General features: G+C 43.9%; 40 protein-coding genes (2 of these 40 only partly in view). 18 read left to right on the top strand and 22 right to left on the bottom strand.

The window, feature by feature from the left end; genetic code table 11:
• On the top strand, window positions 1-357 hold the final stretch of the coding sequence (gene ilvD / locus QO189_RS02020; RefSeq protein ID WP_371531290.1) for a dihydroxy-acid dehydratase. Its footprint begins 1,530 nt before the window's first position; only the last 357 of its 1,887 coding nucleotides appear in the window; its start codon lies beyond the left edge, outside the window; the stop codon is at window positions 355-357.
• Between the two features lie 256 nt (window positions 358-613).
• Window positions 614-1,861 (top strand): sodium:proton antiporter, encoded by a 1,248-nt coding sequence (locus QO189_RS02015; RefSeq protein ID WP_238037542.1) that lies wholly within the window; start codon window positions 614-616, stop codon window positions 1,859-1,861.
• A gap of 56 nt (window positions 1,862-1,917) precedes the next feature.
• Here the strand turns inward: QO189_RS02015 and QO189_RS02010 are convergent, their stop codons facing one another.
• The 4 genes from QO189_RS02010 to QO189_RS01995 form a co-directional block, all read right to left on the bottom strand.
• Window positions 1,918-3,366: a serine hydrolase domain-containing protein gene (locus QO189_RS02010; RefSeq protein ID WP_371531289.1), complete on the bottom strand. Its 1,449-nt coding sequence runs from the start codon at window positions 3,364-3,366 to the stop codon at window positions 1,918-1,920.
• Between the two features lie 154 nt (window positions 3,367-3,520).
• Window positions 3,521-4,093 (bottom strand): beta-lactamase hydrolase domain-containing protein, encoded by a 573-nt coding sequence (locus QO189_RS02005; protein ID WP_371531288.1) that lies wholly within the window; start codon window positions 4,091-4,093, stop codon window positions 3,521-3,523.
• An 81-nt stretch (window positions 4,094-4,174) separates the two neighbouring features.
• The gene (locus QO189_RS02000; RefSeq protein WP_371531287.1) at window positions 4,175-5,086 is read right to left on the bottom strand and encodes a MaoC family dehydratase; all 912 of its coding nucleotides are present in this window, start codon (window positions 5,084-5,086) and stop codon (window positions 4,175-4,177) included.
• 306 nt (window positions 5,087-5,392) lie between these two features.
• Window positions 5,393-6,793, bottom strand: coding sequence for a 3-oxoacyl-ACP reductase (locus QO189_RS01995; protein ID WP_371531286.1), 1,401 nt, complete (start codon window positions 6,791-6,793; stop codon window positions 5,393-5,395).
• A gap of 568 nt (window positions 6,794-7,361) precedes the next feature.
• Between QO189_RS01995 and QO189_RS01990 the strand changes: the two genes are divergently transcribed.
• Together QO189_RS01990 and ppk2 are read left to right on the top strand one after the other, a co-directional pair.
• Window positions 7,362-8,990 carry an acetyl-CoA C-acetyltransferase gene (locus QO189_RS01990; protein WP_371531285.1) on the top strand — a complete coding sequence of 543 codons (1,629 nt, stop codon included), beginning with the start codon at window positions 7,362-7,364 and terminating at the stop codon, window positions 8,988-8,990.
• 268 nt (window positions 8,991-9,258) lie between these two features.
• Window positions 9,259-10,272, top strand: coding sequence for a polyphosphate kinase 2 (gene ppk2 / locus QO189_RS01985; RefSeq protein WP_371531284.1), 1,014 nt, complete (start codon window positions 9,259-9,261; stop codon window positions 10,270-10,272).
• 134 nt (window positions 10,273-10,406) lie between these two features.
• On the opposite strand, the gene QO189_RS01980 is transcribed toward ppk2, so the two are convergent.
• The 10 genes from QO189_RS01980 to rsmG all read right to left on the bottom strand — a co-directional run bounded on the left by QO189_RS01980 (window position 10,407) and on the right by rsmG (window position 20,335).
• Window positions 10,407-10,754 (bottom strand): PilZ domain-containing protein, encoded by a 348-nt coding sequence (locus QO189_RS01980; protein WP_201599715.1) that lies wholly within the window; start codon window positions 10,752-10,754, stop codon window positions 10,407-10,409.
• A 112-nt stretch (window positions 10,755-10,866) separates the two neighbouring features.
• Window positions 10,867-11,997, bottom strand: a complete 1,131-nt coding sequence (locus tag QO189_RS01975; protein WP_371531283.1) for a DNA polymerase III subunit delta' — start codon at window positions 11,995-11,997, stop codon at window positions 10,867-10,869.
• Window positions 11,998-12,092: 95 nt separating this feature from the next.
• Window positions 12,093-12,905, bottom strand: coding sequence for a 3-deoxy-manno-octulosonate cytidylyltransferase (kdsB, locus tag QO189_RS01970; RefSeq protein WP_371531282.1), 813 nt, complete (start codon window positions 12,903-12,905; stop codon window positions 12,093-12,095).
• Window positions 12,906-12,950: 45 nt separating this feature from the next.
• The gene (gene lpxK, locus QO189_RS01965) at window positions 12,951-14,072 is read right to left on the bottom strand and encodes a tetraacyldisaccharide 4'-kinase (RefSeq protein ID WP_371531281.1); all 1,122 of its coding nucleotides are present in this window, start codon (window positions 14,070-14,072) and stop codon (window positions 12,951-12,953) included.
• Between the two features lie 66 nt (window positions 14,073-14,138).
• The gene (msbA, locus tag QO189_RS01960) at window positions 14,139-15,926 is read right to left on the bottom strand and encodes a lipid A export permease/ATP-binding protein MsbA (RefSeq protein ID WP_371531280.1); all 1,788 of its coding nucleotides are present in this window, start codon (window positions 15,924-15,926) and stop codon (window positions 14,139-14,141) included.
• 76 nt (window positions 15,927-16,002) lie between these two features.
• The gene (locus QO189_RS01955; protein WP_371531279.1) at window positions 16,003-16,434 is read right to left on the bottom strand and encodes an ExbD/TolR family protein; all 432 of its coding nucleotides are present in this window, start codon (window positions 16,432-16,434) and stop codon (window positions 16,003-16,005) included.
• 70 nt (window positions 16,435-16,504) lie between these two features.
• On the bottom strand, window positions 16,505-17,218 hold the full coding sequence (locus QO189_RS01950; RefSeq protein ID WP_201599706.1) for a MotA/TolQ/ExbB proton channel family protein: 714 nt from the start codon (window positions 17,216-17,218) through the stop codon (window positions 16,505-16,507).
• A 101-nt stretch (window positions 17,219-17,319) separates the two neighbouring features.
• Window positions 17,320-18,462 carry a ParB/RepB/Spo0J family partition protein gene (locus tag QO189_RS01945; protein ID WP_371531278.1) on the bottom strand — a complete coding sequence of 381 codons (1,143 nt, stop codon included), beginning with the start codon at window positions 18,460-18,462 and terminating at the stop codon, window positions 17,320-17,322.
• Between the two features lie 106 nt (window positions 18,463-18,568).
• Window positions 18,569-19,348 carry a ParA family protein gene (locus QO189_RS01940; protein WP_238037511.1) on the bottom strand — a complete coding sequence of 260 codons (780 nt, stop codon included), beginning with the start codon at window positions 19,346-19,348 and terminating at the stop codon, window positions 18,569-18,571.
• 270 nt (window positions 19,349-19,618) lie between these two features.
• Complete coding sequence (gene rsmG, locus QO189_RS01935) at window positions 19,619-20,335, bottom strand: 16S rRNA (guanine(527)-N(7))-methyltransferase RsmG (RefSeq protein ID WP_371531277.1); 717 nt, start codon at window positions 20,333-20,335, stop codon at window positions 19,619-19,621.
• A gap of 410 nt (window positions 20,336-20,745) precedes the next feature.
• Here rsmG and QO189_RS01930 point away from each other — a divergent pair, with 410 nt between their 5' ends.
• The 3 genes from QO189_RS01930 to QO189_RS01920 all read left to right on the top strand — a co-directional run bounded on the left by QO189_RS01930 (window position 20,746) and on the right by QO189_RS01920 (window position 25,501).
• Window positions 20,746-23,481 carry an AAA family ATPase gene (locus QO189_RS01930; protein WP_371531276.1) on the top strand — a complete coding sequence of 912 codons (2,736 nt, stop codon included), beginning with the start codon at window positions 20,746-20,748 and terminating at the stop codon, window positions 23,479-23,481.
• A 195-nt stretch (window positions 23,482-23,676) separates the two neighbouring features.
• On the top strand, window positions 23,677-24,804 hold the full coding sequence (locus QO189_RS01925) for a helix-turn-helix transcriptional regulator (RefSeq protein WP_371531275.1): 1,128 nt from the start codon (window positions 23,677-23,679) through the stop codon (window positions 24,802-24,804).
• A 49-nt stretch (window positions 24,805-24,853) separates the two neighbouring features.
• Complete coding sequence (locus QO189_RS01920; RefSeq protein ID WP_371531274.1) at window positions 24,854-25,501, top strand: TerD family protein; 648 nt, start codon at window positions 24,854-24,856, stop codon at window positions 25,499-25,501.
• Between the two features lie 133 nt (window positions 25,502-25,634).
• On the opposite strand, the gene QO189_RS01915 is transcribed toward QO189_RS01920, so the two are convergent.
• Window positions 25,635-26,618 carry an ion transporter gene (locus tag QO189_RS01915; protein WP_238037503.1) on the bottom strand — a complete coding sequence of 328 codons (984 nt, stop codon included), beginning with the start codon at window positions 26,616-26,618 and terminating at the stop codon, window positions 25,635-25,637.
• A 763-nt stretch (window positions 26,619-27,381) separates the two neighbouring features.
• On the opposite strand from QO189_RS01915, the gene QO189_RS01910 reads away from it, so the two are divergent.
• Window positions 27,382-28,008: an OmpW family protein gene (locus QO189_RS01910; protein WP_371531273.1), complete on the top strand. Its 627-nt coding sequence runs from the start codon at window positions 27,382-27,384 to the stop codon at window positions 28,006-28,008.
• Window positions 28,009-28,170: 162 nt separating this feature from the next.
• Here QO189_RS01910 and QO189_RS01905 read toward each other — a convergent pair whose 3' ends face one another.
• Both QO189_RS01905 and aceE read right to left on the bottom strand, forming a co-directional pair.
• Window positions 28,171-29,862 carry a 2-oxo acid dehydrogenase subunit E2 gene (locus QO189_RS01905; RefSeq protein ID WP_371531272.1) on the bottom strand — a complete coding sequence of 564 codons (1,692 nt, stop codon included), beginning with the start codon at window positions 29,860-29,862 and terminating at the stop codon, window positions 28,171-28,173.
• Window positions 29,863-29,887: 25 nt separating this feature from the next.
• Window positions 29,888-32,701 carry a pyruvate dehydrogenase (acetyl-transferring), homodimeric type gene (gene aceE / locus QO189_RS01900; protein ID WP_371531271.1) on the bottom strand — a complete coding sequence of 938 codons (2,814 nt, stop codon included), beginning with the start codon at window positions 32,699-32,701 and terminating at the stop codon, window positions 29,888-29,890.
• Between the two features lie 860 nt (window positions 32,702-33,561).
• Between aceE and QO189_RS01895 the strand changes: the two genes are divergently transcribed.
• From QO189_RS01895 to QO189_RS01875, 5 genes are all read left to right on the top strand, one after another.
• Window positions 33,562-36,402, top strand: a complete 2,841-nt coding sequence (locus QO189_RS01895; RefSeq protein WP_371531270.1) for a hypothetical protein — start codon at window positions 33,562-33,564, stop codon at window positions 36,400-36,402.
• Window positions 36,403-36,660: 258 nt separating this feature from the next.
• Window positions 36,661-37,125, top strand: a complete 465-nt coding sequence (locus tag QO189_RS01890; RefSeq protein WP_058025306.1) for a hypothetical protein — start codon at window positions 36,661-36,663, stop codon at window positions 37,123-37,125.
• A gap of 43 nt (window positions 37,126-37,168) precedes the next feature.
• A complete protein-coding gene (locus QO189_RS01885) occupies window positions 37,169-39,271 on the top strand; it encodes a hypothetical protein (RefSeq protein ID WP_371531269.1) in 2,103 nt (700 codons plus the stop codon).
• Between the two features lie 200 nt (window positions 39,272-39,471).
• Window positions 39,472-44,703 (top strand): hypothetical protein, encoded by a 5,232-nt coding sequence (locus QO189_RS01880; protein ID WP_371531268.1) that lies wholly within the window; start codon window positions 39,472-39,474, stop codon window positions 44,701-44,703.
• 123 nt (window positions 44,704-44,826) lie between these two features.
• A complete protein-coding gene (locus tag QO189_RS01875) occupies window positions 44,827-45,612 on the top strand; it encodes a hypothetical protein (RefSeq protein WP_371531267.1) in 786 nt (261 codons plus the stop codon).
• Between the two features lie 73 nt (window positions 45,613-45,685).
• Here the strand turns inward: QO189_RS01875 and QO189_RS01870 are convergent, their stop codons facing one another.
• The 4 genes from QO189_RS01870 to glpK all read right to left on the bottom strand — a co-directional run bounded on the left by QO189_RS01870 (window position 45,686) and on the right by glpK (window position 50,323).
• Window positions 45,686-46,378, bottom strand: coding sequence for a TetR/AcrR family transcriptional regulator (locus QO189_RS01870; protein ID WP_058025302.1), 693 nt, complete (start codon window positions 46,376-46,378; stop codon window positions 45,686-45,688).
• 237 nt (window positions 46,379-46,615) lie between these two features.
• Entirely contained in the window at window positions 46,616-47,635 is a 1,020-nt protein-coding gene (locus QO189_RS01865; protein ID WP_371531266.1) for an endonuclease/exonuclease/phosphatase family protein, read from the bottom strand.
• Window positions 47,636-47,939: 304 nt separating this feature from the next.
• Entirely contained in the window at window positions 47,940-48,452 is a 513-nt protein-coding gene (locus QO189_RS01860; protein WP_371531265.1) for a hypothetical protein, read from the bottom strand.
• 248 nt (window positions 48,453-48,700) lie between these two features.
• Window positions 48,701-50,323, bottom strand: coding sequence for a glycerol kinase GlpK (gene glpK, locus QO189_RS01855; RefSeq protein ID WP_371531264.1), 1,623 nt, complete (start codon window positions 50,321-50,323; stop codon window positions 48,701-48,703).
• A 513-nt stretch (window positions 50,324-50,836) separates the two neighbouring features.
• Between glpK and QO189_RS01850 the strand changes: the two genes are divergently transcribed.
• The 5 genes from QO189_RS01850 (at window position 50,837) to QO189_RS01830 (ending at window position 57,297) form a co-directional block, all read left to right on the top strand.
• Window positions 50,837-52,513, top strand: coding sequence for a TolC family protein (locus tag QO189_RS01850; protein WP_371531263.1), 1,677 nt, complete (start codon window positions 50,837-50,839; stop codon window positions 52,511-52,513).
• A 165-nt stretch (window positions 52,514-52,678) separates the two neighbouring features.
• Complete coding sequence (locus tag QO189_RS01845) at window positions 52,679-53,545, top strand: YihY/virulence factor BrkB family protein (protein WP_238037472.1); 867 nt, start codon at window positions 52,679-52,681, stop codon at window positions 53,543-53,545.
• Between the two features lie 48 nt (window positions 53,546-53,593).
• Window positions 53,594-54,793 (top strand): HlyD family secretion protein, encoded by a 1,200-nt coding sequence (locus QO189_RS01840; RefSeq protein WP_371531262.1) that lies wholly within the window; start codon window positions 53,594-53,596, stop codon window positions 54,791-54,793.
• Window positions 54,794-54,796: 3 nt separating this feature from the next.
• Window positions 54,797-56,107 (top strand): ABC transporter permease, encoded by a 1,311-nt coding sequence (locus QO189_RS01835; protein ID WP_371531261.1) that lies wholly within the window; start codon window positions 54,797-54,799, stop codon window positions 56,105-56,107.
• Window positions 56,107-57,297, top strand: a complete 1,191-nt coding sequence (locus tag QO189_RS01830) for an ABC transporter permease (RefSeq protein ID WP_371531260.1) — start codon at window positions 56,107-56,109, stop codon at window positions 57,295-57,297. Before QO189_RS01835 ends, QO189_RS01830 begins: the two co-directional genes overlap by 1 nt.
• Window positions 57,298-57,388: 91 nt before the next feature.
• Here the strand turns inward: QO189_RS01830 and sthA are convergent, their stop codons facing one another.
• Window positions 57,389-57,671, bottom strand: the end of a protein-coding gene (gene sthA, locus QO189_RS01825) for a Si-specific NAD(P)(+) transhydrogenase (RefSeq protein ID WP_371531259.1). The gene runs 1,367 nt beyond the window's last position; 283 of the gene's 1,650 nt are visible here — the last part of the coding sequence; its start codon lies beyond the right edge, outside the window — the gene reads right to left on this strand; the stop codon is at window positions 57,389-57,391.

Below are 57,671 nucleotides of genomic sequence, written 5' to 3'. Positions count from 1 at the left end.
CTGAAGTCAAAAGGACTGGGCAAGGAATGCGCCCTACTCACTGATGGTCGTTTTTCTGGTGGCACATCCGGTCTATCAATCGGTCATGCCAGCCCAGAAGCTGCTGAAGGCGGTGCCATTGGTCTGGTTGAAGAAGGCGATAGCATTCATATCGACATCCCAAATCGCACTATTAACATGCAAGTCAGTGATGCAGACTTGGCCGCTCGCCGAGAAGCTATGGAAGCACGCGGTCGCGATGCATGGAAACCCGTCAGCCGTGATCGTCACGTTTCTCCCGCATTACGTGCTTATGCAGCTATGACTACCAGTGCGGACACTGGTGCTGTGCGCGACGTAAGCCAAGTTGAGCGCTAAGAACTCTATCTAAACCCTTCGTTTTCATAACTTATTTATAGAAATCTATCAAGCCTGCGCCATGCAGGCTTTTTTTTCACCAAAAAACAACGCATCTGTCGTTCTGATAACTATTTTTTTCGGTAATAATTCTTTTTTATCGTCATGATAAGTCATATTATAGGCTAGATATTAAGCATCCATACCAACCATTATCAATATCGAAAGCCAACCTCTCAAAACCAGCCCTTAAAATATAACAACGTGCGAAAACCTTATGATTGAAAACTACAATTTATTTTTATTAATCTGCGGTATCGCCTTTTTATTAGGGGCATTGTTTCCTGTTATCTTTAAACGCACCTCGATCTCATTACCGATGCTACAAGTGAGCTTCGGTCTAATGATGGGTTACTGGTGGACGTCTCTATCTTTTTTGGACCCTATCAATAATGGGGTAATTATCGAAAAACTGACTGAAATTGTTATTTTGGTCTCATTGGTTGGTGCGGGGATCAAAATTGACACCGAATTCTCTTGGCGGCTGTGGCGACCCACGGTCAGGCTCTTACTCATCACGATGCCCATCGGTATTTTTGCGATGGCAGGGTTAGGCTATTATGCCTTTGGCTTGAGCCTCGGCGCTGCTATTTTGCTGGGTGCGGTATTGGCGCCTACCGACCCTGTTCTGGCCTCTAGTATTCAGGTGGGCCCCCCTAATACAGGGAGAGAAGACACTCCCCGCTTCACGTTGACTTCAGAAGCAGGGTTAAATGACGGATTGGCTTTTCCTTTTGTCTACTTAGCGATTAAAATTGCGGAAGCTTTCAGTGAGGGAAAAGCTTTTACCAGTGAGATGCTGTGGTCATGGTTCACCCATGATGTTTTGTGGAAGATTGGCGCAGGGGTATTGGTTGGTGTGCTGGTTGGCAAGGCGATGGCCAAAGTGGTATTTTCTAAACATACCCGTGAGACCACGATATCGCAAGGATATGTGGTTATTGCTTTGACTTTGGTGGCATATGGTGTCGCAGAGTATGTACACAGTTATGGGTTTATCGCTGTCTTCGTCGCTGCATTTGCATTCAGGCGTTCAGAATGTGAGCACACTTATCATCAAAAACTACACGATTTTGCTGAGCAATCAGAAGGTTTGTTAATGTCGTTAGTACTGGTTATTTTTGGTATGTTCTTGGGTCAAGGTTTGCAAGCTGGTGTTGAGCTCACATGGCGTGTCTATGTCGTCAGCTTTACTTTCCTACTACTCATACGCCCAATTGGCGGATTTATCGCCTTATCAGGACTTCATTTACCCCGTGCTGAAAAATACGCAATTTCAGCACTAGGTATACGCGGTATTGGTACTTTGTACTATCTGTCTTATGCGCTCAACACAGATTTCTTTGCTGAGGATGATGCACTCAAACTGTGGATTGTCTGCTCGATTGTGATTCTGACCTCCATCTTCATCCATGGTCTGAGCGCAACGAGGCTACTTAAAATGACACCAAAAGAGCATCATTAATCATTTATGCTGCCATTATCATTGATAAAGTGGGTTCATTTATAGAACTGCCTTTCTCAGCGTACTTCATCAACCCAGCTCAAAACCGCTTCTGTCAATGCAAACTGACGGATATCATTGAGCATGGTGGTATCAAAGTTATGGATAAAGGCAAATGACAGTTGACGCGTAGGATCACACCAAGCGACTGAACCGTTATATCCCATATGCCCAAACCCTGATAGTGCTGGATCAATGCTATTATCGATAGTATCTTTACTACTACATATACTGAATAATCTGTGGTAGCCCAATCGCCACTGCATAGGCGCTGGCATGACGGCATCTAGGCCTGTGACTTGTATTGTGGAGAGCTGCTTAAACGTAGCACTATCAATTAGCGTCTGCCCTTGCCAAACCCCACCATTGGCCAACATGGCATAGATAGTGGCTAGCGCATCCGCTGAAGCGACGCCATTAGCGGCGGGAATGATTGCCTGTAGTGTGTTGCGATTGTGATAATCAAGTGCTTGTTTTCCGGCAGGAATGAGCGCTGCCTTATAGTTTTTTAGATTGAGCTGGCTGGTATTGAAATATAGGCTATTAATACGCGCAGTATTTAATACAGATTGTATATTATCAATATTTCTGTTATCTAAATCGTCATCAAGGCTACTTTGCGTTTCAGCTGTACGCTTATCATCTAGCATTTTCTGTTGCCAGCAATGATAGCTAGGCAGACTTGCATAAGTACGTAAGGTGCTTGGTGAGTCGGATTTTAGGGTTGGTTTTTGGCGCTTGTTACGCAGTTGTACGCTATCCTCATTTGATGACTCAAAGTCTTTGGCAAGCTTTGCTACTTGATCTACTTTGCTATCTGGTACACCAAAATAGCAACTGTCTGCAATACCTAAAGGCTCAGTTAGATATTGACGTAATGCTTCGGCTAATGACATATGCGTCACGGCTTCTATCACACCGCCAAGTACCCAACCATATATCAACGCGCTATAAGCACTGCCATATGCAGCGGCGTCCTCAGGTGCTGTGATAGGCATTCCTTCAATATGACTCAGCATAACGCGCCAATCGAGCACCGTATCACTATCAACATCGATACTGGTAATCGAAAACAAATCCGCCTGGTGTGACATCACTTGCCGCAAGGTAATGTTGCTTTTACCTTTTGCGGCAAACTCTGGCCAGTAGTGAGCAATAGGCACATCGTAACCAAGCAGCTGCTGCGAAACCAATACATGCGCTAGCGTCGCTAAAATGCCTTTACCAGTAGAAAAGTTAATGGCGAGCGTACCAGGTTGCCATGCCGCATCCAAACGCGCCATACCTGTACTTGCCTGCGCAATACACTCGCCTGCCTGATACACAACCACAGCACCACCAGCGGGCGCGTCATCTAGTTGTAAATCTGTCAATAACTGCTGTAAGCGACGTTGTAAATCTATGCTCATAGATGTATCGATATTTTTATTATTTTGATCATTGCTTTGCTTATTGTCGTCCATCATTGCTACCTTGCTCCAGTATTGTGAACTGTCCTAGTATTAAAATCAGTTGGGTGCATGCGTTATAGAGATATTGTAGATCAGTATAAATGCATTGATAACCAATAAAAAAGGCCACCTATCGGTCGCCTTTTTATGCTTCAACTATTATGATAATTTAGCGCGGTACTAGCAAGCGATTATGGACTTCTTGTTCAAGCTTGGTCAAGCCGTGACTACGTCCACGCTCCATAGCAGTATCCATCTTGCGCCCACGCAACCAACCTGCGCGTAGTGCAATGGCAGCCCCTACCCTGTTGCCCGAGCCGCAATGCATGACCATCTTTTTACCATGATACTGACGCAATATATTATCAAACGCCAATATTTTAAGCTGCTTTAGCTCTTCAGCGCCATTAATAGGTAGGTGCTCATAGCTCATTCCTGCGCGCTCAACGGCGGCTGATTCATTAAAACTCAACTCATCCTCTGGCTGCAAATTAATCACCAATTCAACACCAGCTTTTGCTAGAGCGGCAACTTTTTCTTCATTTAACGCGCCGCACACAATAGTATTGGCATCCGGACGAAAATAAGGCTCAAAGACAGCGGACAAATCAACGCCATTGTCAGAGTCGCTATGGTCATCATTTGAGATATCAGTGACAACGTTGTCATTAGCAGCTGCTGTATCAATAGTCATTGATCTGTCAGCTTGATCCGTACTTGTCGCGCTATTTTGTGAATTCATGTTTTGTGCAGTCATAATGATAAATGTGTTGGTTAAATATGGCTATTAAGATATAGGTTCTGATACGTCGTACAATGCTTGCTACTTGCTATTTAACGTCACGACACCCGCCAAATGTGGCTTACTATTTTTAGAGCTATATAGTCCGAAATCACAGGTATCTCCTGCGTTCTCAAGCTTCGCTACTGGTTGAGCGATAAGCTCTACTTCAGCTGGCAAAAAGATAGGCAGTTTAAATGAGACGTCGACTGTATAAGCATCAGGCAGCTCATCCATTAGAGCAAGACACTTAGCTTTTGACCACATGCCGTGTGCAATCGCTTTAGGGAAGCCAAACGCGCGCGCTGATAGTGGGTGCAAATGAATCAGATTAAAGTCACCTGAAACAAAAGCATAACGGCGACCAATATCTTCTGGTACTTCAAAAATACTGTGTACGTCTTTTTTACCTACTTCTGGCTTCACAGCAACTGGGCGCGGCGTGCTTTTTTTATCTTTGCTGCTGGCCGTTTTTTTGCTGCGTGATAGGTAAGTTGACGTCCCTTCCCAAATCACTTTGTCCTCTGCTTTGACCGTGGTGACAAAGTCAAACTGCTGACCCTGAGCATGGTCACGCAAGTTATCAAAAGTAACCGACATGGACACCGTTTCGCGCTCACCGATAGGACGATGCTGCGTGACGCTATTGTCTACGTGTACCAGACCCAACATCGCAAATGGAAACGGCTCTTTGACCATCATATTCATCTGTAGAGTCTGTGATAATACTGAAAAATACGTCGCTGGAACTTTACCATTATCAGCAAAGCCACAAATTTTACGATAGTCGTTTAGATTATCATGATCGATATGCAAATCATCGACGTAATAGGTGGCCTGCGGCAATTGATCTTTACTGACTTTGCCACTGTTACCAATCGGTAGTAAGCTTTTGACGATATTGGCATAGGTAGTGTGCGCTTTTGGCAACGCGTCATAATGGGTGTCTGACATAAGTAAATCCTAAATGTGGCTTGAACAAGATTTTTAACGTATCTAAAGACATTAAGCAATCATTGACTAGTACCTATTATCAATAAGCACTATATTCAATCAATTTTGCAAGTATCTTTAATAGCAAAAAATAGTTTGGCTGATGGCTCTTGTGTTTTTATCATAAAAAAGCCACCCGTGGGCAGCTTTATTACAATTTATCAGCAAATATTTCGTAAGCATATGTGAGGCAAATCAAAAACAAGGGATAATACCATCACGCTATCCTCTCCTCATTTGCCACATAGTCTCATCAATAAATCAGTATTATGCGCCAAGTAAGCTTTGACCACAAACACGAACTGTGTTGCCATTTAGGCCACCCGAAGCAGGTGAAGCCAACCATGCGATGGTCTCAGCCACGTCAACTGGTAAGCCGCCTTGGCTCATTGAATTCATACGACGACCAGCTTCGCGAATAGCAAACGGAATTGCTTCCGTCATTTGTGTTTCGATAAATCCTGGCGCTACTGCATTGATAGTCATGCCTTTGGCATTGTCTTCTAACTGCTTAGCAGTCGCATCAACCAAACCGATAACGCCCGCTTTAGAAGTGGCATAATTGGTCTGACCCATGTTACCAGCGATACCTGAAATAGATGACACACATACGATACGGGCATTTTCTTTTAGCACATCATTATCAAGCAAGTAGCGATTCAGTTTAGCAATGCTGCCCAAGTTGATATCGATGACCATGTTCCACTTTTTCTCATCCATTCTCGCCAATGTCTTATCACGAGTCACGCCAGCATTATGAATGACTGAATCTAGACCACCACGCTTTTGTGCCGCATCTGCAATTTCTGCGCCAGCGTCATCGCTAGTGATGTCTACTGTCAATGCAGAGCCACTGATTTCGCTAGCAACTTTTTGTAGGTCAGCTTGCTGCTGTGGTACATCAAGACAGATCACATGTGCGCCCTCGCGAGCCAGAACGCGAGCAATTGCTTCGCCAATACCGCGACTTGCGCCCGTCACTAGCATCGTTTTACCGCCTAGAGGCTGGTTCCAATCCACATCAACTGAGTCGCCCTTGCTCACGCGTACCACTTGTCCTGAGACATAAGCTGAGCGTGCTGAAGTGAAAAAGCGCAAGGTCGAGTCTAGGTTCTGCTCAGCACCTGTTTCTACATAGATAAGCTGGGCTGTAATGCCGCGCTTGAACTCTTTACCTACTGATTTTACAAAGCCCTCAAGTGCACGTTGTGCCATGGCAGTTTCGATATCAGTGATGTCCTCTGGTGTACGACCAATAACGATCACTCGGCCTGACTTTTCTACGCGGCGCGCAACGCTATGAAAAAACTCGTACACTTCTTTTAGCTGATCCGCATTGCTGATATTGCTTGCATCAAAAAGCAACACTTTGAACTGATCGTCACCGCCTGTATTGGCTTTTGCTTCAACGCCTGCATCAGCAAGGGCGTCTTTGACATCGTCACTGCTGTTTACATATACATCAGCATGCACATCTAACAAAATACGTGCAACAGATTCACTAATGCTTTTGTCCTCACCATTAGCACGGCCAACTAGTACACTGCCACGAACCAAACGCTCACCGCTTTCAAAACGATCAAGCGTCGCTGGCATTGGCAAACCTAAGTTCTTTGCGACTTTTTTACCAATAGAAGATTGAACAAAATCACCATAACGGTCTGACATAATATATTCCCTATAAATAATGAATGGTTGAAATAATAGTAAACACTAAATGTAATACGCCTATTATATAGGCTCATCAACATTGTAATTATTGATATTTGGTAAATCATCTTAAAACTAGCCTAACTATACACTGCCATTAGAAACATGTCCAAAAACAGACAATGTCTACAACAATCTGTAAACAAGTCAGTATACAAGCTGACGACTTTTTACCGACTTACTGACCATCATAACATGTTAAAATCCGGCCTATAAGTTATGGCAAACATAATTATTGATAACAATATATTATCAAACGTATTGTTATGCAATGCTACTATCTGATACTCGTTGATACTCGCCAGTCTATTAGCGCCTTAACCAGTACGCTTAAAGCTGTCATTGAACTTATACAAGCGACACATCGTTTGCTAAAGATATACATTAAACGAGTATAAAACGACTTATCATACACAGCGATACTAAGTGATAAATGATAATATTTGATTTTTGCTTAATATGACTTTGCCACTTTTTTTATTTTTACCCTTCAATTTTTCTGCCCATACTTTTTAAGGATAATATTATGAGTAATAAAAACAACCACCCTGATAGTCCAGTTGTCGAAAGCACTGTTGTTAAAACCAGCGATGTAAAACCACAAGAAACTGCTGAAAACAATGAGCCTGCTAAAACTGCTGACGTTAAAGCCGATACTAAGGCAAATGATACCAAAGCTGATAGCGCACAAGCTGACAACACAAAAAAAGAAGCGCCAGCTACTAAAAAATCTGATGCTAAAGAAACTGATACCAAAGGCTCAGAAACTAAAGACACCACTAGCAAACAATCAGATGATGAAAAAGTAGAAACCACAGCAGCTAAAAAATCAGCGACTGCTGCTAAAAAAGCGAGTAAGACCAAACCTGCCTCAAATCAGAATCGTGTGGCAATCTTAGGTGGTAACCGTATCCCATTCGCGCGCTCGAACGGTCCATACGCTGATGTTAGCAACACAGATATGCTGACAGCTGCCCTAGACGGTTTGGTTGAGCGCTATAACTTGCAAGACGAAGTCATCGGTGAGGTGGTTGCTGGTGCCGTTATGAAGCTAAGCCGCGATATCAACTTGACTCGCGAAGCAACATTGAACACTGCACTGAACCCACACACGCCAACTTATGATATCTCACAAGCTTGCGGTACTGGCTTGCAAGCGACATTTGCTTCTGCTAACAAGATCGCACTTGGACTTATTGACTCAGCAATCACTGGCGGCGTAGATACTACCTCTGACGCGCCTATCGCTATTGGTGACGGCTTGCGTAAAGTATTGATCAAACTTGGTGCCGCCAAAGACAACAAGCAACGTCTAAAAGCATTAATGGGTCTAAATCCAAAAGATTTGATTGATTCACCGCAGAATGGCGAGCCGCGTACTGGTCTATCAATGGGCGAACATCAGGCCATCACCGCGCTTGAGTGGAACATCACTCGCGAAGCTCAAGATGAGCTTGCCTTTAACAGTCACAAAAACCTAGCACGCGCTTATGATGAAGGTTTCTTTGATGACTTGATCACGCCATATAAAGGCCTGACTCGTGACAACAACTTACGTCCAGATACCACGCTAGAGAAGCTGGGCAAATTAAAGCCAGTATTTGGCAAAAAGAACGCCAACCCAACCATGACTGCTGCCAACTCGACGCCACTGACTGACGGTGCTTCTTGTGTCCTATTGGGTACGGATGAGTGGGCAAAAGAGCACGGCTTAAAACCACTGGCTTATATCGTTCATCAAGAAACAGCAGCGGTAGACTTCATCGGTAAGTCTGGCACGACAGAAGGCCTACTCATGGCACCCGCTTATGCAGTACCACGTATGCTTGAGCGTGCGGGCCTAACGCTACAAGACTTTGATTTCTATGAGATTCATGAAGCGTTTGCCTCACAAGTATTATCGACACTGGCTGCTTGGGAAGATGAGACATTCTGTGAAGAGCGCCTAGGTCTTGATGCACCACTAGGATCGATTGATCATAGCAAGTTAAACGTAAATGGTTCATCACTAGCAGCAGGTCATCCATTTGCCGCGACTGGTGGCCGAATCCTAGCCACTGCTGCGAAACTACTGGATCAAAAGGGCTCAGGCCGTGCGCTAATCTCTATTTGCGCCGCTGGTGGTCAAGGCGTGACTTGCATCTTAGAAAAATAAGCTTCATAAATTGTGAATCAAAAATATATGCTGACTAATTATTTTAATCAGCATATATCTATCCATAAAAAATGCCCTTTAACTATTTAAAGGGCATTTTTTATTGTCTGTACTTTGCTATGATAGAACCGACCTAGATAGTAGCCTCTTAAAAAAGCCGATACGCCAAACAAAGGTAATATTTATGGGTAAGACAGAATTTCTACTTAAAAAAAAGTTTCTATTAAGAAAAATGAGGCAAATCATTTTTGGCTCTGAAAAATTGGTAATGACAAAACCCATTACAACCAGTGATTTTCAGTCTCTAACCACTAAGGAGGATTTAGATCAGTACAATCAGGAGCAAGCCATCCTTTCTGAACGTATCGAAAAAGACATTCTAGATGATGAACTGCGTCGAAAAATGCATCAAGATTTAATCGATACCTATGATGAAGAACTAGAAAATGAAATAGATGATTATGCGCGTGACTTTCGTTTTAACGGACGTGAGATGAGCGAGCAAGAAAAACTGGATCGGCGTACCTACTTCCATGAGTTGGTACGATTGCAGCGAGAACTTATCAAGCTGCAAGATTGGGTGGTCGCAAATGGTGAGCGTATCGTCGTTATCTTTGAAGGGCGAGACTCTGCTGGTAAAGGTGGAGCCATTAAACGTATCACTCAGCGGCTCAATCCGCGAGTTTGCCGTGTTGCCGCCTTACCTGCTCCAACGGAACGTGAGCAGACACAATGGTATTTTCAGCGCTATGTCGCGCATTTACCAGCTGCAGGTGAGATTGTTTTGTTTGATCGCAGCTGGTACAACCGCGGCGGGGTTGAGCACGTCATGGGCTTTTGTACCGATGCACAGTATGAGGAGTTTTTTCAATCGGTACCAGAATTTGAACGCATGCTCGTGCGATCAGGCATTCGCTTAGTCAAATACTGGTTTTCTATCACCGACGATGAGCAGCATGCACGCTTTATGAGTCGGATATATGATCCGCTAAAACAGTGGAAACTCTCACCAATGGATTTACAGTCACGCAGGCGCTGGGAAGACTACACCAAAGCAAAAGAGACCATGTTTGAGCGTACTCATATCCCTGAAGCGCCATGGTGGGTCGTTGAAGGCAACAATAAGAAGCGTGCAAGGCTCAACTGTATTGCGCATTTACTCGAGCAAATCCCTTACAAAGAAATACCTCGTGACGAGATTGAATTGCCCAGTCGCAAACGCGATGACGAATACTACCGCGAGCCTATTCCTGATGATATGTATGTACCGCCGCGCTACTAGCACTAACTGATACAAATATATGTCCCAAAAAAAGCCTTATAACTTTATAAGGCTTTTTTATTGATCACAAAGTATCACCATGATGGATATCGATAGAATAGAGACGCCTAGGTTTTTGAATGAAGTGGTATGAGCTACATGGTATAAGTCGATTGTAAGCTGTCAATTTTACCCGCCAGCAAGCGTTCAACTTCGTTCTTAATCCTTTGGCCTGCGATATCACTACCAATTTGCACCGCAAAGCCTGCTGGTCGACCACCTTGGGTTTTGGAGTTGATCCACACAACCTTACCATTCATTGGCAAGCGCTCGCTAGAGTTGGGTAATGTGATAGCGATAAACACTTCATTACCCAGCTGCTGCGGCTGATCGGAAGGCACAAACAATGCGCCGTTATTCACAAAAGATAAATAGCTGGCATACAGCGTGTCGATACTTTCAATGTGACAGGTTAAGATCCCGCCGCGTCCTGGCATTGCCATAGTCAGCTTCCTTTATCAACTGGGTCTAATATATTTTTATGAGTTATTGAGAGGTTATAAATAAAAGCGATTGTGAGTTATTAGGCACTGATGAAGCGCTATATCACGACTTTTACAAGTCAGCTAATTCTTGCATTAGCTTATCATAGGCAAATTTTTCTTGCACATTTTGTTGCAAAGCAACTTTAGCCTGCTGCAAGCTGGTAGCGAATGTCTCTAATCCGCTATCGGTGGGTTGATAAGAGTCTAGTGCAGCCGATAGTTTGATATCTTTTTGTAGCTCACCAAGCCCTAGACAAACACGGCGCATATCAAGCAGCATCAGCTCAGACAGTTGAATAAACTCTTTTATACTTAACTGACTTTGCCAATAGTCACTTGCTGCTACGCTACTACGCTTACCACTACGTAGCGCTTGCCATGTGGTCAGCCATAAGGATCGCTTGCTATACCACGGTGCCTGTGCCAGCGCTATTGCAGCGAGTGGCGCGCCGTTCGCTAGCTGTATCAGCTGCTCAATCGCCGTTTTACCAACGGCTTCGCGATTGATGGTGTGACCGAGCGCTTTTGTCACATAATCGATAGCAACAGCGGGCTCAATAGTCTGTAATGCCAACTGTTGTACACGGCTCTTAATCGTTGGTAGTAGCTGAGCAGGCGTATCACTGATTAAAAATAGATGAACTTGTGCTTGCGGCTCTTCTAATGTTTTGAGTAACGCATTGGCAGCGGCGACGGTCATTTGCTCTGCGTGATCCAACACACAGATGCGCACCCCTTGTCCGCCTTGATAAATAAAAGGCTGCAAGGCACGAATGTCATCCACTTTGATTTTAAGCGCGCTGCTGCTTGTGGTCTTGGTATTTTTTTTGTCTTTTGCGCTGCTTGGTTTGTCTTGAAGGGTGTCGCTATCCGCATTGATTGGCATACTCACAATTGGCAGCACTTGCAAGCTTGGATGAGTCCCCGACTTAAGCCATTGACAACTTTCACACGCGCCGCACGCGCCTAGTGGATTCGTATCACGCTCGCGACATACTAGCCAAGCCACCAACCGCCATACAAAGGCGCGTTTACCCATCCCTGGCATACCAGCAGCGAGCAATGCATGCGGCAAGGACTGCTGCGTCAATACTCGCTGGGTCAATTGCGACCACAACGTCTGCTGCCACGGCAATAATGGCGCAAAATAGATACTGTCTGAACGCTCTTGCGTGCCTACATTTGCTGTCAGGTCATTCATAGTTATAGCTCTATTGGCTCTATCACGTTTTTAGATATTTATTATACGGCACGCTAACGATACTATGGATAATGTGCGAGCGCTTGCTCAAACCATTATTTAGCGGGGTTTTGAAAATCAGCTAAGCTCATGGCATTTAAACGGTCTAGATCTTCTTGTGTATCGACACCAGCCGGCAGTTGACAAGCTGCTTCTGCAATGGCGATATGCTCGCCATTTTCCAGCACACGTAGCTGCTCTAGACTTTCAAGTAACTCAAGTGGCGTCTGTGGCCAATGTACAAACTGCTGTAATAGACTAACGCGATAGGCGTATAAACCCAAATGGCGATACGCATTCTTTGGTGGCTGTCTTTGATTGTCATCCGCCAATACAATATCACGATCACAAGGAATCGGTGCTCGACTAAAATAAAGCGCACGCTGTAGATCGTTAGTATATTGACTGACCACTTTTACCACAGAAGGTCGCTGGAACGTATCGTAATCATCGATAGGCTCACAGAGTGTCGCCATGACGCTGGCCTCATCCGCTACCAAAAGCGCCTGTACCTGCTCAAGCAGTAATGGCGGCACGAGGGGTTCATCGCCTTGCATATTGACCACAATATCATGATTAGCCCAGCCTTTAATAGCAGCCACTTCCGCCAAGCGGTCAGTGCCTGAAGCATGCTCGCTACTTGTCATCACCACATCAAAACCGGCATCGATACAGACCTTTGCAATTTGCTCATCATCAGTCGCGATACACATATCGTCAGCAAAGGTTGCTGTTTTTGCCTTTTCAGCCACCCAAAGTATCATCGGTTTGCCATGAATGCTCAATAATGGCTTACCAGGTAATCGTGTGCTCTTAAAGCGTGCAGGTATCACAATATGGGTTTTGGCAGGTGTGGTGACAAGCGACATGATTTATTCCTAAAAATTGTGTCAGTTTGACGTATTGACTATTATCTATGATGGCGTTTTTGTACTAACATCAGGATCAGCCTCAATACCCAAAGCTTTTAATTGCTGGTTTAGATTATCATAACAGTTATCGGATAATACGGCCGTCACAGGCAAAACCCACAACCTGCTAACGAGCTGTGCATACTCATCACTTGATGCTTGCTCTGCCGTATAGTCTGACAACAATGCTTTTATTTTTACTGCATCTTTACTAGTAACAACGATAGGATAATCGCTGTATTGTAAAAGCTCAGTCAAATTAAAGTCATAGTGATCAGGATAAGGATGCCCTATCACCTCAAAGCCAAGAGACTCTAACGTATTAAAAAAACGCTGTGGATAGCCGATACCACTGACTGCATGTACTCTGCTATTACTGGCAGGAATGACATTATCCATTTGCTTAATAGATGATTGAGGAATCCATAGACGTTGCAATTCATCAGCTTGCAGACACATAGTCAAGCGCTCAGAGCTCTGTGGCTTACTACTACTTTTAGTCGAGTCTGTATTTGGTTTTTCATGATAAATAACATGAGCACCTTCTAGTCGTGACATTGGCTCACGCAAAAATCCGGTTGGCAATAATTGCTCATTACCAAACCCTCGCGCGGCATCTACCACAATCCACTCTATATCCCGCTTGAGCGCATAATGTTGCAGCCCATCGTCAGCGATAATTAATTGCAAATCAGATTCAGCATCCAACAAGGTAGTAATCGCTTGCTGACGATTAGGGCATACTGCCATGGCAACGCCTGTCATATGAACAATCAAACATGGCTCGTCGCCTACTACGTTAGGCAAACTGGTCGTGCTGACCAATGCTGGCATTTGACTAGTATCACCACCATAACCGCGGCTGATGACGCCGACTTTTATGCCTCGTTTTTGCAAATGATTGACCAAGGCGATAATTAACGGTGTTTTGCCGCTACCACCCACACTAATATTACCAATGACCATGACAGGTATAGGTGCGCGATAACTTGATAGCAGCCCAACTTTATAAGCGTGACGACGAAGCAATATGATCAATCCATAAAGCCAGCTAATAGGTAGCAACAGCCATAACCAAGCGGCCTTACGTTGCCATGCATTAGTAACTGTCGTTTCAATACTCATGAATAATTGCCATGTATCCTATTGATTCGCTAATTGAGCGTTGACGCTTTATCAAGTAAATCTGCTCTACTCAAAGTCTCGAGCATACATTTGCGCATAATGGCCTTGCAGCTGCATCAGCTCATTATGGGTACCAAGCTCAACTATCTGACCACCATCCATCACAGCAATACGATCCGCAGATTCAATCGTCGTTAAGCGGTGCGCAATCACTAGCGTCGTACGGTTTTTCATGACGTTATCGAGCGCTTGCTGAATATAATACTCTGACTCATTATCAAGCGCACTGGTGGCTTCATCCAAAATCAATATAGGAGCGTCTTTTAACAGCGCACGAGCAATGGATAGTCGTTGACGCTGCCCGCCAGACAGTTGAAGCCCTTCGGCCCCAATTTCGCTTTGGTAGCCGTTTGGCATTTTCATGATAAAGTCATGCGCGAAAGCCGCTTTTGCAGCCTCCTCGACCTCAGCTTGGCTCTTATTAACCAAGCCGCCATAAGCAATGTTATTAAATACTGTCGTATTAAATAGTACGACTTGCTGATTCACCATGGCAATTTGCGCACGCAGACTTTCTAATTTGATATCTTCAATTGGTATATTATCTAAAGTAATTTGCCCAGAGGATGTCTCCAGAGTACGCGTTAAAAGATTCACTAAGGAGGACTTGCCCGCCCCACTTCGTCCCACCAATGCAACCGTCTCGCCTGCTTTTATATTTAACGTAAAATCACGCAGAGCAACCGTCGAGTCTGGATACACCAAACTGATATTATCCAAAGACATCTGACCAGATAACGCCTTACTGATAGTGCCTGTATCTTCCTCTTCTGGCTCATCAAGTAACGCAAAAATCGACTCACCAGCGGCAATGCCTTTTTGCAATTTTTGATTGATATCAGTCAGTGAGCGTACCGGTTTGCTGAGCAGACCAGCCGCCGCAATATAAGAGATAAACTCACCTGCTGAGATATTACTAATGACTGAAGGTCTCAGTGCAAGCCATACCACCACCGACATGGCTATCGCCATCAGCAGCTGTACTGCTGGGGTGTTGATACTATTGGTGACGACCACCTTCATGCCTTGACGTAAGTTCTTTTTTGAAGTCTTATCAAAGCGCTCGGCTTCGTATGCTTGTCCGCCATAGTTTTTTACCACCTGATAGCCACTGATGACCTCATTGGTAATATGACTGACACTACCCATCGTTTTTTGAATACCTTTAGAGAGCTTAAGATAGCGCTTGGAGGCAATACGGATGAGCCACAATATAGGCGGCAACACGACAAACAAAATGAGCGTCAAGCGCCAGTTGCTATAAAGCAAAAACCCTATCAATGCTACAACCGTCAAACCATCACGCAGTAAGGTCTTCATTGAGTCTGTACTGGCAGCAGTGACTTGCTCAACATCAAATATCAACTTGGATGAGATCGTACCAGCAGGATTGGCCAAATAGAACGAACTTGGCAAGCGCAGTAGTTTATTAAAAACCTCAACCCGCAGCTCATAAACCAAATTACGTGAGACCAAAGCCGAGTAATAGTTACCCAAAAAACTGCCCAAACCGCGTACGAAAAACAACGCAATGATGAGTAATGGAAATAACGCCTGCTTGCTTCGATCACTTTGGTTAATGGCATCAGTAATGTATTGCAACAGCTTGGCAATCCAAATCTCAGTTCCTGCGTTGATAGCAAAGCCCAAAACCGTCAGTAGCAAAGCCCACCAATACGGCTTTAGATATCTTAATAGACGCAGTAAAGTCTTACTTTTTGGCGGACTAGACGGGGCTGCTGAAGATTTTTTAGCAGAAGGTTTTGTAGAGTCAGGTGTATAAGCTTGGCTCATAAAAGCCTCAATGTAGGTGTCATGACATGAATGGGCTGTGCTTGATACACAGTTTATAGTAATGATGCGGCAAATATTATTGCGGCAAAGTTTGACCAAGTGGGACAACGGTGCTGATATTTAAGTTCAAAAATCCGAGTTTACCAGCGACATCCATCACCCGTACGACAGATTGATGGGTAGCGTTGGCATCCGCTGCGATGACAAATAGCATATCGCGATTGCTTCCTGCTTCTTGCTGCAACATGTTGGTCAGTTCAGCCTCATTGCTACTGGCGAGCGTAATACCATTGACCAAGTAACTGCCATCTTCTTGTACAGCTACTTCTATACTATTTTTTTGCTCTGTCTGCGCCACACCTTCTGCTTCAGGAAGGATAATATTTAAACGACTAAAATGATTAAAGGAAGTAGCCAGTAGCAAAAAGACAATCAAAAACAATAAACAATCAATCATCGGTGTCAGATTAATTTCAAGCGGCTCGACAGTCGGTTTTCTAAAACGCATATGGATCTCTTATATTTACCTGCTGTTACGAATGTACTTTGAGCATCAAACTTGGTAGAAAATATGACAATTATATTGTCGCCACATTGGTTTTATCTATATTTAACCGGTCAGGAGCACGCTCATCAATAGTGGTCGTACTATTAGCAGGGGCCGCTGCGTTAGCATTGTCGAGCAATTGGTAGTCGTACAATTCTTGAATCATCAGCCCTGCTTGAGTCTCGAACTGTGCATTGATGTCGATGATACGGCGCTGAAAGTATCGATACGCAACAAGCGCTGGGATAGCGACAATCATACCAGCAGCCGTGGTGATTAGCGCTTGTGAGACACCAGCAGCAAGCATCGTTGGATCTTGCATCGCACCATCAGTAATCGCTAAGAATGAAGAAATAATACCTAATACCGTACCTAATAACCCAAGCAATGGCGCAATGGCACCAATCGTACCCAACATATTGATATTTTTTTCTAACTGATGGACTTGTACGCTAGCACGATTTTGCATGTGCATGGTCATAGACTCTAGACCATACTGACGATAGAGCAAACCTGTCGCCAAGATATCACCGAGCGCCGTCTTTTCTTTGACATTCATCAATTGTGTACGGCCAATATCTCCATTTTCGCGTAAACGAGTGATGAGCTGTTCACGCAGTCTGCTAGGCACAATCTTGCTAAATTGTAGTGTATGGCTACGCTCAATAATGATAACCAATGCCAATATAGAACAGACGACAATAGGTGTCATTAGCCAGCCACCTGCCTTTACTAACTCCCACATATTTGCTCTCTTCTATATTTTTAAAAACAGTTATTACGTAGATGGATTTATACGTAAATAGTCGTTATTAATAAATCAGTCCTACTAGCTTGCATATTGTCTTAAGCCTGTGCTTCTATGTGCTTAATCAAAGCAGCTAACTGGTCTTGACTGTGAAAAAAGATCTCAACACTACCCTGCCCGTCTTTTTTGTGCTTAAGTTTTACCTCAGCACCCAGCATATCTGTCAGTCTTTGCGTGAGACGTTCTTCATCACGAGACTGTGCTTGTTCGACACGGTTGGCTTTGGGTGCAGGGTTCAAAATGGATTTGACCAGCTTTTCAGCTTCTCGCACCGTCATACCGCCATCAATAATTTTTTGTGCAATAATCGGCTGCTGCTCAGAAGACAACGCTAAAAGCGTTCGGGCGTGACCCATGTCTAGCGCGCTGTTTGCCAAATGATCTTTTACCGTATCATGTAATTGATTGAGTCGTAGTAGATTCGACACCGTTGTACGCGCCTTGCCCACCACTTCAGCAATCATCGCATGACTCATACCAAACTCTGTATGAAAGCGCTGCAACGCGGCTGCCTGTTCGATCACAGATAAATCTTCACGCTGGATATTTTCAATTAATGCCAGTGCAATAGCAAGCTCATCAGATAGCGCACGCTCAATCGCCGGAATAACCGACTTTCCTGCCATTTTTGCCGCGCGCCAGCGACGTTCGCCAGCGATAATTTCATGAGTGACAAATGCTTCACTCTTATCTTCATTGGCGAGCAATGGGCGGATAACGATGGGCTGCATCACGCCATGCTGCTCAATAGAAGATGCCAATTCTGCCAGTGCCGTTTCACTCATATCACGGCGCGGTTGATACTTACCTGCTTGTAGACGCGTGACATCGATCTGCACGAGGCTGATTTGATCCTCTGAAGCGTTTACGTCTGTGCTATTACCACGCGTTTTGTTGATAGCCGTCTTGTTCGTCACACGTGATGAACGAGTACTATTACTAACAGTAGTGTCATTATCAGTGGATTTTGCAGCCGATTTTTTACTGGCTTTGGGCGCAGCCGCATCGACGGGTGCAGTTTTCACAGGCATATTGGTATCTAGCGTTTCAGCTGGCACGGCCATATCACGTGCAGCCATATCATCTTGCAAGGCAGAGGCGGTGATTTGCTTTTCTTTCTTGATTGACCCTAATAAGGCATCTAAGCCTCGATTGGCAGCCAACCCTCTTTTCTTCGCCATGATTACCTATCCTCTAACGCTAAAATAAAAGCCTATTGATTACTGCTGCGGCTTACTAAATACAATGTTAAGTGCTTTGTTGTTCAAAAGCTTTTATAGAAAAAAACTAGCTGCTTTGCTTCATCACTTCAGCGGCCAGTTTTTGATAGGCGCGCGCGCCTTTCGACCATCTCTCATACGCAATAACTGGCAGACCATGGGCAGGTGCTTCTGCTAGGCGAATATTTCTTGGGATATGAGTCTTATACATGATATCGCCAAAGTGCGCTTCTAATTCAGCAGACACATCACGGGCAAGCGTGTTACGCGCATCAAATAGCGTTCTCACAACACCGCGAATGTATAACTTAGGGTTTAATTCAGTGAGACGCTCAATCGTCTGTGACAAATCTGCTAGCCCTTCTAGTGCATAATATTCACACTGCATCGGAATAATCACACTATCGGTTGCGACCAACGCATTAATCGTTAGTAGGTTCAAACTCGGCGCACAGTCTATAATGACATAATCGTATGACGGCTTTTTTGTATTGGCTTGATCACTGACCAAATCTGCCATGGCCGTTTTGAACAATTCATGACTGTCGGTCTTACCCATCAACGTGATATCCATGCCAGCCAAATCACGATTGGCACCGATCACATCAAACCCTGCCGGACTGGTCACAATGGCTTCGGACAACGCTACACCATCCAGTAAAACATCGGCTATGGTAAGCGTCAGATCGTTTTTGTCGACACCAGTACCGCTGGTTGCATTGCCCTGTGGGTCTAAGTCAATCAGTAGTACGTGCTTGCGCTTAGCAGCTAAACTGGCGGTCAAGTTTACCGCCGTCGTGGTTTTGCCCACGCCGCCTTTTTGATTCGCAATTGCTATGATTTCCATACACTCACTCAATTTTATTAAGGTCTGTTACTGACTTTTTCTTTTAATTTATTTGACGCAGAATTTGCCGCTCAATCTTATATGCTTATGCAGTACTACTAACTCAGCGCTTCACGAAAGGCAGCCATTTATAAAAAAATTCTTTTATAAATTACCCAATTTTCGTTTGTATATTTTCAGTGCTTCTAAATACTATGCCATTTAGGTACAAACGTAAACTGCGTTTCACAAAAAACGACTGCTGTTTCATGACTGAGAAGTATCTACCATTCAGGCATTTTTAGCAGACATTTCAATCAAATGACGACTATCATGCAGACGCGGCACTATCAGCTTAATCGTCTTAATATGCCAATCACTATCAAGCGCTTGCAGCTCTTCATCGCTCGGTGCTTTGCCTTTCATAGCACACAAATAACCGCCATCTGCCAATCTCGGCTGCGCTACTTCAACAAAATCTATCAAACTGGCAAACGCTCTAGAAGTCACCACATCATAGCTGGCTTCGTGCGCTTCAATACGCGAAGCGATCGGTTGCATATTACGTAAGCCAAGCTCACTACTGATTTGCTTAATAAAGCGAATCTTTTTTTGATTACTATCAAGGGCTGTACACGGGCGCTCAGGCTGACAAATCGCAATAATCACTGCAGGCAACCCTGCGCCTGTACCGATATCAAGCAGCGACCCTTTCGGCAAATGCGTTATAATAGACAAGCAATCAATCACATGTTTGATCAGCGCTTCTTCTGGATCGGTGATGGCGGTCAGATTATACGCCTTATTCCACAACAAAAGCTGGTCTAAGTACAATAATAACGTGCGCTGCTGTTTCTCACTTAGTGATAGACTTAGCTCACTTACGGCTTGTGCTAAGATACTGGCCAGCTTTGGCAATTGTGAGCCAAGCTTCACAAAGCCAGTCGGATCAATATTGATATTACCCGTGCTAGTAGACGACGAAGAGGTTTTAGCGGAAGCTGACATACAACGAGTTATCCAGTTTTGACATGTGAACCGCCTATTTTATCATGCAGTCTGCTCATTGAATAGTTGCAGATTGCGCCAATGTGGGACATATTATACTATCTGCACCGTTCATGACGCGTTATTCTGCGTTAATAGCATAAAACGCCTTGCCTAGTTTCTTCATTTTTCGTTTATCATGATCAAAGATTTCTCTAAATATGATACAAAACTGCGCTTAATGACTTCGCTAAAATGCGACTATATCTTGTAAGATGTCACTATTAGTTATAAAAAGTTCAATGCGGGCATGACCAGAATAAATATATTATCCCTCACACTCTTTCAATACCTTTAAAACGATCTCTCAAAAGCCTATGACCGAACAACCTTATACCCCTATATCTCAAATATCAAAAGATGCTAATAATATGGTACCACCTACCGCTGACTCACAAGACGATGAACAAACAATATCTAACGCCCCAAATCCTATTTTTACTGAGGTTCAAAAAAGTTGCCGTATTTCGGCTGAGCAACTAAAGCGTTATAGCGACCCTGATGAGTTGCCTACAGACACACGTACTGCGCCCGACTTAGATGTTGGTTTTGGTCAACAACGTGCGCTAAAAGCATTACATACAGCGCTAGATATTAAAGCAAGTGGCTATCATGTGTTTGCTGCTGGTGAGAACGGCTTGGGTAAGCGTACTGTCATTAGTCGCCTGTTGGCCCGTATTGCCGCCGATGCACCAACGCCTGATGATTGGGTATATGTGCACAATTTTACGGATCCACGTACGCCACTGGCTCTGCGTCTACCTGCCGGGCAAGCCGCTTTGCTACAACAGCAGGTCAATAACTTGTGGCAACAGGCCAAAAAGCGACTAAGCCAACGCTTTCGTAGTGACCAATACCAAAGTAAGATCGAAGCAATCAAAAACAGCACGCATCAAAAAGAGAGTCATGCTTATGACGCGTTAAACGCTGAGGGTAAGCAGTATGACTTAGCTTTGACGTTTCGCTCATTTGATAATAAGGCAGTTTTTGTCCATCCCAGTCAACTGACGACAGACAGTAGCAGCGACCATGTAAAGGCTTCAGAATCATCTAGCAACAGTGCAAATTTATCACCAATAAATGATAACGAAAACCCCAACATACTGAATAACGATAAGACTAACCATAATGAAGATCAAAACAACGCTCAAAATTCTGAGTATGGTAACAGTGAGTACGAAGCTGAGTTAAATAACTTCGTACAGAAAAACCATATGCAAAAGCGCCTCAGTCAACTAACCATTGCGTTAGAGCAGTTAGAAGACGAAGCCAACGATGCGATAGAATCACTGCATCGCAGTATCGCGCGCCGTGCACTACAGCCTTTGTTTGCGCCTGTTTATGAGCAGTTTGCCACGCACCCGCTTGTGGTTGATTATCTCAAAGCGGTATTTGCCGATATGGTTACTCATGTAGAGCGTATCGTTAACGGCGATGATGAAGAGTTTGTGACTGCTGTATTGACCACAACACCCAGCCGTTACGCGGTCAATGTCATTGTAAGCCATCTACCAGACAATGGCGCGCCTGTTGTCTTTGAAGACTTGCCAACCCACCTTAATTTGTTGGGTCATGTTGAGCAAATCACCCAATTAGGGACAGTAACGACTGACGTTAGTATGATTCGCGCAGGTGCCCTACACCGTGCCAATGGCGGCTATCTGCTGCTAGAAGCCAGCCATTTACTTGAGCATCCTTATGCATGGCAAGGTCTAAAGCGCGCACTACAGTCACGCAAAATTAAGCTCTCAAGCCTTGAGCAGATGCTAACGCTAACAGGTAGCTTGTCTTTATCACCAGCGCCCATTGATCTTGATATCAAAGTAATCTTATTAGGTGAAGCAGACTTATATTATGAGCTGCTAGAGCTTGAGCCTGAGTTTGATGCAGTGTTCAAAGTTCGCGCGGACTTTCATGATGATGTGACGCGCACCAGTGAGCATGAATTGGCACTGGTAGCGAAAATGGCAGATATCATCGATTATGCTGATCTCTATCCATTCGATAGTAGCGCGCAAGCCACGTTACTTGAGCATTTAAGCTTGCAAGCTGAAGAGCAGGACCGTTTAAGCCTACACAGTGATTTGTTGATTAAACTGTTGCATGAATCAAACCGTCACGCTCGTTTAAATGATGAGATGATGGTGACAGCAGATCATGTCATTCAGGCGATCGATGACATGGATGAGCGCTCAGGATATTTGCGCGATCTATACTGGGACGAGCTCAAAAACGGCCAGCAGCTGATTCAAACCCAAGGCAGTGCGGTTGGGCAAGTCAACGCCCTGACCGTCGTCAGCTATGCTGATAGTGAGTTTGGCATGCCAGCGCGCCTCACCGCGGTCATTCAACCCAATATTGGCGCAGGTGAAATCCTTGATATCGAGCGTGATGTAGACTTGGGTGGTAGCTTGCACGCCAAGGGTATGTTAATCATGACCAGTTATTTGCGTGCGTTATTTAGCCAACACCACGCCCTAAATTTTAGTGCTTCGCTCGCGTTTGAACAAAGCTACGCCCATATCGATGGTGATAGTGCCACCGTTAGCGAAGGTTGTGCACTACTATCCGCCTTAGCAAATGTCCCCATTGATCAATCCTTTGCCATTACTGGTTCTATGAATCAGCTGGGCGAAGTGCAAGCAGTTGGTGGTATCAATGCCAAAATTGCTGGCTTTTTTGATGCGTGCCGTGAGCAAGAGTTGACGGGCGCTCAAGGCGTGGTCATTCCAATGGCCAATGTCAAACAACTCATGCTACGTGACGATATCATTGCTGCGGTAAAAGACGGCCACTTCCATATTTATGGCGTTTATACCTTGAGTGAAGCATTGACCTTGATGACAGGCCTACCCATCGATACCATGAATAAAAAAGGTCGCTACCGCAAGGACACCCTATTTGGCAAAGTTCTAAATCGTCTGATGCTCTGGGATGAAAACCAAGACGGCGATGATGAGGTAGATGATAAAAAGTCAAAAAAGAAAGAGAAGAAAAAACGCAAAGCTAAGCGCCAAAAAAAAGAGGACAAAATAAAAAAAGAAAAACGTAAAGGCGAAAATAACGATAGTGACGTCACTGATAACCGTGAGCAAAATGAAGCTTAAAGTGTTAATGACAACACACCAAAAGAATAACTAGGACGTTTCTAGACTATGCTTAGACGGCGCCTAGACAGCGGCCTAGACGATGTCTAAATGTATACGAACGTCCCTAGACGCTTTGATACTTTTCTGAGATGATAAACAACTAGCCAAAATCTGTAGAACAATAACCTGTGACTTTATAAAGGGTGTTTTTTGATGACTGTACATTCTAATAATGCCGAGAACATCCAAGCTCAGTCAGATTCTGATGAGCAAGCGATTGCAATAGAGGCGGCAGAAAATGATGTGTTAAAAGAGATCCAAGATAATCGTCACGGGGCAGCGACAACGGCTCGTCAATGGCAAGTACTGTCACAGCTACAGCGCAATCGCTGGGTAGGTACGACACATATTTATGAACAGCTCATGATGGCCGGTTTTGACATCAGCCTGCGTACCGTGCAACGTGATTTGAACGCATTGGCCAAACGCTTTCCTATCGAAAAAAACAACGCCAATCCACAAGGTTGGCGCTGGAAAGAGGATGCGCCGCTGCAAAGCTTGCCGCATATGAATCTATCGCAGGCAGTTGCTTTTAACATGGTTGAGGCCAATCTCACTCAGCTATTGCCGCCTGTGATTTTAGATGAGCTATTCCCGTGGTTTGATCTAGCAAGACGACAGCTCAAAAACAGTAAAGTCACGCATTCATGGATAGACCGCGTGCGTATCGAGCCTGCTACCCAGCCACTTATTGCCCCAGATATAGATTTAGATAGCAAAGACAACATTTACCATGCATTGTTTTATCAGCTGCAAATCAATGCCTGCTACACTCGCAGCAATAAGTCAGAGGCCAGTGAATACACCCTAAATCCTATTTCCATTATCCAGCGTGGGGTGATTATTTACCTACTCGCGACTCGTACCGATGATCCAAACGCCACCATCCGCACTTTTGCGCTGCATCGATTTGATAGAGTCGAGATTTTAGAGAGCGCGGCACAGACACCAGATAACTTTCAGCTCGATACTTATTTGGATGAAGGCAGCATGGGCTTTAGCCATCCGTTATTCGGTGAGCTAGCTGAGCGTGGTAAAAATACAGCCGTTGAGCTACAATTTACGCAACAGGCAGGCAGAAGCCTCACGGAAAGCAAGCTGAGTGATGATCAAATCGTCACATCAAACGACGACGACACCCTGACGATAAAAGCGACTGTTAATTTGACCTCACAGCTGGTTTGGTGGTTACGTGGTTTTGGCAGTGGACTGTTGGACGCCAAGCCTGCACTCCTTTATCAAGCAGTATTGGACCAACCTGCAATGACGAATAACGAATAACACTCGAATGACAATAATCGTTAACCAATAAAAATTAAAAAGGAATATTATGCCGACCACTGCCCCATCACCGCTGCTTTCCGACAGTTTAAGAGGACTGGGCTTGGATACGGGAACGTTATTTTTTGCGCTCAACTATGAATTTACTAAGATCGAGCCAAAAGGGTTGTTTAAACGTTTTAAAAAAGACAAAAGCGCGGTAGATATCGACTTGGCTTGCGTCTTGTACGATGACAATTGCATCATTAGTGATATTGTCTGGTTCAAACAATTACGTGACAAAGCTGAATCCGTCAAGCATCAAGGAGACAGTCTAAACGGTAAGGATCGCGGAGAGCAAGCCATGTATTTGGCTCCGCTTGATCAGGAACAAATTAGACTAGAGCTAGAAGAAATCCCTTTGCATATTACTCATATCGCTTTGATTGCCAACTCCTATCACGGGCACTCACTCTCTAGAGTCAAAAAAGGTGAGATTCATTTGAGTGATGATGAGGGTAACCGCTGTTTTGAAGTCAACCTAAAGCAGCTCCCACGTGATTGTAAGACGCTTTGGGTGGCTCATTTGCGCCGATCCGTTGATGACTGGCATTTAACCCTACAAAACTTACCATTAAGCGCTGAAGATCTATCGAATGCATCACAAGAAGTCGCACATGAATTGGCACGGGCGCTACCGATTCCTCAAGGAATATAACGTCAGTCGATCATAACATCTAAAAAGGGTACTGTGTCTCAATCACACAGTACCCTTCTATGTTTCCTGCCAAACATATTTATTTCTAGAAATTTCAAGCATAAATTTCTATGATTCCCTGATAGATACTAAGCTATAAAACCTCACCGCAATGCGGGCAAAAATTCTTTTGACGCACTTCTACTTCTCTTTCTCGCCGCTCAAGTTCTTGTTCACGCAGTACTTGTAGTACGATATTTTGCGCTTGCTCTTTATCTAATCCTAGCTCTCGGCGAATCTTATCAATCATCATCTGATTTTGTACCAAATCAAAGTCGCTATCGATCAGCTGCTCACGAAAATGCTGCTCCAGCTCTTCACGGCGCTGCGCCAACTCATTTGCAAGACCCGTTGCCAAAATACCCGCAGGCAGTGCCGCTAGACCCACACCCAATATCGTAATAATAGCACCCAATATCTTGCCAGCATTAGTGATTGGTGTGACATCCCCATAACCCACGGTCGTGAGCGTTACCACAGCCCACCACATCGCCTTGGGTATTGACTCAAACTCTTCTGGCTGCGCATGATTTTCGACCAAATAAATGCCACTCGAGGCGGTCACAATCATAATAATTAATATAAAAATAACCGCTTGGAATGAGCCGCGTTCTTTACTGATGACCACCAGTAGGATACGCATGGACGCAAAATAGCGGGTCAGTTTGAGAATACGGAACAAACGCAAAATACGTAAGAAGCGCAGATCAATATTGACGAAGAAGTTTAAGAAGGCTGGAACAATAGCTACCAAATCAATGAGTGCGGAAGGACTTCTCACCCAATCCCAACGCTGTTTCCACGTTGTATTGTCCGGTTTGGCTTCAGCAACACTCCATAGTCGCAGCAAATATTCAATAGAAAAGATCACAATAGAGAAGTTTTCGAACCAAGTAAAATAATCTTGATAAGGGTAATACCAACTATCGACTGACTCGGCAATCACAGCTGCCACATTAGTCATAATCAGGAATATGAGAAAATAATCAATATAGCGGCTAAACAAAGTGTCATGTTCATCATTTTGCAAAGTATCATAAACAAAATGACGCAAGCGCCTTATAGATTTGAGTAGCATGCCATCCCTATTCGGTGAAATACCGGTGTTATATAAATAAAATAAAGCCACTATCGTAAAATATGTCTTGAATGCTCTATCACAAAACAGCTCATCTCAATAAAAATTAAGATAGAGATAGTTTCAAATTGCCAATAGCAACACTGACTTGTTGAGGATCTACTACAATCAACCCTCATGTGACATGCAAATAGTGGACATAGACTGCTATTAATAGCACCAATACTATTACTAAAACAGAAAATCGTAAAAACTGCTCATCAGCGAGCAATTGCTGGGTTATGTCTTGGGCAGGCACCAAAAATAAATGACATTCAGGGCAACAAGAATCTACCTGATTCAGTATCTTTGCAGAACGCGCATTCTCACAGCGTAGTGGAGAGTTGCTACAATAACCGAGCATAATATATTACGCCTCTTGTCATATTATGAATATCAATTCAGTAAGCCATCACCATTTATTTCCAATTCTACCGTTTAGACATTAGCAATCATCAATATAATTCTTAGCTACCTATTTTCAGAATATCACAATAATCATTTTTTTAAATAATCAAAATAATTATACAGTTATCGTCTTTACTATAAATAATTAAATAAAACTTAGTAAAGCATAATTAAAACCTTACAGAAATTATGGTTTTATACTATAATAGAGTCATAATGTTACCGCTTTATCATCCATTATAACATTATGTATCAGTGTGCAATGTCATCCCTCATTTAGCACTGATAACCTTTTAATATATTAAGGAACAAAATCATGAAACTACAATCCCTAGTTTTAGCCGCTGCTACTGCCCTTACCATGACTACTGCTTTTGCTGTACCTGCTGGCACTTGGTCTATTGCGGCTGGTGCACATTATGTTGACCCTAAAAGTGATAATGGCACTCTAGATAACGGTTTGTCTGTTGATGTTGACGGCGATATACAGCCAACTATCAGTGGTGAGTATTTCATTGCCAACAATGTCGGTGTTGAGCTACTCGCAGCACTTCCATTTCATCATGATTTTGATCTAAACAGTGCTGATGGCACACAAGTTTTAACAGGTAAAACCCAACATTTACCACCGACTCTTTCTGTGCAATATCACTTTGACTCTGACAACCTGCCAATGAATATCAAGCCATTCGTTGGTGTTGGCGTGAACTATACGACCTTTTTTAAAGAAAGAATCTCTACTGGTGGTGATTTAAATCTTGATGACAGCGTTGGTGTGGCCGGTCATGTCGGTTTGGACATTCCTTTCGCTCCAACTGAAGCTTTCCGTATCGATGCGCGATATATGGACATCAAAACAGATGCTACTTTAGATGGCAGTGACATCGGTGAAATCGATATCAGCCCTTGGGTATATGGCGTTGCATTTGTTAAACAGTTTTAATCACAAACCGTATTAACCTCGATAATCTAAGTATAAAAAGCCAGTTTTAGCGCTGGCTTTTTTTTGGCTAATGGTTACTCATTTCAAATATAGTACTGCTCAAAAAAAAGACCACCCTCAGGCAGTCTTTTTTTGGTTTTAGCTTTTAAAGTAGCGTATCAGCTATAGCAAAATACGGCGTGGATCAGCAAGCAAGGTAGCAACATAGCGAGTAAATACCGCTGCATCCGCACCATTGATGACGCGGTGGTCATAAGACAATGACAATGGCAGCATCAAGCGCGGCTCAAAAGTCTGTTTAGCCGCATTCCAAACAGGCTGCATAGTCGCTTCTGATGCGCCTAAGATACCTACTTGTGGCCAGTTGACCAGTGGCGTGAATGCTGTACCGCCCAAGATACCTTGGCTTGATATGGTAAAGCTTGCACCTTGCATGTCTTTAGTGGTGAGCTTTTTGTCACGTGCTTTGCCTGCCAACTCACCAATTTCGATGGCGATCTGCTTGATGCCTTTGTCCTGTGCATTTTTAATCACAGGAACCACTAGGCCGTCATCAGTCGCAACCGCAATACCCATATTAACGCTCTTACGCAAAATCACTTGCGTATTGTCATCACTCAAATGACTGTTAAAGCGTGGGTGCTGAGTCAAAGCATAAGCAGTTGCTTTAACAATAAAGGCCAAAATAGTCAGGCCAATACCTTGCGCTTTCATGCCACCTTTTAGCTCACCGCGTAGTTTTTCAGTTTCGGTGATATCAGACAAATCAAACTGTGTGACTTGCGGTAGATACGTATTGTAGTTCAGCTGCGGGATTGACACTTTTTGCAAGCGGCTTAAATCTTGGGTTTCTGTTTCGCCCCAAATCTCAGTGTTGCTCATATCAGGCAGCTTTGGCAGACCTGAGCTAACAGCGCCCTGAGCAGCTGGTGCGGCTTGTTGGGTGGTCAAACGGTTTTTAACATGCGCAAACAGATCTTCTTTTAGAATGCGATCGTTTAGCGCTGAACCATTTACCTGTGTGATATCCACGCCAAGCTGACGGGCCAGTTTACGTACAGCAGGACCTGCATATACATCAACCAACTTTTCATTCACTTCCGCTTCGCTCAATTTTTTGCCCGCAGGCGCAGCAGTTGAGGTCGGTGCAGATGCTTGCTTTGGCTCGCCTGTTGGGGCTGGCTGTGACTTGCTTTCAGTTTTCGGTGCAGGCTTGTCCGCTTTATCTTCAGTTTTAGCAGTATCCGCTTTCGGTTTTGCCCTAGGAGTACCTGCCGCTTTAATAACGATAAAGTCTTGACCGTTGGCAACAGTGTCACCAGCATTAACCAAGATTTTTTCGACCACACCTGCTTCTGGTGCAGGCACTTCGACTGAGGCTTTGTCTGACTCAATCAGTAAGATAGACTCATCGGCACTGACCGTGTCGCCTACACTTACCATAATCTCAGCCACTTGCGCTTCATCAACGCCTATGTCTGGCAGTGCATGGGTAGTCGATGCGCCTTCGCCAGCATCATCAGTCGCTTCTTCTGCATCATCTTCAACAGGTGCGTCTTCATTATTATCGTCTGCTTGTTCTGAATCAGTTACTTCTTCGGCAGTGTCGTCATTATCATCGCTTGCGTCAGCACTCTCTACTTCAATCAACACCATGCCTTCGCTGACTTGATCGCCAATTGCGACACTGATTTTGGTGACTTTACCAGCAGCAGAGCTTGGTACTTCAACTGAAGCTTTGTCAGACTCTAGCAGAACGATGTTGTCATCTTTTGCGATGACATCACCCACTGCTACCATAATTTCGCTGACTTCAGCACTATCGACACCCAAATCGGGGGCTTTAATGTCCATGTTTTATCTCCTAGTCTTATGATTATTATTCTTTGACATCACCGTCATTGAGCAAGGTCGCATCTGCTTGATCTTCAGCGCGGCCTTCATTGCTGATTTCTTCATCGTCTTCAGCAACGAACTCAGGCACAGGACTTGGGTTGACTTTGCCTGGTGCAGGTGCATCTGGAGAATGATCATAATAAGACTGTTGGTGCCATGCAGGTGGCTGATCTGCATCGATACCTAAGCTTGAAATTGCATCTTTCACCAAACGCATCTCGACTTCACCCTCATCCGCTAAGCGCTTAAGCGTAGCAACAACGATGTGAGCCGCATCAACGTTGAAGAAGCTGCGTAGGTTCTCGCGAGTATCAGAGCGGCCATAGCCATCTGTGCCAAGTGTGGTATAAGGACGGTTGTCTGGTAACCAAGCACGGATCTGCTCTGAGTAGTTGCGCATGTAGTCAGTCGCTGCAACTACGATACCTTCGTGCGGTGCTAATTGCTCAGTAACCCATGGCACTTTTTCTTCATCCATTGGATGTAGACGGTTGTAGTCATCACAAACCATACCATCACGAGTCAACTCGTTGAAGCTGGTGACACTCCAAACGTTTGATGTGATATTGAACTCATCTTTTAGAATCTGAGCCGCTTTTTGTACTTCACGTAAGATCACGCCTGAACCCAATAGCTGTACCTGAGTTGAGCCATTATCTTCAAGTAAATACATACCGCGCTTGATACCTTCCTCAGCGCCTTCTGGCATGGCAGGCTGGTCGTAGTTTTCGTTCATTAGCGTTAGGTAATAATAAACGCGCTCGCCTTCTCCATACATACGGCGTAGGCCATCATGTACGACAACAGCCAGCTCATAACCATAGCAAGGATCATAGGTCACGCAGTTTGGTACCACGTTAAATAAAATCTGTGAATGACCATCTTGATGCTGCAAGCCTTCACCATTCAAAGTCGTACGACCCGCAGTTGCCCCTAATAAGAAGCCTTGCGCCTGACAGTCACCTGCCGCCCAAGCCAAATCACCTATGCGCTGGAAACCAAACATCGAGTAATAGATATACATCGGAATCATTGGCAGCGCATTCACAGAGTAACTGGTTGCTAAGGCAATCCAAGTACTCATCGCACCCGCTTCGTTGATACCTTCTTCTAGCATGTGACCATCGATGGCTTCTTTATAGCCCATCAATGCTTCGCTATCTTCTGGCGTATATTTTTGTCCAACTGCAGAGTAAATACCCAATTGACGGAACATACCTTCCAAACCAAAGGTACGCGCTTCGTCTGGTACGATTGGCACAACGCGATCTTGGATGTCTTTGTTTTTCAGCATAGCTGATAACAAACGCACGAATACCATCGTCGTTGATTGTTCTTTACCATTACTGCCTTTTAGTACGCGATCAAATATCGACAGCTCAGGGATATTCAGTGGAATATGTCCACTACGGCGGTTTGGCAGATGACCACCCAATGCTTCACGGCGACCTTTTAGATACTTCATTTCCGCCGAGCCTTCTTCAGGACGGTAGAATGGTAGGGTTTCTAATTGCTCATCAGTAAATGGCAAATCAAAACGATCACGGAAATAAACGAGCGCCTCTTGATCAAGTTTCTTGATTTGATGCGATTTATTGACCGCTTGTGTTGTGCTAGACAAACCATATCCTTTAACAGTTTTGACCAGTACGACCGTTGGCTGACCTTTGGTTTTCATCGCTTCGCTAAACGCAGCATACACTTTTTGTGGATCATGACCACCACGGTTTAGGCGTGCAATGTCTTCATCAGTCAATGCATCAGCCATTTCTTTTAATTCAGGATATTTACCAAAGAATTCTTTGCGAGTAAATTCAGGCGTACGCGCTTCATATAGCTGGTACTCACCATCGACCACTTCTTCCATACGATGTTTGAGCACGCCAGTATCATCATTGGCAAGCAGGCTATCCCATTTACCACCCCAAATGACTTTAATCACACGCCAGCCAGCACCGCGGAATACCGACTCTAGCTCTTGAATAATTTTACCATTACCACGTACTGGGCCATCAAGACGCTGTAAATTACAGTTAACAACCCAAATCAGATTGTCCAACTTCTCACGACCAGCAAGAGAGATTGCACCCAGGCTTTCTGGCTCATCCGTCTCACCGTCACCTAAGAATGCCCAAATTTTGCGACCTTCTTTCTCTAACAGTTTGCGGTTTTCCATATAACGATGCACGTGAGCATGGTAGATCGACATGATCGGACCTAGACCCATCGATACCGTTGGGAACTGCCAATAATCAGGCATCAAATATGGATGTGGATAGCTTGACAAGCCTTTACCACCCACTTCACGGCGGAAGTTATCAAGCTGATCTTCGGTTAGACGACCTTCTAAATAAGAGCGTGCATAGATACCTGGTGCTGAGTGACCTTGATAATAAATCATGTCACCACCGAAGTGATCACTTGCCGCACGGAAAAAATGGTTGAATCCTGTTTCATAAAGCGTGGCACTAGAGGCGAATGACGCTAAGTGACCACCCAAATCATCATCGTTTTTGTTGGCACGCATCACCATTGCCAAAGCGTTATAACGAATCAACGCACGAATCTTACGCTCCATACCAAGATCGCCTGGATACATTGGCTCGTCTTCAACAGCGATACTATTAATATACGCGGTATCCAATCTATTAAATGGTAGCCCTTCTTGAACAGCCATATTGTACAAGGCTTTTAGAAGAAACTGAGCGCGATCCTTATCTGCATGTTTGAGAACAGACTCAAAGGCTTGTAACCACTCTTTGGTCTCGGTGCTATCAGCATCCTTGTAATAATTCATTGTTGTCGATCCTTTTATATCAGTCATACCTACCTATTTATAAGGTAGGGCTTTGTTAAATACTGGTGTGAAGTGAGATATCGGTTTACTTATGACTTCCTTGCTATGTCCAAGCATTCCCTTGTTTCATAAGGTGAGGTACAGCTAGATTATACAAAATAGTGCCACTGAGAATTGACATATGCGTCAAATGGACGAAACTACGAAACAGATCATACTGTTGTCCCTGTATATTCAGTCATGGATGATTTTGACACTCTATTATAAGCGTTTGCGAGGCAATTGTTTATGGCTGTAGAGAAATGGATAAATAACAAGTATTTTTTAAATAAATAATGATTAGTTTTTTGAAAAATGATAATAAAAACAGTGTGTCTCTTTACTCAAAAGACAGCTATGTGTAATTCCTTAACCAAAATATACTTCCTGTCATGCTAAATCGACCATTAGGAACTTTGCACTGGATTTAACATAAATTGCTTATTAGTATCTCATACTGGTATATTTGTATAAGTATAGTTAAGCTCCATATTGACTGAGCAACCTTGATTCTTAGGAAGAATGACATGCATAAAGCTAAAAAACCCTCAAATATAATGAATGCTTTTTCCTCCAGTAAGTATCAATCTCAAATACTGAATTTGATAGGCTTTGTAATATTGTCATTGATGAGCATCTCATCTCATGCGCTTACTCTAAATAATGGCTCTGCTACCACTTGTCCTGCTGGCTCAACTAAAGGTATTTTAACTAATTCTAGTTATAATAATCTTGTCACGAGTTTTAGCAGTAGTAACTATCAAACTGTATCTAGTGAGAGCACAAACGGATCATCTGTCTCAGTCCCTCTAAGAATCAAGATGAGTATTGCTGATTTTAATAACAGTAGGAGCAGTAGCGTTGCTACGCTAACTAGCGGTAGCTATACTGCCATTAGGTTTACTGGAAGCGCGGCTAATACCTCAGTTCGCAATGAAATCTCACTAGAATTTCAAAACAGTTCAACCAGCGAACCTCTTTTCTTGAACAAAGTCGCCCTCAGCGTTTTTGATATTGATAAATTAACTAGTACAAGCAGTTATTGGGATGATAATGTCAAGTTTGTCGGGACCACGCAAAGTAATGCTCCTATAAGTGGTGTATTTCAGACGATAGCTAACTCTAGCGTCATCAATACCAATGGGGAAGGCTTACGACTAGGTACAGACTTTAACTGTGGAAGCACTCTAGAATCCACCTGTCAAGGATCGGTAGTTTTTAGTGAGCCTGTAAAGTCAGTAAAGATAATCTATACCAATACAAATAATGATGTAAGTACCAATATCACCAGTCGAATAATTGACTTTCGTTTAGACAGCTATTGCTATCAGCCCGCATCATATGAAATTACCAAAGATGACGGTATATCCAGTATAGGTACAAGTAGCACTACAAATTATATTATCAAAGTGACTAATAATGGTAATACGCCATTATCCAATATTATCTTAAAAGATCCGATTGTTACTGGTCTTACCAAACAAGACAACATTACCTGTGATACGACAGATAATACCAACACTTGCACCACAGCACCAACCAAAACGCAGTTGGAAAGTACAAGCGGTTTTACTATCTCAAGTCTTGCGACAGGAAAGACTTATAGTATAAAAGTGCCAACTAGAATAACAGCCTCCGAAGGGTCAACAGTTACCAACACTGCTACTATACAAGCAAGCAATCTAGAACTAAAGAGTGCAAGTGATACTAATACCGTTACCTCTATATTTAGCGGTGGCTCTCCTGTAGCACCGGCTAGCTGTCCGAGTGGGCATAAGATGTTCTATATTGGTAGTAACCCTCCAAGCTATACTCCTAAAGAGACACTACCAATTGGTTGGACATCTGGTGAACTAGAAAAAACATATACTTTTAATAAAACAGAGTTCAAACTTTCTTTCACAAATATTGTTAATTTGGCTTCAGGCTACCCCTCTTCTGTTGATGTAACGAATACAACCTCTAATGCATTAAATATGTTTCACAATAGCTTTCGTACAAATATTGATCATAGGCTGACAGCCACTATCAACAAGCCTGTATCCAAATATGGTTTCGTTGTTCAAGATCTAGACGCTAACGAAGCCGGACAATATATAGAGTCGATATCACTAGCTTCTCCTGGCGGTGTTTTTTCGAGAATAGAGAGCAAGCCATTCCAGCTCTCTAATGGTAATCAAACCATTTCAGGTACTGCTTGGGATAACTGCAATACGGTTAGTCCTTGTAATTTCAATATAGACTGGGGCTATAAGTCTGCGCAAACACCTTTTGCTATTACACATGGCAACCCATCTGTAGGATCTGCTTCTACTGCTGCTGGTGCTTATGTTGTCGGCTATTCTGATTTTTATTTCTGCCTAGCACCGCCAAAACTTATCGTAAAAAAATCACTAAGCGCTAGCCGAGTCAATGATACTGATACTAAACGTGATCAATTTGAGATAAAAGTTACTGGAAACGCTTTAGATGCTAATACTTTTACCACTACCGGTACTGCTAACACCATTACTAATGGTACTAGTGATCTGTTAAGCTTAGCCGAATCTACAACATATACTATTACTGAAAATGTAATTAATGGTACAACTCTTGGTGATGTAGCAAACTACAACGCGACTTATGCTTGTACCAACGCTACAACTAATAGTACAACGGTTATGCCCACTGTCGCTATGAGCTATGACGCGACAAACAAAACTCGCTCATTTACGCTCGCCAATGTCAACTATGGCGATGAAATCACATGTACGATTACTAACAGTCCTGCTACATATAACTTCTCAGGCTTTGTCTTTAACGACAACGGTGGGATTACTGCTAGTAGCAGTACTCAGTATGACACTTCAGCGACCTTTACGGGCAATGGCAATTATGCTAACGGCGTATTTGATAGCAACGAATCTGGCATTTATGTCAGTGGCTTACAAGTCAGACTGACTGATTGTAGCGGTAACAATCTCTCTACGACATCTGCCAACCCGCAAACGGTCTCAAACGCTGCAAGTACACTAGGCCAATACAGCTTTACGGTATTACCAAATGTGCTATTGAATAAGACCAAAGTCTGTATTATTGAGACAGAGCCCAATACTTGGGAATATCCGATAGACACTACTGCAGACAGTAGAGAAGTAACGCTAGCGTCAAATGTCTACGACTACAAAACAGAAAAAAATACGTCTGGGGTTATTACGCGTAATCTTGATTTTGGTGAGCTAAAATCACAAAACGCGACGCTGGTATTAAAAAAATCTCAGTACGTCCATCAATGCAACGCATCGCTCAATTATACAAGTATCGGTGACACCAATGATCCTAATACTGGCTTTAGTATGAATGCTGCCAACAACGTCAAACCTGGTAACTGTATCGCTTATAAGATTGATGCTTATAACCGTGGGCATATTGATATCGTCGATGTACAGATTAAAGATATATTGCAAACAGCACCCGTTATATCGACCTTTCAGTTACCAAAGCCAACAGGTAATCCTAGCAATGTTTATCAGAGCAGCAATACTTCAGCTGTTATGGGCAACAACGGTACTATCGTGTCAGACAAGTTTGATTTGGTCAAAGTGCCTACAGCCACAACAGTGCCGACCAAAGCTTCGCTTTATTTTAATAGCAAGTATGGCACCACGACCAGCACCCCATAAATCAACTTAATGAATTAACTTTAGTATTTTATTTTTTTGATAAGAACACCTCAATAGGCACTATTGAGGTGTTTCCATTTGCCCACCTGAAACTACCTTTTGTCATTTTTTTAGTGACTGTATGTAATTGTTTTGTAATAATGCCAGCCATAATAAATGCTCACTACTATCAATCAACGTTTATTTATTGATTGTCCATATTTACAGGAAGTTATCTGGCTTGTGTCTGACAATAATGAACTAAACAAGGAATCTCGTATGAAGCCGTTTTATCGTTTACGCCACGCTCTGATTGCGATTGTCGCCTCTACTGTATTGCTCAATAGTGCTTATGCTGCTGACGCATTGCAAATGGAGCTAACCGCCAATAAGGTTACTAAAAACGCAGATGGCAAAGTCAGCTACACTTCGGTACGTAATGCACCAGCAGGTACAGTGATTCAATACAAAGCAAACTACACCAATACTACCAATCAAAACATCAGTGATCTTGCAGTCACCTTACCTATTCCTGCGAATATGACTTTTACTGGTGAAGTGTCTCCTGCCAGCGCACAAGCAAGCACAGACGGTAAAAACTATGCCGACATGCCGCTAATGCGCAAGGTAAATGGCAAACTGGTGAAAGTCCCATTGTCAGAATACAAAGCACTTCGCTGGAACATCAAATGGCTACCTGCCAATAAGTCAGCAGACGTTGCTCTAAATACTGTCGTTAACTAAACCCAACCGTTATTTTGTGTCAGACACCTAGGAGAACCAACCCATGAGTAAACGTTTATTCAAACAATCCGTACTAGCCGTCAGCGTTATCAGCGCGTTCGGCTTGGCTGGTACTGCAAACGCGGCAAAGTCTACCGCTGACTCGACGCCGACCATTGACAACATTGCAACAGCGACCTACAGCATCGCTGGTGTCGCACAGAACCCTGTACAGTCAAACAAAGTCACCGTAAACATCACCCAAAGCGCGGCGTTCAGCTTAGTTGCTAAGAATGATGACGGCGACTTGACTGATGACTATAACAAGGGGCTTACCGTAACTCCTAAAGGTATTGTGACCTTTAACCATACCTTGACCAACTCAGGTAACGTTCAAGACACTTATACTCTAAGCCTAGCTCAAGGTGGCAACATCCCAGGTAGCCCACAAGGCAGCGGTGCTTATGACTTGGCAACGAGCAACGTCACGTACACCATCTACAATGCTGATGGCACGCCGAAGAGCACGACAACGGTTACGGGTACTGAGTTCCAAAGCCGCGCCATTACATTACGCCCGAACGAGTATGCAGACATCTCTGTCGCGGCAAAAACCTCGGGGAACGTGGGCGGCGACACCCAGAATCTAACGCTATCTGCAGTCAGTACTTTCTTCAGTAGTGCAGACACTACCAAAGCGACCTTAACCAACATCAACAACAGTACAACTAAAGTACCTGTGTTTAAGATTACTAGCACGGTCAGCAGCACGCTAAACCTAAACGACCCAACCTCGAAAGTGACGTACACCATCAAAGTTCGTAACGACGAGCGTGCCGCGTATGCTACAGCCGCAAATAACATCGTAGTGATTGACAACCTGCCAGCAGGCTTACGTCTTGCCGAGCAACCAAACCTAAGCGCCAGCAACAACGCTACCATCGTTGCAGGTACTAATGGGGCAGGCACAGGTTTTGAACAAGACAGTATTCGTGTGACTTTGCTTAACCTAGCACCAGGTCAAGAAGCTATCATTACCTTTGATGTGCAAAAAGACTCAGAAGAAAACCTTGCCAATTTGAAGAGCACAGTCAATCATGCGGTCGCAACGCTTGATTTGGGTGGCGGTCAGGTCATTTATGATACCACTGATCCAACAGACACCAATCAAAATACTGCTAATTTCTACCCATCAACAGATGACAGTGAAGTCATTAACGGTACTGCGAACAATGCGATCGGTGGCGATTCGACCGCACCCTTGGTGGCAAACCAACGTGCCATAAACCTCGAATCACCAAGTAGTAAACAAATCCCAACCACAACCACCACAGGTACACAAATCACGCAAACCGCTGTGATTAAAAACACGGGTAAAGAAACTGAAGGTGATCAGGCAGGTGAAATCAAATTCACCATCACTGAGGGTGCGAACGACAAGATTACACAAGTTGATGGAAGTGTACGTATTGTCTATGATGCGGATAACAATCCAGCAACGCCAAATGCAACGTACACTCTTGTTAAAAATGGTAATGGTGAATACGACTTATCTACCGCTACGCCTGTCGATGGCGCACCAGCATGGACAGGTATGGCACCAAATTCAAGCGTAACCATCCAGTATAACGTGTCATCCTCTAATGCACTGCTTGACTCAACAGAAACTACAACCGTTAACCTAGTGGTCGGTGGTCAAGACGCGCCAGCCGTCGGTGATCGCTCAGTACAAAACACCACCACAGTCAAAGGCTTAGGTCTAATTAAAGAACAAGCATTAAACACCACGTGCTCAGCAACAGCTTCATTGACCTTTACCCAGTCACCAGTAGCGGCAAAACCTGGTGATTGCATTGTGTACAAAATCACAGCGTTCAACCAGTTCGCAACTACTGATGCACGCTTTAGCTTTGACAATGTCGTGATTAAAGATACCACCGACCGCTTTAACAATAAAGCGCAGGTGCTTAGCAGCAGCACGACTCCTGCATACGCTATCAGGCTAGACGATGTGGCAAATGCTACCGCGATACCTGCAACTAATAAATACAGTGCCGCCAATAATGATGGTACGGCAGTAAATGGTACCGTAACCACACTAGCGCCACAAACATACGCGGCAATGGTATTTGCTGTGAAAATCAACCCAGATGGTACTACGCCATAAGACTTGATAATTTGTAATATCAGACTGTCCATAGCATAGATTATGGACAGTCTACCCACCTCATAGCGATGAAAATAATGATGATTGTCGCTGTATTCTCTGATTTGATTGCATAGGCACGCATAATGATATCAAACTGCATTGTCCCGTCTACTCATTTAGTAGCTAAGCTATCGGCTTTGACAGTAGCTATGTTGCTTATGCAATCACATTCTGCATTTGCAGCACCTGTGATAATTGATACTATCAATAACACTGCAGATGCGCGCTATACTATTAACGACACACAAACCACCTTGAGCGTGGCATCAAATACCGTCCAACTACAAACTGTCAATGCTGACCAATACAGTATATCTTTTGACGCTGGCAGCAAACAAACTGTCATGGCAGGTAGCAAAGTTACTTGGAAAAACACCATCACCAACATGGGCTATGATGCGGTTACTATTAATCTAAATTTTAACTACCCAAGCAGCCTATCGAGCTTTGAAGTCTATCAAGACCTTAATAAAAACGGCATTATTGATGCAAGTGACCGCCTTATCACAGGTCTTGACCAAATCAAATTGGGACAAAGTGAGCGTCTTGATTTAATCATTCAAGCCGTCACCAATAGCAATTCCAGTGATGGTAGCAGCACCGACATCAAAGTTGGCGCAACAGTATTAGAAGACAGCTCAGTAACCGCCTCAGTAAAAGACAGCTTCGTCATTGTTGCCCCCGGCGTACACTTTACCACCCCAGATTTTTTATCTGACAAAAGCAGCACACAAATCAATGATAATGTATATCTTGAAGCTGGTTACGCGCAATGTAATGTGCAGGCGGATAAGCCTGATCAAATTTGGGTGACCATCACCTCACCTACTACGGGCGACACTTATTCATTGAAAGGTGTTGAGACGGGTAATAATACCGGCAAATACCGTCTGTCAGCACCGACCGAAAAAAATGCCAATGCTATTAAAGACAGCATTATCCAAACGATGACTGGCGATACATTACAAGCTAAATTGGTTGCGTGTATCGATCCGTCTGTCAGTTTAGATGAGACGCCGAGCAAAAGCGACTTTACCACCAATATCAGTGGTTACAGCAGCGAGATTAGTATTGTCGATAACAACCCAAGCCTACAAGTCAAAAAAGAAGGCGATCTCAAATCGGCAGCGCTTGGTGACTATGTCAATTACACTATTAATATCACCAATAATGGCGCAGCTACCGCTTATGACGTACAGCTAAAGGATGCCCTACCGCGCGGCTTTGAATATGTGAAAGGCAGTGTACGCTATGCGGATAACGATTTGCTTATCAATAGCATGCAAACCACAGAGTTTCAGGCAGAAGGCAAATACCAAGTGCTGCACTTGGGAGACTTACCTCAAGGTACGAGCAGAGAGATTACCTATCGCGTTTTGATTGGGTCATCAGCGCTGGGTGGCGATGGAGTCAACCGTGCTGTTGCCACCACGCGCATGAATAACGACCAAATCCTAAGCTCAAGAGAGGCGCAATGGCATGTCGATGTTGATCGCGGCGTAATGAATACCGACGGTATCATCATCGGTAAACTATATCATGACATCAACCGCGACGGCATCCAGCAAAAAGATGATGGCGAGCTAGGTGTGGCGGGCGTACGCATTTACATGGAAAACGGTAACTTCATTGTGACCGATCCTGAAGGTAAATATAACTTCTACGGTGTCAGCGCCAAAACTCATGTGCTCAAAGTCGACCGTACAACACTACCTGTTGGTACACATCTGATTACCCAAAGCAGTCGTAATGCTGGTGACGCAGGCAGCCGCTTTGTCGATTTAAAATATGGCGAATTACATCGTGCAGATTTTGCTATCGTTGGCGGCATGGGCGACAGCACAGAACTTTTAAACCAGCATCTTCTTGCACGTAGCAAGCAAGTTGATGCCAAAAACGATGCCCTAGAGCAGGCAATTAAGCGTGATCTGACCCTAGAGCCAGACTACAACCGCGACTATAACGATAATATTGATGCTAGTGGCTGCAAATCTAACGATGACCTAGATAGCGGCTTAAATTGCGATTCAGCCATCATAGCAGATACCAACAGCACCACACCGCATATAAAAATGAGTGTGAGCACCATCACGCCACCAAAAGCCATCGAGCTTGAAGAATACCTCAAAAAAGTACCTAATAACGAGGTCTTATTTCTCAATCTACAATCCGGACAACAGCTGGCTACTTATAAGCAGTTGGTGCAAGTTCAGGCACCGCTTGGAGGTCGCTTCACACTTTACGTCAATGGCAAAGCCATATCTGATAGTCAAATTGGCAAGACCGCTGAGCAAGAAAAACAGCAAGTCACGGCTTTCGACTATTATGCCGTGGCCCTCAACCGTGGCCGCAATACTTTGCGCGGCGTCGCAACCGATGTCACAGGTAGCATTATTTCCGAACAAAGTATCGAGGTGATTGCCCCTGATAGTCTGCAACGCATTGACTATCGTACCCAAGACATCTTTGTCGAAGCTGATGGCTTCAGCGAATATCAAGTGGTCATTAGCCTAAAAGATTTGGGTAACCTACCCTTTATTGCCGATACCCCCATCACTTTAGATACCAATATCGGTCGTATCAATTTACCCGACACCAACAAAGACCAAGCAGGCATACAAGTAACCGTCAGTGGCGGCGAGCTGCTCATTCCTATCACTGCGCCAACAGCACCTGGCAAAGGGGAGCTGGTCATCAACACTGGAAACAATAAGCAAGTAATTCCACTACAGTTCACGGCTAAGCTGCGTCCACTCATTGCTGTGGGTATCGTCGAAGGTGCTATCTCACTCAAAGACTTTGATGGTAGCAGTATTACAGATGCTCAAGGCGCCTTTGAACAAGAGCTGAATGATTTTGCCGGTAATGATGACTATACCGCATCTGGTCGTGCGGCGATGTTCTTGAAAGGCAAAGTACGCGGCGACTATTTGCTGACGCTGGCTTATGACAGTGACAAAAAAGGCGAGCGATTATTCCGTGATATCGAGCCTGGCGAATACTATCCTGTCTATGGTGACTCATCGGCTAAGGGCTTTGATGCGCAATCAACCAGCAAGCTCTATGTGCGTCTAGACAAAGGCCGCTCGTTTGCTATGTATGGCGATCTAAAAACACAAATTGACAATGATGAAGGCATCAAACTGGGTCAGTACAACCGTACATTGACTGGTCTAAAGGCGCAATTTGAAGATAATAATACCCGCGTGACTGCATTTTTGGCAGAGACCAGCACTAGCCAGCGCGTTAATGAGACTCGCGGCTTAGGTATTTCAGGTCCCTACCCATTGGCGGAGAACTTTGACGCGGTACTAGAAAACTCTGAAATCGTCGAAGTTATCACTCGTGATGCCAACAATCCCGGTCTTATCATCAGCCGTGAGACGCTGACTCGTTTTGCTGATTATGAGATAGACCCGATTAGCCGCAGCTTATTTTTGAAATCACCGATTGCGAGTCAAGATCTCGAAGGCAATCCTATCTATATTCGTGTCACAGTAGAGGTCGACGAAGGTGGTGAGGACTATTTGGTTGGTGGTATCGCTGCCAAACAGCAACTGACTAATAAAATCTCTATCGGTGGTAGCTACATCAATAGCGACGACCCATTGAACAAAGAAGAGCTGGCTAGTGTCAATAGCGTTATCAAGTTCAACGACAAGCTAAAGCTGGTCGCTGAATACGCAATGAACAAAGCTGAGAACCCTAATTTTCAGCCAAGTAATCAGATCAACACCACAGAATTAGACGATAACAATGTTGAGGGCAATGCCTTACGTGTTGAGCTTGACTTTGATAATAAGAAAGACACACGTGCCAAGGCTTATTACAATGATGCAGATGAAGGGTTTGTTACTGGTGCATCACCACTTACTGCTGGACGTACGGAGTCTGGCGTAGAAGTCATCCATACATTCAACGACAAAAAAACAGCGTTGAAATTAGAAGGTGTACGTACCAAGGATCATACTACTAACGCGAGTCGTGAAGGCGTACAAGCCAGTATCGAGCAACGTTTGAGTGAAAACGTCGTTGGTGAAATCGGTGTGCGTTACTACAAACAAGATGCCACTGCTGCCTCACGCAATAACCAAGCAGCCACAGACGTGGTAGATGTTACTGACGACACGCTGTTCAATGATGACATTATCAACCAATCAGCATTGAATGGCGTTAGTGATGCGGATAAAGATATCGAAGGCACCACGGTTCGTGCCCGTATCACTTCTCGCCTACCCAAGCTAAATAATAGCTTGGTATTTGCAGAGTATGAGCAGGATATCGAAAATAGCTCACGTAACGCGACGTCCATCGGTGGTGAGACGCCAATCGGTGGCTTGGGTCGTCTGTATGCACGTCATGATTTGATCAATAGCTTGTCTGGTAGCTATGGTCTTGATGATACTGATGAGCGTCAACGTACCGTTGTTGGCTTTGACGCCAATTATATGAAAGACGGTAAAGTATATAGCGAATACCGCATGCGTGATGCGATTAGCGCACGCGAAGCGGAAGCCGCTATCGGTCTAAAAAACAAGTGGTATGTACAAGAAGGTCTGACTCTAAATACGTTGCTTGAGCGCGTTGAGTCATTAGAAGGCGAAGAGAACAACACCGCCACTGCGGCAGGTTTTGGCGTTGAGTATCTTGCCAAAGAAAACTACAAAGCATCAGGACGTGTTGAGAAACGTTGGGGCGAAACAAGCGACACTTTACTGGGTAGCGCAGGTATTGCCTATCGTTATACCGATGAGATTACCTTATTGGCTAAAGATACCTATTCGCGCATCGACTATAATGATGGTGATCGCACGATTAATCGTTTCCAACTTGGTGCCGCTTATCGTGATTACGACAGCAACCAACTAGACATGCTTGCAAAGCTTGAGTATCGTTTGGATGACAATAACACGGGTGATGATACTTATCAAAAAGACACCACTGTCTGGTCATGGAATGGTAACTACCATCCAACGCGTGCCCTAACCTTGTCTGGTCGCTATGCGGGTAAGTATACAGAATATGAAGCAGACAACATTACCAGTGACAACACTGCTCATGCCGTTTATGGTCGCGGTCTCTACGATATTAGCGAACGTTGGGATGTTGGTTTGCAAGCGGGTACTTACTGGAATAAGCAAGCAGATGATTTAGCTTATATGTTGGGTGCTGAAGTTGGCTATAGCCCAATGACCAATCTTTGGTTGTCACTTGGCTATAACTTCATGGGCTTTGAAGATGAAGACATCGCCTACGACGACAGTACTCAAGAAGGGGCTTATTTTAGATTGCGCTTCAAGTTTGATGAAAATCTATTCAAGCGTGAAGACCCACGTAAGAACAAGCGTTTAAATAGTGACTCTACGCAAGTTAACACAACTACCTTGTAAGCCAATGATAGTGTCTTAACTCCTGTCTAATGGCAGTATAATAAGCGATTAGAAAGGAGTCGCAGAGTCAGCCCTAATAATGGTAAATACCCACACTCATTACCTTCATATAAGGTTTGCATCATGTTTAAAGCTATTATCAAAACTGTTGCTTATAAACAACCAGTACATACTGCACTCTCAGCACTGTTACTTTTGAGTGTCGCATCCCTTGCTTCAGCACAAGATAACATCGCTATTAATACGGCTCAAATCGATGGGGTAGATAATACAATAGACTGTCGTAATGATATTCAAGCTCAAACGCCTTCTTATAAATATCAAAGCACACAGCAACGTGTACTCAACTGTATGGTTGAGCAACTACAGCCCTATCAGCAAAAAGACAAAACTGCTCATCAGCAGTACCTCGCTTACAAAGCGCAAGCATGGCTTACTTATGCGATCCACCAAGACAGTATGAATAGCCGCTCAGCTGCTGGCCCATTAGCAGTAGAAATGGCCGAGTCTATACTACAAGCACTAAAAAATAATACAGCACAAAACATCAAACTACAGCAAGACATCCCTACTACCTCTGCTCTAATGCGACCTGATCTATGGGCCACGCTGAGTGCGCTAAAAGACAGTGGCGGTATAGAGTCAGCGCCACGTGAGATGGCATTTAGTGAAGTGGCATTAATTTGGGCGGCGACCAATCAATGTAAGCGAGGTTGGCGTGAATCAGGCATACATTTTCGTATGGCAGACCGTTGGCTTGAGCAAGCACGCGAAGCTTATGTGAATGCTCACGATTCACAGACTAACGTGGCTTTAGAGCAATCTATCGTCAGCTACTACAAGCAGTATGCGCCTTTAGATGCCAGTGATGATATCTGCCGCGGACAAGATCTAACGCCTGATAATTAAAGCGCCTTACTAAATGACAGATATAAAAAAGCCGACAGATTTGTCGGCTTTTTTATGTCTAATATAGATAAAATTAGCGGTTTTTACGTGGTAGTTTTTCTGGTAGATAGCAGCGTAAGTACGCGATAAATGCTGTATTTGCTTCTTGAATATAGTCTTCAGTGATATTCTGATGACGACGATAAGACAAGGTAAATATCGCATTAACAATGCTATAAGCAATCAATAACGTGTTTTGGATATCCTCAAAATTTGGCATCTCATAACGCTCTGATAAACGCTTATAGACCAAGTCAACAATTTGATGGTCCATATCTTCGCCAAATTCATCACCTTCAAAATCAGGCGTATTGGTGTCATAAATGAGTTTGGCTTTGGTCTCATCGTTATGGAATATTGTCACGCACTGATCAATCAGCGCGGTTAAATATCCTTGCCATCTATCGTAGTTACCGATATCAACGGTTTCTACCATCTCTAATATTTCAATCGCATTCAAAAAACGCAATGCTAAAAATATTGCTTCAATGTTAGGGAAGAAATGATAAGCAGAAGCTCTTGGTATGCCTGCTTCTTCACACACAGCTGCCAAAGTAATATCATTGATGGCTTGTGTTTCACTCAACTTTTTGGCACCAGCCAAAAGTTTTTGACGACGTGCGCGGCCCTGCTGACTGGTAAACTTAAACTTGTTTGGTACAAGTTTTTTTGCCAGTTCCGAGTCTACCAACACATCTTCAATTTTTTCGTCTTTGTTATCACTCATTATAAGTCTCTTAATGTTACGCCCTATTTTATAAATATAATCTTCATCGAATAGTATTCATCCTAAGTGACCGGATTACGATTCATTGACTGTAATACAAAGCCAATATTATCGCTACTAACCTCAATGAGGAGGCATCATAAACGCTTGTACACTATCAAGCAAGGGACATGAATGGGTTAAAAGTTAATGTATCGATTAACACTCTACTAGAGTTAACTATCTAATTTTATGAAGTTAATCATTCAGTTTAATTTTCGCTCTTATAATACCATGATCAGTCACCCTATCTGAATAATCCCACTTAAGATGGTCATTGAAATAATCAACTCTTTCGACCTGACCGAGCGAAAACTTGCTATCAGGTAAGAACTCTTCTGAGACAAATAACTGATCGATCACTTCTGGCATACCTTGATGAATATGGGTGTAAGCCACATCTTTCATCCAACCGTAGCGAGCTTGAATACGAGCGGCGTCAAAAAGTGCGACATCACGCATACTTTTATCATAATTAACCTCGCCAGTCTCAGTCATCAGCTGGGTCGTTACGCTACCAGTCACATCATTCATGTCGCCAAGCAGTATCAATGGCTCACGCGTGTGATGCAAACGCTCCATAACCGACATACGAATAGATGCCGCCTCTGCAGCACGCATGCACAAACTGCGAAGCTTGGCACGAATACGGATATTTGGATCATCCATGTCTTCTAATAGGTGACCATTTTCGTCACGTAAGAAAAACGCACGTTTACTTTTTAGATGCGCCGTGATGATCGTTATCGGTTGACCATATGCGTCAACACGCAATATCAAAGGTGGACGATTAAAATGCTGATGAGGCCCGATATCAGGGATATCAATCACAGCTTTTGGTGCAATCTCCTCTAATAAGGTCGTCTCTAACTGCTCAAATCGACTAATAATACCAACGGCTGGCGTATCCTGTGCGCCTCTACCTTGAGTATATGGGCTTGCAGTATCATTACTTGCAAGCGGAATGACCACCTGCTCTGGTTTGAATCCTAGTGAGACAGCTAGTGCTTCTAGTGCATTGCTATCCCATACTTCTTGTACTGCAATAATATCAGCGTGTGCTTTAGCCAGTAGGTCTGTCAGACCACTTAGCTTATGCTCATAGGCTCTATTGTCATAAGTTGGGGCATTCTCATAATAAATGCGATTAGGGTTAGCAAAGTTCAATAAATTAGCTGTGGCAATATAAAACTGTTTACTACCGTCATTATTAGTCATAAATCCCCTGTTTTTCTTATATTATATTATATTCATACATATAGATTCATAGCAAATTTTATGCCAAAAAAAACTTCCAAAGGTTGACTTTGGAAGTTTTAAAATAACATAAATACTGCTGGTCAAAGTCATTAATAGAACCAATCGTACAATCAATCTATTTTCAGCAACGAAATAGTAATCTCTTGTCAGCTTTTTTAAAAGACCGATCGCCTATCAAACTGGCTATCTATTAAAGTCATTGAGTAAACAGTAGTCATATTCTTAAATATTTTTAACATTTAACTTTTTTGTAAAATATGTACTACGATACACGATGCCATGCGTCACGTGATGCTAGACGCGCTTCATCCCACGCCAAACGAGAATCACCTTTCACTTCATGCCATGAACGCTCTAAGTCAGCTTCATGATCTTCGAAACGTGCATCTACTGGATAGCGAGCGCGGTTTGCATAGCCTACTGCGTACGCTGGGTGCATATCGCGATCAAAGTCATACTCTTCTCTATGGTAGTCAGCGTTTGCATATTCTGCACGCCAGTAAGCCTCTTCGTGTGTTGGATCGATGGCTTCGGCTGCTGCATGACCTGCGCCGCCACCAACGATAGCACCAATAGCACCACCAATTAGTGTTCCTAATGGACCTGCCATTGTACCGATGGCTGCACCTGCTGCTGCACCGCCTACACCGCCAATACCTGTACCTACTGGATGTGAGCCTGGCTCACCCGTGATGATGTCTGCATTCAAATCTTCTTTTGTCTCTTTAGACATGTTTTTTACTTCACTGCGATCGATAGCGTCATGGTTACTCATAGTATTGTCCCTAAATTATTTATTATTTGTTGAATTATTTATTTGCTAAAAGATTAGCGATCTTGCTAAATCCAACTGAAGTATAGAAACTTATAGGTAGAGACAGATAGCCTGATTATGTAAACTGTGTCCGTATTGCGATTGCATTGCGTTACAGCCTGTATCTTTATGACGACCATGTACGGTGCGCTCATACTTTGGGTAATCATAAGAGATTAGCATTGATAAATTTACTATAAAAATCAACCCTATATCTGCATTAATGACCTTGCAATGGCACGTTGCCATTTATCAAGGTGTTGCTCACGAGCATCAATAGACATGCTTGGCTCAAAAGTACGATCTACTTGCCATGAGGCTTTCATAGTTGACTCATCGTAAAGCCCAGTCTTTAAACCAGCGAGTAATGCTGCACCCTTTGCCGTAATCTCCGTGTCTCTTGGACGTAGCACCGGAACATCTAGCAAATCTGCCTGAAACTGCATCAGCAAATCATTATTTGCCGCGCCGCCATCTACTCTCAGCTCAGTCAAGGGATGAGGGCTGTCTTTTTGCATGGCGATGAGCACATCATAAGTCTGATAGGCAACTGCTTCCAACGCAGCACGGGCAATATGGGCTTTGGTAGTACCGCGGCTCATACCAGTGATGCTGGCACTGATATCAGAACGCCAGTAAGGCGCACCTAATCCAGTAAAGGCAGGTAATAGCACCACATCTTCGCTACTGTCTACTTGGCGAGCTAGGTCTTCGACATCGCTACTTTGTTGAATCATACCTAAATTGTCACGTAGCCATTGGATGATAGCTCCTGCCATAAAAACGCTACCCTCCAAAGCATAGGTGACTTCTTTTTTGGGTGGCTGTAGCATTCGCTTACCTGATTGCACGATTTGATCAAATGATAAATTGTCTGGACGAGTTGGCGATATTTTTCGCTGCCATGCAATGGTGGTTAGCAACTTGTGCTCGCTCAGTTTTGGCTGCTGACCAATATTCATCAGCATAAAGCAACCTGTGCCATAGGTGTTTTTGGCCATGCCAGCATCGAGACAGCCTTGACCAAAGAGCGCGGCTTGTTGATCGCCGAGCACCGCTTGAATGGGTATTTGCTTTGCAAATAGGCCTTTTTTGGTTTTACCAAAATCACCGTCAGATGGCAGTACCTTAGGCAATATATTCATAGGAATGGCAAACCGATCGCAAAGCGTCTCTGACCAAGCCAATTTATGAATATCAAATAGCAAAGTACGAGAAGCATTGGTCACGTCGATGACGTGCTCGCCGCCAGTTAACTTGTAAATCAGCCAGCTATCGATGGTGCCAACGGCAACCTCACCTTTACTAGCACGTACGCTGATTTTGGGATTATTTTCGAGCAGCCAAGCAATTTTACTGGCACTGAAGTACGGATCTAAGCGCAGACCTGTGATGCGTTGTACTTCCGCTGCCATATCATGTTGAAGGTCATTGTTGAGATCATTATGATTGGCACTTTTATTCATGCTATTGTCGGCACTTTCAGCAGCGAGTGTCTTGCAATAGTTTGCCGTGCGTCTGTCTTGCCAAATAATAGCGGGTGCGAGCGGTTTGCCTGTTTGCTTGTCCCACATGACAATAGACTCGCGTTGATTGGTAATCGCGATACTGGTGACATCAGTGGCAAGCAATCCTGCCTGATTGATAACATCATGCGCACAGCTGATCTGAGTTTGCCAGATTTGCTGTGCGTCTTGCTCAACAAATCCCGCTTTTGGCGTTTGCAGCGTTGTTGGCTGTTGTGCCATCTTAATAGGGCGTGCATGATCATCGTATAATATCGCTCGACTCGATGTTGTCCCTTGATCTAACGCCAAAATATATCCTGCCATTACGCATACCCTCTACTGATATTGTTGGTTCTATTTGATGAAAACCAGTGGCTATTCATTGTTTGCTGCTAATCAATCACTGTATATTTTATAAATGATTGGCCAAATTATTTAATGATAAAAATAAAAGCACGTTGATTTAAATTGGTTAGCTCTAAGCTATGATGTTACTTATAAACGAATATTTAAAAAACAGCTCAAGCCTCTATCATACCGCTAGGGATGACACAATAGAGAATAGCAGAATACTGAGCATTGACCCGTCACCGTTGTGGCTCTACAGTGTACGCCTTATTTTGAACGATGCGTTTTTAGCGCTTTCGTATTAGCACGCACTTTATTAAAAAGCATTCTGATATTTCAGTACAAATACTTTATTTCAGCATCATTTATTCGCTCACTAGCAAATCGTTTATAATAGTATGACCGCTTTATATTCTGAGCGATAAAATCTATTGATGCTGTCCGTTATTTTATAATACCTTACATTCTAATTAATGGCTTATGTGACTTATGAAATTCACTTTATCAGCGCTACCGACTGCTATGATGACAGTTGCACTCATGAGCGGCCCTATAGTGACTTATGCGAGCACGGGCTCAGATAATATAGAATCACCAGATGACATGACACCGGTGACTGTGACAAAAATTGTAGATGCCGATGGTCAGATTAATAATCAGACAGCTCAGACAGCTCAGACAGCAATGGCACCTAGTCATACATTAACAGAGACTCATGCTGAGCACAGTGCATTAAACACCCTTACCGATCCAATCACACATAAGGCCGTGGATAATAGCTATCCATTAGAAGTCTCTAGCTTTTTAAGCCTAGAACAAGCGCAAAAGCTTTTGGTTCAAGTCTCGCCCAAAATGGCGGCCAATCAAGCAGCCATCGCTGCCAGCGAATACCAAACTGACGCCCTCAGAACCATCGACAATCCCCTCGTATTTGCGCGCGTCTCTGCCAGTGCTTACCATCTAGATGAGGATATAGATCTATCGTCTCTTAGAAACGGTATCGTCAACGAAGTAAATAATACCGTTGATAACGCGGTTCCTCCGATTGCAGATCTGCCAGATTTACCAAACTTTGGGGAGTTGGTCGGTGAGCGAATTCCAGACTCTTATAATATTAAGCGCTCAGGATCGACAACGGGCGCAGGTCTTGGTGTGGTCTGGCCTATTTATACCGCTGGGCGTACGGATGCACTGACTGGCGCCTCAGATGCACGCACCCAAGAAGCGGTCGCCGATAGCATCCTTGATAAAAACGAGCTCTATAATACGTTAATTGAACGGTATTTTAAGGCCCAATTGGCGATCATTGCCGCTTACTTACGTGAGGATGCTTACGATACCTTGCAGCAAACGGATCATATGGCAGAACGCTTGTTTGAAGAAGGCTTTATTTCGCGCGTCGATAGACTAGAAGCACAGTCTGCGCTTGCCGATGCCAAAAGCGAATCCGTCAATGCCAATAATGACGCTCGCTTAGCTATGATTGCGCTACAGCGATTGCTACGTACTGATTATCGTATTAAACCGACGACGCCATTATTTGTCTCTAGCCGACCCCTACCGGATGTCAGCTATTTTCAGGATTTGGCACTGAATAATCATCCAGGATTACAAAAGGTCGCCGCCAAACGCGCGCAGGCTCAGCAGTTGCATGCATTATCAGATACTGGCTACAAGCCGACCGTCTTGCTATATGGTTATGGTCAGCTCGAAAAAGACCCAAGCTGGGTCGCTGGTATCTCTGCCAGTTGGAAGCTATGGGGCGGACTGGATAAAACCGCATCATTGGCATCAAGCAATGCTCAAATACGTCAGGCAGATCTTTCTGAGATTGAAGTCAGCGACAACCTGCTACTGCTGGTAGAAAAAAACTGGCACGATGTTAATAATGCTCAATCACGCTATCAAGCGCTACAAAGTAACGTTGATTTGGCTGCAGAAGTTTTAAGATTGCGCCGCTTAGGACTAAAAGAAGGCGTGAATACCACAGTCGATGTGGTACAAGCACAAACGCAATCGCTCAAAGCACGTACTGAGCAAGCGCAAGCTGCCAACAGTTATGTACAGTCATTGGCCGCACTCATGCAGAGCTGCGGTACGCCGCTTGCTTTTAACGCTTATCTTAATGCCGCTGATATCCAGCTGCCGACTTTGTACACTGAATGATGATTGTATATGAAAGCTTATGAAGTATACGAGTAAGCGCTATGTCGTCGTTTCAATTTTAAGTGTTACTAAGCTAATGAGCGAAGATATATACCAAATCAGCATGACGCTACCAAAAAATAACGCTCAATAAACCATACTATTACTATAGTGAATCATTGTTTTATGAAAAAACCAACGTCCAAATCGATAAATAACTGGCTACAAACTTTATTAAAAACGTGGCCTATTGCGAATACCACTAATGTTTGGGCACATTGCGCCAGTGTCGGATTTTTTGGTTTTTTATCCATCTTTCCAGCAATGGCGGTATTTGTGCTGATTTATGGTCTCGTATTTTCACCCGTTGAGATGCAGGAGCATATCTCCATTTTGCGTCCGTTTATACCTGATACAGTGTACGAAGTCCTCAATTCGCGCCTGAGCGAATTGGTCTCTAATACCAAATCCACACTGACGTTTAGTCTGATCATATCGACCTTACTTGCCCTTTATGCTGGCTCCAAAGGCATCAAATCTTTAATTGCCCTTGTCAATCTCGCTTTTCATATCACCCAAGAGCGCAGCTTTATACAAGGCACGATTCGAGCAGTGAGCCTAACCTTTGGTGCAGTAGTCGTCTTGATGATAGCGGTGTCTTCTATTGCTATCATCCCTGTAGCAGCGAATTATTTCCCTTTTCCTCAAGTGGCTGAAACGGTTGCACTGTGGGCCAGATGGCCTGTATTGGCGGGTATTATCTTTTTAAGCTTTTTAAGTCTCTATCGCCTAGCACCAAATCGCGATGCCGTTGCACTAAAAAAACTGGTTCCAGGAGCAACGCTCGCGACCATTCTTTGGATTATATTGTCCGTACTGTTTTCGATTTATGTGCAAAACTTCAACAACTATAGTGCTGAATTTGGGGCGCTGTCAGCGGCGGTGGTCATTATGCTTTGGCTGTATTATTCAGCCTTTATCGTCGCTTTTGGTGCGATTTTTAATTCTGAAGCCATAGACAATGCCAAACCTTATGCTGTTCGAGTGTACTAATCATAAATCCTTTGTTCTCAACTTTGCTGCTTTAGGAATCACACCGTCATGACTGAATTTCCAAACGAATCAGACAACTCAAATAAATCAGTTGATTCAACCGAGTCAGTGACCTCTCGAGATGCAAAAGCCTCCGTCGATCCAGTAGAAAATGTATCTAGTGGGTCTGACGTTCCAGAGCAATCTGTACCCGCTTATAGTCGTGGTAACGCAAAAGCTGATAAATCTGCTCGTATGAAAAAGATATTGCTCGTACTGTTTGTATTAGGTGTTCTTGGCGCAATTGCATATGGTTTATATAAAAGCAATCAGCATAATGAACCAGAAGTCATTACCCTCCAAGGACAAATGCAAATGCAGCAAACCTCTATCGCTGCAAAGGTAGCAGGCCGCATTGCTAACATTATGGTGACAGAAGGCGATACGGTTACGGTGGGTCAACAACTCATCGAGATGGATTCGCCTGAGATTAACGCCAAAATTAATCAAGCACGTGCTGGTAAGCAAATCGCGCAAAGTCAATTAGACAAAGCAGAAAACGGGGCACGCCCGCAAGAGATCGCTCAAGCCAAAGCCGCTTGGCAAGCCAATAAAGCCGCGTCTGATTTGGCAGAAAACACCTATCAACGTGTCAATCGCCTGTATGAAGAAGGATTGATGGCACGGCAAAAACGCGATGAGGCTTATGCGCAATACCTAGCCACTCAAGACCAAACTGAAGCTGCACGTTTGCAATATGATTTGGCATTAGAAGGCGCTCGTAGTGAAGACAAATCAGCAGCTACCGCTCAAGTCGCACAAGTTGATGCCCAGCTAGATGAAGCACTGGCAGCAAAAGAAGAAGCCAATCTAAAGAGCCCTATCGCTGGTATTGTGGACAATGTCATCGTTAGTGCTGGAGAAGTCATTGGTCAAGGCGTTCCTTTGCTAACGTTGGTGGATACCAATGACCAATGGGTAGTGCTCAATGTCACTGAGTCATATTTAAACCAGTTCGCTATTGGTCAGACATTTACAGGTACTATTCCCGCATTGTCATCAACAGATAAGCCTTATAACAAACAGTTCACTGTTTATGCGACATCGACCTTATCTGATTTTGCCACTTGGCGACCGACCAACAATGATGATGGTTTTGATGTGCGTACCTTTGAGGTCAAAGCACGACCATCCACGCCCGATACTCGCATTCGCTCAGGAATGAGTGTGGTTGTACATATTAATCCTATCAATCAGAACCAAGAGTAGGCCATGCACTTGACTAAGTTAAGTGAGGCTTTTTTACGTAGCGCCGCTTACGAGCGCCGTTTTTTAGCCAAAAACCATTGGGATTTAAGCATGGTGGTATGGATACCACTAGCCACAGTGCTGCTGATTTGGTGGATATTTTCACAGACCCAAATTACTGACTTACCCATTGGAGTGATCGATCAGGACAATAGTGCTGTTGCCAATACTACCGTACGTTACTTAGAAGCCAGTCCTACGCTTACGGTTAGACAGCTTTATTATTCACCAGCGGATGCAGAGGCTGCAATCTTGCAACGCGATATTTACGCGGTTGTCATCATTCCTGAGGACTTTTCGCGTAATATTTTATCTAACAAGCCTGCCCCTTTAGTCCTACAAGTAAACGCCCAGTACGGTACACACTCTGGCATCATTCAAACCGCTGTCCAAGCAGTCGCTAGTACATTGTCAGCAGGCGTAGAGATCAAGCGATTGATAAAGCAAGGCGTAGGGCCGTCGCAAGCCATGACTGCTTACTCGCCTATCAGTATCCAGCGTATTAGTTTGTTCAATGCTGCAACCAATTATCAGCAGTTTTTGGCATCAACCGTCATACCTGCACTACTACATATATTAGCGATGGTCGTCGGGGCAACTACCATTGGTCGCGAGCTGCGCGATAAAAATATTGGTCGCTGGTATCGCTTTATCAGTACAGGTACGACTGACTTAGCCTTGGTTAAATCTTCTAAAAAAGCAGCTGCGTTGAACACCACACAAGATAGCACCAATAACACTGCACCATCATCAGACTCAAAAATGCCCAATTCTGTCAGCATATCAGTATTGTTATCTGGTCTATTAGGTAAGTATTTTTGGCCAATATTGGCCTATAGCTTATGGTCGGCTTTGGTATTGTGGCTTATAACGTCGAACCAAAATATAAGCATATTATCAATCATCGCAGTATATATCGGCCTATTATGCTTGATGATACTGTCATTCTGGCTTGGTGCTATCTTTACTTTGAACTCCTTTTCACTGCGTATGGGTTTATCAACCACTGGTTTTATTTCAGCGCCTTCTTATGCCTTTGCTGGTGTGACCTTTCCTTATATTGCGATTAGTGATAGCGCGCAATACTGGTCGAATGCATTGCCGCTGACACATTACCTCAAGCTACATATTGCCCAGTTACAAATGCAGGCACCGCTTGCTATATCCCTACCCATTGTCTATGGTTTAGCGGTTGCTACCATAATAGCCATGCTACTTGCAGCCTTATTAACCAAACGCGCATTGGCGCATCCTGAACGTTGGGGAGCACGCTAATGTCCGCACAATCAAATAACAAGCGCAAAGAGCCTCAATCAGCCATCGCTCCAGCATCTCAAGCATTTTGGACGAGCTTTCTTCAAACTTTCAAAGACGTTTTTGGGGATAAAGGCGTACTTTTGATGTTGATTATTGCCCCGATTATCTATGGGTTTTTTTATCCTTGGCCCTACTCAACTGAAGTGGTCAACCATGTACCAGTGGGTATTGTTGATTATGATAATAGTAACTTGTCGCGCACGCTCGCCCGTTATGCAAGTGCCAGTCCATATCTAGATACTGAGCACTTTATCAATGAACAAGCAGCTAAAGAAGCCATATGGTCCGATCAAATCGCAGGCTATATGGTGATTCCAAGCGGCCTTGAAGAACAAGTCATGTCAGGACAGCAAGCACATGTCAGTGTCCTCGGCAATGGTGGCTACTTTATTTTAAATAAGAACGTCCAATTGGGGTTCTCTAAAGCAGTTGGTACCGTATCAGCGGGGATCAAGGTAAAGAAAAATATCGCGAAAGGCGCTTATGCATCTACCGCAGCACAGAGCACTCAAGCGGTACCGCTACAAATCATGCCACTTTATAATCAAACTGAGGGCTACGGTGCCTACGTCGTACCAGCCGTCTCCGTCATTATCTTACAGCAGACACTATTGATGGCGACCGCCATGCTGATTGGCACTTGGTATGAGCAGCGCCGTCATGCTGCGAGTGTACGCGGTTGGCTCGGACGTATCGCAGCGCTGAGCACGCTAAGCTTTACCATTGGCTGTTTTTATTATGGCTGGACTTTTGAGCTGCATCATTATCCACGTGGGCAAAATATGCTCGGAACGCTATTGTTTTTAGCACTGTTTTGTCCGACAGTCGCAACGCTGGGCTGTGTACTTGGGCTATGGTTCCGGCAGCGTGAGCGCAGTATGCAGATCTTAATCTTTATTTCACTACCGATATTCTTCTTAAGCGGCTACCCTTGGCCAGCCGACCAGTTGCCCCAAGTTTTGCAAGTAATACGCTGGATCGTACCAACTACGCCTGCGATCAACACCTCTGTACAGCTTAATCAAATGGGTGCCAGTGTCTCTCAGGTCGCTATAGGATTTTATGCGCTGGCTGGCTTATGGTTGCTCTATTTTGTTTTATTGCTATTTTTACGCAAGCGTATTCCGCAAAAAAGAGCCTATTTATAAATCTTCACATTAATTAAATCTATGAGCATAAAAAAGCGCCTGCTAATAGTAGTAGGCGCTTTTTTATTTATACGATATAAATAGCGGTGGTTTAAAACACTCGGTTCAAACCATTCAATGCCGCCACACGGTATGCTTCTGCCATTGTTGGATAGTTAAAGGTCGTATTTACAAAGTACTCAAGCGTATTGTTGCTCTTACACTTCATCACAGCCTGACCGATATGAATAATCTCCGAAGCGTGGTTCCCGTAGCAATGAATGCCTAAAATCTCCAACGTATCACGATGGAACAATATCTTTAGGACACCCGAGCGTTCACCAATAATTTGGGCACGTGCCAGATGTTTGAAGAACGCTTGACCCACTTCATAT

Origin of the sequence: Psychrobacter sp. Arc29 (genome assembly GCF_041431175.1) — a bacterium.
Lineage (GTDB): Bacteria > Pseudomonadota > Gammaproteobacteria > Pseudomonadales > Moraxellaceae > Psychrobacter.
Note: the sequence above shows the minus strand (reverse complement) of the source record. Positions and strands in the feature narration are given on the sequence as shown.

Excerpts from the sequence above, each read along its gene's own strand:
- QO189_RS02015 (WP_238037542.1), top strand. The coding sequence starts at position 614 with ATGATTGAAAACTACAATTTATTTTTATTAATCTGCGGTATCGCCTTT.
- QO189_RS02010 (WP_371531289.1), bottom strand. The coding sequence starts at position 3,366 with ATGATGGACGACAATAAGCAAAGCAATGATCAAAATAATAAAAATATC.
- QO189_RS02005 (WP_371531288.1), bottom strand. The coding sequence starts at position 4,093 with ATGAATTCACAAAATAGCGCGACAAGTACGGATCAAGCTGACAGATCA.
- QO189_RS02000 (WP_371531287.1), bottom strand. The coding sequence starts at position 5,086 with ATGTCAGACACCCATTATGACGCGTTGCCAAAAGCGCACACTACCTAT.
- QO189_RS01995 (WP_371531286.1), bottom strand. The coding sequence starts at position 6,793 with ATGTCAGACCGTTATGGTGATTTTGTTCAATCTTCTATTGGTAAAAAA.
- QO189_RS01990 (WP_371531285.1), top strand. The coding sequence starts at position 7,362 with ATGAGTAATAAAAACAACCACCCTGATAGTCCAGTTGTCGAAAGCACT.
- ppk2 (WP_371531284.1), top strand. The coding sequence starts at position 9,259 with ATGACAAAACCCATTACAACCAGTGATTTTCAGTCTCTAACCACTAAG.
- QO189_RS01980 (WP_201599715.1), bottom strand. The coding sequence starts at position 10,754 with ATGGCAATGCCAGGACGCGGCGGGATCTTAACCTGTCACATTGAAAGT.
- QO189_RS01975 (WP_371531283.1), bottom strand. The coding sequence starts at position 11,997 with ATGAATGACCTGACAGCAAATGTAGGCACGCAAGAGCGTTCAGACAGT.
- kdsB (WP_371531282.1), bottom strand. The coding sequence starts at position 12,905 with ATGTCGCTTGTCACCACACCTGCCAAAACCCATATTGTGATACCTGCA.
- lpxK (WP_371531281.1), bottom strand. The coding sequence starts at position 14,072 with ATGAGTATTGAAACGACAGTTACTAATGCATGGCAACGTAAGGCCGCT.
- msbA (WP_371531280.1), bottom strand. The coding sequence starts at position 15,926 with ATGAGCCAAGCTTATACACCTGACTCTACAAAACCTTCTGCTAAAAAA.
- QO189_RS01955 (WP_371531279.1), bottom strand. The coding sequence starts at position 16,434 with ATGCGTTTTAGAAAACCGACTGTCGAGCCGCTTGAAATTAATCTGACA.
- QO189_RS01950 (WP_201599706.1), bottom strand. The coding sequence starts at position 17,218 with ATGTGGGAGTTAGTAAAGGCAGGTGGCTGGCTAATGACACCTATTGTC.
- QO189_RS01945 (WP_371531278.1), bottom strand. The coding sequence starts at position 18,462 with ATGGCGAAGAAAAGAGGGTTGGCTGCCAATCGAGGCTTAGATGCCTTA.
- QO189_RS01940 (WP_238037511.1), bottom strand. The coding sequence starts at position 19,348 with ATGGAAATCATAGCAATTGCGAATCAAAAAGGCGGCGTGGGCAAAACC.
- rsmG (WP_371531277.1), bottom strand. The coding sequence starts at position 20,335 with ATGTCAGCTTCCGCTAAAACCTCTTCGTCGTCTACTAGCACGGGTAAT.
- QO189_RS01930 (WP_371531276.1), top strand. The coding sequence starts at position 20,746 with ATGGTACCACCTACCGCTGACTCACAAGACGATGAACAAACAATATCT.
- QO189_RS01925 (WP_371531275.1), top strand. The coding sequence starts at position 23,677 with ATGACTGTACATTCTAATAATGCCGAGAACATCCAAGCTCAGTCAGAT.
- QO189_RS01920 (WP_371531274.1), top strand. The coding sequence starts at position 24,854 with ATGCCGACCACTGCCCCATCACCGCTGCTTTCCGACAGTTTAAGAGGA.
- QO189_RS01915 (WP_238037503.1), bottom strand. The coding sequence starts at position 26,618 with ATGCTACTCAAATCTATAAGGCGCTTGCGTCATTTTGTTTATGATACT.
- QO189_RS01910 (WP_371531273.1), top strand. The coding sequence starts at position 27,382 with ATGAAACTACAATCCCTAGTTTTAGCCGCTGCTACTGCCCTTACCATG.
- QO189_RS01905 (WP_371531272.1), bottom strand. The coding sequence starts at position 29,862 with ATGGACATTAAAGCCCCCGATTTGGGTGTCGATAGTGCTGAAGTCAGC.
- aceE (WP_371531271.1), bottom strand. The coding sequence starts at position 32,701 with ATGAATTATTACAAGGATGCTGATAGCACCGAGACCAAAGAGTGGTTA.
- QO189_RS01895 (WP_371531270.1), top strand. The coding sequence starts at position 33,562 with ATGAGTATTGCTGATTTTAATAACAGTAGGAGCAGTAGCGTTGCTACG.
- QO189_RS01890 (WP_058025306.1), top strand. The coding sequence starts at position 36,661 with ATGAAGCCGTTTTATCGTTTACGCCACGCTCTGATTGCGATTGTCGCC.
- QO189_RS01885 (WP_371531269.1), top strand. The coding sequence starts at position 37,169 with ATGAGTAAACGTTTATTCAAACAATCCGTACTAGCCGTCAGCGTTATC.
- QO189_RS01880 (WP_371531268.1), top strand. The coding sequence starts at position 39,472 with ATGCAATCACATTCTGCATTTGCAGCACCTGTGATAATTGATACTATC.
- QO189_RS01875 (WP_371531267.1), top strand. The coding sequence starts at position 44,827 with ATGTTTAAAGCTATTATCAAAACTGTTGCTTATAAACAACCAGTACAT.
- QO189_RS01870 (WP_058025302.1), bottom strand. The coding sequence starts at position 46,378 with ATGAGTGATAACAAAGACGAAAAAATTGAAGATGTGTTGGTAGACTCG.
- QO189_RS01865 (WP_371531266.1), bottom strand. The coding sequence starts at position 47,635 with ATGACTAATAATGACGGTAGTAAACAGTTTTATATTGCCACAGCTAAT.
- QO189_RS01860 (WP_371531265.1), bottom strand. The coding sequence starts at position 48,452 with ATGAGTAACCATGACGCTATCGATCGCAGTGAAGTAAAAAACATGTCT.
- glpK (WP_371531264.1), bottom strand. The coding sequence starts at position 50,323 with ATGGCAGGATATATTTTGGCGTTAGATCAAGGGACAACATCGAGTCGA.
- QO189_RS01850 (WP_371531263.1), top strand. The coding sequence starts at position 50,837 with ATGAAATTCACTTTATCAGCGCTACCGACTGCTATGATGACAGTTGCA.
- QO189_RS01845 (WP_238037472.1), top strand. The coding sequence starts at position 52,679 with ATGAAAAAACCAACGTCCAAATCGATAAATAACTGGCTACAAACTTTA.
- QO189_RS01840 (WP_371531262.1), top strand. The coding sequence starts at position 53,594 with ATGACTGAATTTCCAAACGAATCAGACAACTCAAATAAATCAGTTGAT.
- QO189_RS01835 (WP_371531261.1), top strand. The coding sequence starts at position 54,797 with ATGCACTTGACTAAGTTAAGTGAGGCTTTTTTACGTAGCGCCGCTTAC.
- QO189_RS01830 (WP_371531260.1), top strand. The coding sequence starts at position 56,107 with ATGTCCGCACAATCAAATAACAAGCGCAAAGAGCCTCAATCAGCCATC.